Raw genomic sequence first — 57671 nt, 5'->3', positions numbered from 1 at the left:
TGAAGCCGAGCTTTTTAAGTTTGCAAGTCCAGAGCAGACCAATGGCGCCGGCACCGACAACAAGCCAAGGTGTGGTTTTCATAGTAGGAGTTCCATTAGGTATTTTATTTCAATCCCTGTTATTATCGCGCCCAAATCAATCATTGAACATGCAAAGGAGCATAAAAATGCCATCATTTGACGTTGTTTCCGAACTGGACTGGCACGAAGTGACCAATGCCGTTGACCAAGCAAACAGAGAAATTACCACACGGTATGATTTCAAAGGGGTAAAAGCAAGTTTTGAAGTGAAAGATAAATCCAGCGTTGTTATGCACGCAGAGGCGGAAGTTCAATTGCGTCAGCTTTCTGATATTTTGAACCAAAAGTTAGTGGCGCGCGGTATTGATCTAAAGAGTATGGAGAAAGGCGATATTGTAAAAGGCAATATGAAAGTCGCTCAAGATGTGAAAATGAAAGAAGGTCTTGAGACCGACGAAGCAAAGCGCATTGTTAAAATGATCAAAGAAAGCAAAATCAAGGTTCAGGCGCAGATCCAAGGTGAGCAATTGCGTGTGACCGGTAAAAAGCGTGATGATCTGCAGCAGGTTATGGCGTTGTTGCGTGGCGCAGATTTGAATCAGCCAGTGCAATTTACTAACTTTCGAGACTAGTTCTTCGTCGCTTCTGGTACCAATGCCAAACGGATGAGTTTGGCATTCTATTTCTCTTTTTGGGTGTGGTGTTTTTCGCCTGGTCCTCTTGGTTTTTGTGTTAGTCTGTCTTCATGGCAAGTTTAGTGCCGATAATTACCCAGCCTTCCTGCTCTAATTTCTCTTTTTGTCTTAAATAGCCTTCTGTGTTTTCAGGGAAGCTGATTCTTTTTTGAGCGTTAACCACGCGATGCCATGGTAAGTTTGTGTCTTTAGGTAGGTTTTTCATTATGGCGCCCACCTGTCTGGCGTGATTTGGGAAACCGGCTAGCGCGGCTAATTCCCCATAAGCAATGCATTCCCCACGAGGGACGTTGTTTAAAATTAAAAAGACTTGTGATTTAAAGTTGTCTATTGCTTGATTAGTCACCGCTTCGCCCTCAGATACGTAATTGAACTTAATATAAAGAAGGTAAATATGAGATTTGCGCTGTTACTTTTTATTCTAATTCCAGTCATTGAGTTAACACTCTTGATTAAAGTGGGGGGTAGCATTGGCGCCTTACCAACCATTGGGTTGGTTTTCCTGACAGCTATTCTAGGGGTGACCTTGATTCGTAAGCAAGGTTTAGAGACTTCTATGAAGGCGCAAGAAAAAATGCGCCGCGGCGAATTACCCGCTTCTGAAGTAGCAGAAGGCATTATGTTGCTTTTTGCTGGCTTGTGTCTTTTGATTCCTGGCTTTATGACTGACGCGATTGGTGGGTTATTGTTGATTCCGCCAGTGCGTAAATTAGTGGCCGCAGGCTTAGTGGTGAATTTTATTGCTTCTATGATGAAGCGCGGTGGTCAATGGGGAACTCAAGGCGGTCAATACTCCGAGAAAAGAGGGGATGTATTTGATGGTGAGTATTCCAGAGAATCGAAAGATGACCATGATTTAATTGATAAAAAATAATTACGGTTAAGGGTTGAAATGCTTTTTGTTAGCCGTATATAAGAGTTCGATATAGTTACTTGCCTTAGTAGGTGAGTGTAGTCCTGCCAGGGGAGTCCTGGTATTGTTTTTTAATTGGAGAGATTGATCAATGAATATTCGTCCTTTGCACGATCGTGTCGTTGTTCGACGTAAAGAAGAAGAAACAACAACTGCATCTGGTATTGTTTTACCAGGATCTGCTACAGAAAAGCCTACTCAAGGCGAGGTTTTAGCTGTTGGCACTGGCCGTATTCAATCAAATGGCGATGTGCAAGCTTTGGCCGTTAAAGTGGGTGACACCGTGTTGTTTGGCCAGTACTCCGGTCAAACCGTTAAAATCGAAGGTGAAGAACTGCTTATCATGAAAGAAGACGAAATTTACGGCGTTATTGAAGCCTAATTCGTCCCACAGTTCTATTACGATTCATAACACTTACAACAGTTAAGGTATAAGAAAATGGCAGCTAAAGAAGTTAAATTTGGAGATGGCGCTCGTCAGCAAATGCTGAAAGGTGTAAACGTTCTTGCAGACGCAGTGAAAGTAACATTAGGTCCTAAAGGCCGTAACGTCGTTATTGAAAAATCTTTCGGAGCACCTCTTGTAACTAAAGACGGTGTGACTGTTGCGAAAGAAATTGAACTGGAAAACAAGTTCGAAAACATGGGCGCTCAAATGGTGAAAGAAGTTGCTTCTCAAGCCAATGATGTTGCTGGTGACGGAACAACAACGGCCACAGTACTTGCTCAGTCTTTCATTACAGAAGGTCTAAGAGCGGTTGCTGCGGGTCGTAACCCTATGGATCTTAAGCGTGGTATCGATCAAGCTGCGAATGCCGTTGTGAAAGAAATCGCAGCGCTTTCTACGCCTTGTAAAGACACTCGTGCGGTAGAGCAGGTAGGTACTATTTCTGCTAACTCTGATTCTTCTGTTGGTAAAATCATTGCTGAAGCAATGGAGCGCGTTGGTAAAGAAGGCGTTATTACAGTAGAAGAAGGTTCTGGCTTTGAAGATGAGCTAGCGGTAGTAGAAGGTATGCAGTTTGACCGCGGTTACCTATCTCCTTACTTCATCAATAACCAAGAAACAATGAGTGCGGAATTAGAAAACCCATTCATCCTATTGGTTGATAAGAAAATCTCTAACATCCGCGATTTGTTGCCAATTTTGGAAGGTGTTGCTAAAGCATCACGTCCATTGTTGATCATTGCTGAAGATGTTGAAGGCGAAGCGTTGGCAACTTTGGTTGTTAACACGATGCGCGGCATCGTTAAAGTGGCTGCTGCTAAAGCGCCTGGTTTCGGTGATCGTCGTAAGGCAATGCTAGAAGACATCGCGATTCTAACTGGCTCTGTTGTTATTTCTGAAGAAGTTGGTATCAAACTTGAAGAAGCAACGATTGAGCAGCTTGGTACCGCGAAGCGCGTTACTTTGACAAAAGAAAGCACAACGATTGTTGATGGCGCTGGTGTTGCAGCAAACATTACTAGTCGTGTTGAGCAAATTCGCGCAGAAATCGCTAACTCTTCTTCTGACTACGATAAAGAGAAACTTCAAGAGCGTGTTGCTAAATTGGCAGGCGGTGTTGCAGTGATCAAAATCGGTGCGGCCACTGAATTGGCAATGAAAGAGAAAAAAGCACGTGTAGACGATGCGCTTCACGCGACTCGCGCTGCGGTTGAAGAAGGTGTTGTTGCTGGTGGTGGTGTTGCTTTGGTTCGCGCACTAACAAAAGTAGTTGACCTTAAAGGTGATAACGAAGACCAAAACGTAGGCATCGCGCTTGCTTTGCGTGCGATGGAAGCGCCAATGCGCCAAATCGTGACTAACGCTGGAGCAGAAGCTTCTGTGGTAGTAGACAAAGTGAAACAAGGTGAAGGTAACTACGGTTACAACGCAGCCACTGGTGAATACGGCGATATGCTAGAGATGGGTATTCTTGACCCAGCGAAAGTAACTCGTTCGGCGCTTCAAGCAGCGGCCTCTGTTGCTGGTCTTATGATCACAACAGAAGCAATGATTGCTGATTCTCCAAAAGATGATGCTCCTGCTATGCCTGATATGGGTGGCATGGGCGGTATGGGTGGCATGGGCGGAATGATGTAATCATCGCCTAAGTCATTGATACAAAAGAAGCCTCGCTCATGCGGGGCTTTTTTTTGTGCTTTATTTTTTTGTTAATGAGAACTATTATCTTCTTTTGTTTTGTCTATTTTCTAAAAAAGGAAGAATTGAGTGCCTCACTTGTTGAATGGTGTGTTGTTGGATTTGATTGAGCATCAACGATTTGGGGTGGAGTATCAGCCTATTGTTAAGTTGAAAACAAATGAAGTGGTGGCTTACGAGGCGCTTTCTCGATTTTATGATGTGACGGGAAAGGCAATACGTCCAGATCTTGTTTATTCTTCTTTGCATGATAATCCATTGTCCTTGTATCAGGTGGAATGCGCGCAAAAGTGTTTGCAGCTAGAGCACATGCCCAAAAATCATCAGGTGTTTGTTAATTTGGATCAAGATGCCTTTTATGCCTGTGGTGGTGAAGTGCTGGATAATCCAATTCTAGGGGCGATTCAGCAAGTCGGAAAAGGGCGGGTTGTGGTGGAGTTAATTGAGAACTCTGAGATTAACGATGCCTTGATGAGTTTGTCGATGATAGAGACCTTTAGTAATTTGGGGATAGGTACAGCATTAGACGATTTGTGTAACCCTAGATCCATGTTATCGGTTTCTGTTATGCAATTGGTGGAATGGATTAAACTTGATAAGCATGTGCTTAAAATGCAAGATGATAAACGCTATATGGTGTTTGTCTCTAAGATAATTGATTTTGCTCACGCCACGGGCAAAAGTGTGATTTTAGAAGGCGTGGAAACGGACCAGGATTTGGCGTTTGCGACATTGATGGGTGTGGATTATGTACAAGGGTTTCTCTATCGAGAGGACTTTATTCGCATTTAAAGGGTAAAATTGTAGACTATTTAGACGATTATTCGAATCTTATATTATAAGACAAACCATTGATTCTAAAGCTATTGATAAATAGCGAGTCGTGTAAGATACTTAGATTAGTATTTATCGCCATTTTTGAACAAGAAGGGAATATTATGCTCAGAAAAACCCTCATTAGTCTGGCCGTTACGGGGGCATTTTATGTGTCGAGCGGTTACGCATTGGAGCTGGGTGAATTAACTTCTCAATCAAATCTGGATGAGCCTTTTCGAGGGCAGATTGCGCTCTCTGATTATGGCGTTTTGACGCCTGAAGATATTTTGGTTCGCTTGGGCAGTGAAGGTGAGTTCCGTCAGGCCGGTTTTGCGCCAGCTGCCGATTTGTCATTGCTCAAATTCAATGTGCAACGAGCGAATAACGGCAAAGGTCTGGTCATTGCGGTGACGTCCGCACAGCCCATTAAAGAAAAAGAACTGCACTTCGTCTTGGCGGCTCGCTGGCCTAGCGGACAGGTGGTGCGTGAGTATCAAGCGCCGCTCAATCAATCCGCTTTGGTTGATAAAGCCCAAAAAGAGTTAGTGCGTTCAGCTAAGCTTCCTTCTCAGCAAGCCTCTTCGAATACGGTCTTTCGTGATGCCGCCTCCAGCGCTGAGCAGATGCCATCACGGGGTAATATTTTTACCACGAGAGGCAATACCTTATGGTCGATTGCGGATAAAAATCAGCGTTCAAATAGCTTGAATATTTATCAAACCATGATGGCCATTCAAGCATTGAACAAAAATGCGTTCTACTCAGATAATATCAATTTGCTTAAAGAAGGGGTTGTTCTTCGCTTGCCGACGGAGCAGCAGATCGCTCTGTTTAATAAATCCCTTTCGCAAAAAGAATTTAATCGTCAGCATAGAGCATGGATGGCGCTGAAGGGTGTTGCGGCGAACAAATCAAAAATAGAACGCGCGCAAATGAACACGCAGGCGAAAGCCAAAGGCGCTTCTCAGTCACCGGTATCAGATTCCGATAAATTGACCCTGTCATCTGGGCAAAGTCTATTGCCTGAAGGCAGTGCGAGTTCGAATGCGGGTAACGGTCAAAGTGTTGCGAATTTAAACACTAAGTTGTCCGCTGCTGAAGAAATGCTGGATAAAGAAAAACGTGAAAAAGAAGACCTCTCAAGTCAGCTTGGTGATCTTAATAAGCAATTAGAGACCTTGCAAAAACTGATTGCGTTGAAAGATAAGCAAATGGCAGAACTTGAGAAACAGTTTGCCAGTGCGCAGCAGTCGTTGCAGGAGCAAAAGAACACTGTTGATCAGCTGCTAGAAGCGGATCAAGCTCGCAGAGTCAAAGAGCAAGCGGAAGAAAATTCACTTAAAAACAAAATTTTTGGTAATCCGATTGTGGTGTCTATCGCCGCCGTTGTGTTGCTGTTATTTGGTTTCTTAGGGGGCTTGTTGATGCGCCGCCTAGGGAAAAAGAAAGACGAGGCTAAACCTACTTCAGACGAATTTGACTTAGCAGCGCCTGCTGCGGTTGCCGCTGCCGCTGCTAGTGCGTCAGTGGTTGCTGCGAAATCGGAAGAACAAGAGGAAATGCCAGAAGAAGATCCTTTCAATTTTGATCTGGATGGATCGGATACGGAAGAAGCGTTACTGGACGATAGCGTTGAAGAGCAAGATCTGGACGATGAAATATTCGACTTCGCAGAAGATTTGTCTTTGCCGGAAGAAGAGCTTCCAGAAGAACGTCAAGAAGAGATTATCGACGATGACTTGGATGATCCATTTGCATCATTAGATGAGCAAATGGATGAGTTGGCGGAAGACGATGATCTGGACAGTGGCTTTGGCGATCTAGAACCAGAATTAGAAGCCATTCCTGACGATGAAGTGCCGACGGTAGAACCTGAGCCTGAGTTGGCTGACGAAGAAGAAGGCGGCGAATTCAGCGAAGAAGAATCTTTTGTTTCTAGTTTGCTAAACGATGATGAACAAGACGCGGTTGATGAGTCTGCGTTGTTTGATAAAACGCCAGATGAGTCTTTGGCATCCAGTATTGAAGAAACCTTAGCCGAAGCCCAAGACGATTTGGCCGACATCGATGTGCCTTCATTCGGAGAGGCAGAAGCCGCCGAAGGCGCAGACGTTGATGATGAGGAAGAAGAGTTCGACTTTTTTGATGCCAGCGGCGACGAAATAGCGACCAAGTTGGATTTGGCGCGAGCTTACATGGATATGGGCGACGATGAGGGTGCGCGTGTTATACTTGAGGATGTAGTATCCACGGGTAATGATAAACAAATTGCCGAAGCGAAAAGTATGATGGAGCGGATGTTCCCAAGTGACTAAAAAAGTTGTCCTGTTAGTAGAATACGATGGGTCAGCCTATAAGGGCTGGCAAGCGCAAAAATACGATGTACCCAGTGTCCAAGAAAATATCGAAAAAGCACTTAGCGTGATTGCCAATCACAAGGTCAGTGTTGTGTGCGCTGGAAGAACCGATTCTGGTGTTCATGCAAGCGCACAGGTTGTGCATTTTGAAACCGATGTAGAGCGTAGTGAGCGATCTTGGACATTAGGGGTGAATACCCACCTTCCTAGTGATATTGCCGTGGTTGCCGCGCGTTATGTTGATGATGAATTTCATGCGCGCTTTAGTGCTTTGAGTCGTCGTTATCGTTACGTGATTTATCAATCTGCACTGCGTCCAGCTTTATTATCCAAAGGCCTCACCTGGACCTATAAAACATTAGACGTCGAGCGAATGAAAGCGGCGGCGACGTGTTTTCTAGGGACCCATGACTTTAGCTCTTTTCGAGCGGTTGGTTGTCAGGCAAATACCCCAACACGAACGATTTTAAACTTTTCAGTGCAACAGCTTGGTCAATACGTCGTGTTAGATGTTCGAGCCAATGCATTTTTGCATCATATGATCCGAAATTTTGCTGGCGTGTTGATGACCATAGGGGCTGGTGAAAAACCGGTTTCTTGGGCGAAAGAAGTATTAGAAGCTAAGGACAGAACCAAAGGGGGTATTACGGCACCGCCAACGGGGCTGTACTTTGTGGATGCGGAATATCCTGAGCATTTTAATGTGCCGCAGCGACCTCTTGGGCCGCATTTTTTGCCTTATGTAGAAGAGCCTGAGTATGTCTTGTCGCGTTAAAATCTGCGGAATTACGAACCTAGAAGACGCATTGGCCGCCTGTGATTATGGTGCTGATGCATTGGGGTTTGTTTTTTATCCAAAAAGTCCGCGCTATATTGATCCTGTTAAAGCCAATGAGATTGTTGCTCAGCTACCGCCTTTTGTTGTGCCTGTTGCGCTTTTTGTTGATGCTCAAGCAGAGGATATAGAGAGCGTTGTGGCCAATAACGCACGTTGGTTGATTCAGTTTCACGGGAATGAATCAGAAGCGGAGTGTTTATCCTATAATCGTCCTTATGTAAAAGCCTTGCGGGTAAAAGAGGGGGATGACCTCTTGCTGGCCGCACAATCCTATCCATCCGCCTCGGCGATTTTGCTCGATGCCTACAAAGCGGGCGTGCCTGGTGGTACAGGGGAAGTATTTAATTGGTCTTTGATTCCTGAAGCATTGCCATTGCCGGTGATTTTGGCCGGTGGTTTAACGCCTGATAATGTTGCGCATGCGGTTGAGCAAGTTGCTCCTTATGCTGTTGACGTCAGTGGCGGTGTTGAGGCGTCCAAAGGGCTAAAGAATAATGCGAAAGTAAAACAATTTATTAGTGGAGCAAAACGTGAGCAATAAAGATATAGATCAAACCTTGCCTGATGAGCACGGTCGTTTTGGTCAGTACGGTGGAGTCTTCGTTTCTGAAACGTTAATGTCTGCACTGGATGATTTGACAAAAATGTATGAAGAGTTATCCCAGAGCGCGGAATTTCAAGCCGCGTTTGATAAGGATTTAGCCCATTATGTAGGTCGTCCTTCTCCCTTGTATTTCGCTGAGCGATTAACGGCGAAAGCGGGTGGCGCAAAGATTTATCTTAAACGTGAAGATTTGAACCACACAGGCGCACATAAGATTAACAACACCATTGGTCAAGCCTTGTTGGCGAAGCACATGGGTAAGCCAAACATCATTGCTGAAACCGGAGCAGGCCAGCACGGTGTTGCTTCTGCGACTGTGGCGGCGCGTCTTGGCTTAAATTGTAAAGTATTCATGGGCGCGGAAGACATTCGTCGCCAAAAGCTGAATGTTTATCGCATGAAGCTATTGGGTGCAGAAGTGATTTCGGTTGAGTCTGGAACCAAGACACTTAAAGACGCATTGAATGAAGCGATGCGTTATTGGGTGAGCAATGTAGACGATACTTTCTACATTATTGGTACCGCAGCGGGCCCTCACCCGTACCCTAAATTAGTGCGTGATTTCCAAGCGGTAATTGGTCGTGAGACCAAAGAGCAGTGCATGGCGCAAGAAGGTCGTTTACCGGATGCCGTGGTGGCCTGTGTAGGTGGTGGTTCTAACGCGATAGGTATGTTTCATCCTTTTATTGGGGATGATGGCGTTGCTATGTATGGTGTCGAGGCTGGTGGTGATGGCCTAGAAACAGGTCGACATGCCGCGCCTTTGTCTGCAGGTCGTCCTGGTGTTCTGCATGGAAACCGTACTTATGTGATGGCAGACGATGACGGCCAGATTATTGGTACGCATTCTATTTCTGCCGGTTTGGATTACCCAGGTGTTGGTCCAGAGCACGCTTGGTTAAAAGACATTGGCCGTGCGCAGTATGTTGCCATCAATGATGACGAAGCGATGGATGGTTTCCATGATTTGACCCGTCTTGAAGGCATTATGCCTGCGCTAGAATCCAGTCACGCAGTGGCGTACGGTATGAAACTTGCAGCGACGATGGAAAAAGACAAAATTGTTGTGATTAACCTGTCTGGTCGAGGCGACAAAGACATTATGACGGTGGCTGAATTGGATGGGATTGAAGTATGAGCCGAATTAAACAGTGTTTCGCACAACTTGCTGAATCTGGAAAGAAAGCATTAATTCCATATATTACGGCGGGCGACCCAACGCCAGAGCATACTGTGACTATAATGAATGGTTTAGTGGACGCTGGGGCGGATGTTATAGAAATTGGCATGCCATTTTCTGACCCTATGGCCGACGGACCAGTGATACAATTGGCTTGTGAGCGTAGCTTAGCGGCGGGCACGAGCGTGCGAAAAGTATTGGCTATTATTGCGGAATTTCGTAAGCACAATACCCATACGCCAGTGGTGTTAATGGGCTATTTGAACCCAATTGAGTTCTTTGGTTATCAAGCTTTTGCAAATTCTGCGAAAGAAGCGGGTGTAGATGGTATTTTATTAGTCGATCTGACTCCAGAAGAGGCGACAGATGTAGTAGAATGCTTCCGCCAAAACGAGATTGACCTAATTTACTTGTTGTCACCAACAACGACACCAGCGAGAGCGAAGAAAATTTGTGATCTGGCTTCTGGGTATGTGTATTACGTATCTGTAAAAGGGGTGACTGGTACCGCTGAGTTGGATGTCGCCAGTGTTAAGCAGCATGTTGATGCTTTGCGTGATATTACGGACCTTCCAATTGGAGTGGGTTTTGGTATTCGTGATGCGAAAACAGCGGCAGCCGTTGGTCACTGTGCAGACGGTGTCATCGTTGGTAGTGTTTTGGTTAACGCCATTGCTGAAAATAAAGATCAGCCAAAAGAATATATCGCTGACGCTTTGAAAGCCATTTTAGCGCCAATGCGCAACGAAATGGACGCCTAAGCGGCAGCCGTAAACAGAGATATGGAGAAATAAATGAGTAGCTGGTTAGACAAATTTGTACCTTCGATTGTACGTAGTGAATCGAAGCGAGGATCAGGTTCTGTTCCTGAGGGTTTATGGAAAAAATGCCCTAAGTGTGACAACGTTCTTTATCGCCCTGAGCTAGAGAAAAATTTGGATGTTTGTCCAAAATGTCACCACCATTTGCGTGTGAATGCCCGTCGTCGTCTGGATATTTTCTTGGATAAAGAAGGTCGTTTTGAAATTGGCGCCCATCTTGAGCCTGAAGACAAACTGAAATTCAAAGACACGAAACGCTACAAAGATCGTATTACGGCAGCTCAAAAAGCCACTGGCGAAAAAGACGCCTTGGTAGCAATGGAAGGGGCTCTAAACGGCATGCCTGTTGTGGCGGTGGCGTTTGAATTTAGTTTCCTTGGTGGTTCTATGGGAGCGATTGTTGGTGAACGTTTCATTCAGGCCGTTAATGTGTGCCTTGAAAAACGCATCCCACTAATTTGTTTCTCCGCAAGTGGCGGCGCACGTATGCAAGAAGCGTTGATTTCTTTGATGCAGATGGCAAAAACCAGCGCAGGCCTTGAGCGTATGAAACAAGAAGGCATCCCTTACATTTCTGTGATGACCGACCCTGTGTTTGGTGGTGTATCGGCTTCTCTTGCTATGTTGGGTGACCTAAACGTTGCTGAGCCAAATGCGTTGATCGGTTTTGCTGGTCCTCGTGTTATCGAGCAAACAGTACGTGAAAAATTACCTGCTGGCTTCCAGCGCAGTGAGTTCTTGCTGGAAAAAGGCGCGCTTGACATGATCATCAAACGTGAAGACATGCGTGATCGTTTGTTTAATATCTTGTCATTGTTGACGAACAGAGCGGCATAAATAAATGACGCCAACGTCGTTAGATAATTGGCTCTCGTACATCGAGAGCCAACATCCCTCCGAGATCGAATTAGGTCTGGCGCGAGGCAGTTCAGTGTTAGAGAAACTTGCTGTCTCTAGACCGAAAAACGAAATCATCACGGTAGCGGGAACCAACGGCAAGGGCTCTACTTGCGCTATGTTGACCCAGTATCTATCGTCCCAAGGCCACTCAGTTGGTACCTATACCTCTCCCCATTTTCTTGCCTTTAATGAGCGCATTGCTCTGAACAATGAGCCTTGCAATGATGAACTTATTTGTCAGGCTTTTGAGGCGATTGAATTGGCTCGAGGAAGCACACCGTTAACCTATTTTGAATTCAGTACCTTGGCTGCATTGTGGATTTTCTCCCAGTCAGACCTTGATTATTGGGTGTTAGAAGTGGGCTTAGGTGGGCGCTTGGATTCGGTCAACATGGTGGATGCCGACGTCGCGGTAGTGACCTCGATTGCGCTGGACCATACGGATTGGTTAGGCGACTCGATTGAGGTTATTGCGCGTGAGAAAACCGGCATAGCACGTCGTGACAAGCTGTTGGTAAGTGGTGTGGTCAATCCACCGAGTAGCTTGGCTGAGACGGCGATCATGATAGGCGCTGATTTACGCCAAAAAGGCGAGCACTTCTCTTATCAGGTGACTGGGCAGGAATGGTCTTGGACAGGAGATGAGTGTTCTTATCATCATTTGCCATTGCCTAATTTGCCGATTGAAAACGCCGCCACTGTGATTGCGGTGCTTAGCTATATGGGGCTTGAGCCGGATGAAGCTGCGCTTCAAGACTTGTTTGCCAGTGCCCAACTAACCGGTCGTTTTCAAAAAGTCAGTGATGCTCCTCTTATCTATATTGATGTGGCGCACAACCCAGAAGCCGCCTCGGAATTGGCGAAGCGGGTGGCGGCCTTTGAAAGCAAGCCAATTGCGGTTTGTGGCATGTTAAAAGACAAAGACATCAACAGTGTTATGGTGTCTCTTGCTGATAAGTTCTCCGCTTGGCATTTAGCGGATTTGGGCGGCCCAAGAGGGGCCAAAGCGCAAGATCTGATGGCCATATTGGAACAGCACAATGTCAAACATATCACAGCATACAAAAGGGTAGCGGATGCTTTTGATGCGGCGTCAGGGAAGGCGTTAGAAGAGAATCGACCTGTTGTGGTATTCGGTTCTTTTGTAACCGTGACCGATTATTTGGCTCATACCAAGCAGAAGGAGGCGTGATGTTAGATAAAAAAATGACGCATAGATTGATTGGTGCCAGTATCTTGATTGTGGCCGCGGCCATTATTTTGCCACAGATTCTAGACGGTGAACGTCCGCCTGAATTGGATGTGCAAGTGGTCGTGAGTAAACCTCCTGTGTTTCCGGAGGTGAAAATCGCGCCTGCCCAGTCATTGGATGAATTGCCGGACGCCAGCGACAGTCAAACGCCAGAATCCTCACCTCAGGTGGTTAATACTGATGCCAAGTCGGCACAAGATATTACGCTTGTTTCCGAGGCTAAAAAGCCAGTTGCAGCACCCACTCCTGTGGTTAAGGCCAAACCTCCGGTCAAGCAGGAGCCAGTCAAAGCACCGGCACCTACCGGCCGCTGGACGGTTCAAATTGCCACCTTTGCACAAGAAGACAATGCCAAGCGTTTGGTTAATAAGCTGAAAAAAGCCGATTACCCAGCTTACAGCATTACGACTAACTCATTGTTCAAGGTGTTCGTTGGTCCAGAGTTGGATCGACCAACCTCAGAGAAAGTGCAAGCTGACATCCATAAAAAGTTTTCTCTAAAAGGAATCGTGGTGAAGTTTTCTGAGAATTAATACAAGTTTTGTTTGGTAGTATTTGGATTATCTTAACCTTCTGTTAAACTTCGCGCGCTTTAAATAGGGTTGTTATGGACGCTGTAAACTCAATTTCTACATTGGACTGGCTGATCATTGCCGTCGTTATTATTTCTACTCTACTGAGTTTGAAAAGGGGATTTGTTAAAGAGGTTCTATCCTTACTTACCTGGGTTATAGCCTTTGTGGTGGCGATAAAATTCTCTGATAACATGCAGGCATTATTGATGGATCAGGTTCAAAGTGATCAGATCCGTTACATAGTTTCATTTGTTTCTTTATTTGTAGCAAGCTTAATAATTTGTGCATTAGCGAGCTATTTGATTGGCTCTTTAATACAGGTAACCGGCCTTTCTAGCACAGACAGAGTGCTAGGCATGGTTTTTGGTTTTGCAAAAGGCGGCTTAATTGTTGTGGCTTTTGTGTCTTTGCTGAGCTTAAGCCCAGCAATAGAAAAAACAGAGCTTTGGAAGTCATCACAATTGATTCCTCAATTAGTGCTTTTGAAAGAGTGGACGCGTGAAATGTTAGGCAAGAGTTCGGATCTTGTGGATCCGTCTCTCATTGACCGCGCCCTTGGAAATTAGTTGCTTCTCTGGCAACGAAAGAAGAACCTTTATTGTGTTTTATAAGCACAATTTCCCCAACACGAGGATCTAGAACATGTGTGGTATCGTTGGTGTCGTAGGCACATCCATGGTCAATCAAGCCATTTTTGATGCATTAACTTTGCTTCAGCATCGCGGGCAAGATGCAGCAGGAATGGTAACCAGCCATAATGGACGTCTGTGTTTACGCAAAGACAATGGTCCGGTTAGTGAGGTGTTTCGTACACGTCACATGAAAAAACTTCATGGTAATATTGGCATTGGGCATGCCCGTTACCCTACAGCAGGTACCTCGAGTTCTGCTGAAGCGCAACCTTTTTACGTTAACTCTCCTTACGGTATTTCTCTTGCTCATAATGGCAACTTGACCAACACTGAAAAGCTTAAGCAAGAAGTGTTTGAGTCTGATCTTCGCCATGTGAACACGACGTCTGATTCAGAAGTGTTGTTGAATGTATTGGCTCATGAACTTCATTTAGAAGGCAAGCTGACACCGACACCAGAAGATATTTTCAATGCGTTAGAGCGAGTCTATAAGCGAATTGAAGGTGGTTACGCGGTTGTCGCTTTGATCACTGGTTACGGTATTTTGGCGTTTCGTGATCCAGATGGTATTCGTCCATTAATTTATGGCTCTAAACAGACCGACAATGGTATCGAATACATGGTGGCGTCTGAAAGCGTCGCATTGGACGCTGGCGGTTTCACAATAGAACGTGATATCCAGCCTGGTGAAGCGATTTTCTTTGATGTGAACCATAAGGTTCATGTGCGTCAGTGCACACCGAAAAAAGTGGCTCGTCCTTGTTTGTTTGAGTACGTTTATTTTGCTCGTCCGGACACAGTGATCGACAGTATTTCTGTTTATAAAGCCCGCATGAACATGGGTGATCGATTGGCAGAGAAGATCCAACGCGAATGGAAAGATCATGATATTGATGTTGTCATTCCGATCCCGGATACCAGCCGTACTGCCGCACTACAGATTGCACAAACACTGAATATCCCATTCCGTGAAGGCTTGGTGAAGAACCGCTACATTGGCCGTACTTTTATCATGCCAGGGCAAGCGGTTCGTAAAAAATCCGTTCGTCAAAAATTGAACCCTGTGCCGTTTGAATTTAAAGACAAAACGGTGCTATTGGTAGATGACTCGATTGTTCGTGGTACCACGAGTAAAGAAATTATTGAAATGGCGCGTGATGCTGGCGCGAAAAAAGTATACATCGCTTCGGCGGCACCTGAGGTGCGTTACCCGAATGTGTATGGTATTGATATGCCAGCCGTTACTGAGTTGATTGCTCACGATCGCAATGTGGATGAAATTTGTGAGTTAATCGGCGCTGACAAATTGATTTTCCAAGATTTGGGTGATTTGATTGAAGCTTGTATTGATGAGAAGCACTCTGATGTACGTGAATTCGATACGTCTGTATTCGATGGAAAATACATTACTGGGGATATCACTGAAGCGTATCTTGCTCGTCTTGAGAATGCGCGAAATGATACTCAAAAGGACTCTATTGAAAATGCAGCTAGTAGTGACATGATGCACCCTATGTAGCAAACTAATGCAATAGTGACTTACGAAACAAAGCCAGGTCACACGCCTGGCTTTGTTGTTTTTAGTTAAGGCAATTTTGGAGAGACACGAATGTCGGAATACAAAGACGCAACAAATGCCATTCATGCAGGTGTTCGTCAGACACAAGAGCAAGAAAACAGCGAAGCCATTTTTATGACATCAAGCTTTGCTTACGCCAGTGCGGAAGAAGCCGCGAGTAAGTTTTCTGGTGCAGAAGATGGAAATGTGTATTCACGGTTTACCAATCCGACCGTTGAGTTGTTTGAAAAGCGCTTAGCAAACCTTGAGAAAGGCGAAGCGGCGATTGCAACAAGCTCTGGTATGGCGGCATTAATGACCATGGCATACAGCTTATTGAGCGCTGGCGATCGCGTGGTGTGTTCGCTGAATGTATTCGGTTCAACGATTAAGTTTTTCAACACATACACCACAAAATTTGGCATCGACGTGGTGTATGTTGACGCCACTGATTACGCAGCGTGGGAAGCCGCCATTGACAGCAATACCAAGCTTTGCTTTTTTGAAACGCCGTCTAATCCACTATATGACGTAGTGGATGTAGAACGCGTGGCCGCATTGGCTCATAGCAAGGGCGCTTTGTTGTGTGTTGATAATGTGTTGGCGACCCCAGCGTTGCAAAACCCATTGACACAGGGTGCGGACATTGTGATGCAGTCGGCGACCAAGTTCATTGATGGGCAAGGTCGTAGTTTGGGTGGTGCCTTGATCGCAAGCCAAGAGATTGTTGATGAGTTTGTTGGCTTTATGCGCAGCGCCGGGCCATGCATGAGCCCATTTAATGCCTGGGTATTGGTGAATGGCTTAGAAACGTTATCGTTGCGGATGAAAGCGCATTCTGCAAACGCGATGAAGTTGGCGGAATTCTTGGAATCTCACCCGAAAGTGAAAAAAGTAAACTACGGTGGGTTGCCAAGCCATAAATACCACGAATTGGCGAAACGCCAGCAAAAAGATTTTGGTGGTTTGTTGTCGTTCGAATTAGACGGCGGTCGTGAGGCAGCATGGGCGGTGATTAATGCTGCTAAACTGGTTTCCATTACGGGCAACTTGGGCGATACCAAAACCTTGGTGACGCACCCAGCCACGACCACTCATGGTCGATTGACGGACGAGCAAAAAGCCAAAGCGGGCATTACCGAAGGCTTGATTCGTGTTTCTGTCGGTCTAGAAGACAGCGATGATATCATTGCCGACTTTGACGGAGCATTAGCGATATTAGGCTAATCTTTTGGTGCGCTAAAAAACGGAATCGGCCAACGGGCGATTCCGTTTTTTTATGTCTGGACTTTCATTCATAGAAACTTGTCTATGGGGGAAATTCCAATGGTTAGCTTTCTATTGAGGCCAGTTTGTCTGCTTGGTCTTGGGCTTCTTGCTTGCGTTCTGCACGGCGATAACCGAGCACTAACAAACAAGGGGTTAAAATAAGCGTTAACGGCGTGGCAAAAGTGAGCCCACCGGCAATGGCGGTAGATAGTTGTGTCCACCATTGAGCCGAAGGCGCACCGACGCTGATGGATTGGTGGATCAGGTCCACGTTCAGTTGGAACACCATAGGCACCAAGCCTAGAATGGTGGTGATGGTGGTCAGCATGACGGGGCGTAAACGCTGTACTCCGGTGCGAATCGCCGCCTCACGCACTTTCATACCTTGGGCTCTTAGGGTGTTAAAAGTGTCGATCAGGACAATGTTGTTGTTGACGACTATGCCCGCCAACGCAATCACCCCAACGCCGCTCATCACCACGCCAAATGGCTGACCTTTTAGCATCAAGCCAATAAACACGCCGATCGTGGAGAAGATAACCGCGCTCAGGATCAATATGCACTGGAAGAAATTATTAAACTGAGTCACTAAAATGATCGCCATAATAAAGAACGCGACAAAGAAGGCTTTCATTAAAAAGTCGGTGGATTTTTGTTGGTTCTCCGTATTGCCTCGGAACTGGTAAGAAACCATATTAGGCAGCTCAGAATCCAGCTGCGCTTTGATTTGATTGATCACATTGTTGACCACCACGCCATCTTGAACGTTGGCATCAATGGTGATGGTTTTTTTGCCATCCGTTCGATTAATTACCCCTTGTTTGGGGCCGGCGTAACGGTGAATAAAGTTGCTGGCGGGAATCGGCCCTTGAGAAGAAGGGATCTGCAACTGATCAAGCTGCTCTAGGCTACGCTGATTGACCGGATAACGCAGGACTATGTCGATCTTGTCGTCGGCGCCTTCTGGTAAGAAGTCGCTGAGAATTAATCCGTTGCTCACCAGTTTGACCACATTGCCTAGGGTGTTCATATCGACACCATAGCGACTGGCTTTGGCGCGATCCACTTCGATTCGCCATTCAATGCCTGGCAATGAACGATCGTCTTCCACGGAAATAATGCTGCTTTGTGACCTCAGTTGCTGAGAGATTAAATCCGCCGCTTCATTTAGAGGTTGGCTGTAATCGGAGCTGAGTTCTAATTGAATGTCTGCGCCCGATTGAGGGCCGTCCTGTTGCACTTCTGTGGTAACCAGTATGCCAGGGATTTGAGCAGTTTTCTGGCGAATTTGCTTGAGTATTTCATTGGCTGGCTCACGTTGAGACCAATCAATAAACTCCATGGAAATTTTGCCTATGCTGTCTGCTGCGTCTGTGTTTCCTGGGCTATCAAAGGTTGTTGCTATGAGGGTTTTTAGATTCGGGTTGCCAACGAGGAGATTTTCCACCTTGTGGACGAGCGCATCTTTTTCCTTAAGCGACAGGTTGCCACGGGCGTGAATTTCAAGGTTGGCAACGTCAGGCTCAATATTAGGGAAAAACTCCACGCCTTTGCCGTAAAGGCCATAGATGACTTGAACGCCAATGAGTAATGAAACAACAAACAGCAGTACCCAGATAGGTATTTCCACCAGGCGAGTGAGTACGCGGCTGTACCAACCAGAAAGGCCTTTGAGTTTGCTTAAATCGCCGTTTTCTGCGATCCGCAGTGACATCAGGGTGTTGTTGCTGTAACTGCCTTTTTTACCAATTAGGGAGCCAAGTGTCGGCAGAACAATGAGCGCCATCACCAGCGAAGCACACAGTGTCGCAATCACTGTGATGGGTAGGTAGCGCATAAATTCGCCGACAATATCAGGCCAAAAGAGCAATGGCATAAAGACCGCCAGTGTGGTCGCGGTAGAGGCTATGATGGGCCATGCCATGCGCTTGGCGGCTTCGCTGTAAGCGTCTTTTTTGTTTGCGCCTTCGGCGAGTTTTCGGTCGGCGTATTCGGTGACCACAATGGCGCCATCAACCAACATGCCAACGCTTAAAATAAGGGCGAAAAGCACCACCATGTTAATGGTGTAACCTTGAATGTTGAGCAGCAAAATGCCGGCGAGAAACGCCCCAGGGATTGCCAGCCCGACCAGGATGGCGCTGCGGATGCCGAGCGCCCATACAATGACGATCATGACTAATAAAGTGGCGGTTAACACATTGTTAAACAGATCGTTTAGAGAGGTTTTTATATTGCTGGATTCGTCTTGAGACAGGCTATACTCGATGCCTTCGGGCCATTGTTCACTGTTTTTCTTAACCAGAGCTTTGACCGCATCTAGGGTGTCAATGATGTTGGCACCCACCCGTTTAGAAACCGCGAGTGATATGCTGTTTTTGCCATCCACTCTGGCGTAACTACTGGGGTCTTCAAAGGTCAGTTCGCCACTGGCTATATCGCCTAATTTAACAACGTTGTCGCCATCGACCTTAATCGGCAAGTTTAGAATGTCTTCTTTTGTTTTTAATAGCCCTGGCACTTTGAGTGGAAAGCGTCCCGCGCCTGTGTCTAGGTTGCCCGCCGCGACCAGTTGGTTGTTGCCTGAAACAAAGTTCGCCACATCAGAGAGGTTTAAATGGTAGCTGTTGAGCTGTTCAGGGCGGATGATAATTTGTGCTTGTTGCTCTCTGTCGCCACTGATCTGCGCTTCTAATACGCCCTTGGTGCCTTCAATTTGATCCTGTAAATCATTGGCCACGCGACTTAAGGTGGAGAACCCCACATTGCCGGATAAATTAATCCGCAGTACGGGGAAAGTCGATAAGTTGATTTCTGTTACCGTGGGCTCGTCAGCGTCATCAGGCAGTTCGCTTTTGGCGCGATTGACTTTTTCTTGAGTGTCTATGATCGCCTGATCAATGTTGGTTCCCTGATTGAACTCTAAGATGATAGAGGCGTGATTTTCAGACGCGGTTGAGCTGATTTTTTTTAGATCGTCTAGCCCTTTTAGCTCTTGCTCCAGCGGATGGACTAATAAGCTATCGGCGTCTTCTGGTGAAATGCCATCTAAGGTGACAGACACGTATGCCATAGGGATGGTGATATCAGGCGTGCTTTCTTTTGCTATTTCAATGTAAGACACCGCACCAGCAATCAGGACCAGAGTAAAGAGTAATAATACCGTCCGAGAGCGGGCAAGCGCCGCTTCAATGAGTGTTTGCATAAACTATTTTCCCTAATAATGAGCGTCAACGGTATCGCCAGCGGCCACAAAGCCCTGGCCAACAGTGATCAGGTTGACGGTATCTGGTAGCCCTAGTACCCACACTTTGTCTCGTTCCGATTTCACAATGGTGACAGGAAGAGACACGACCTTATGCTGTTCATCTAATATTTTGACGGCGGTATGGCCGTTGTCGTCAAGCGTTAGTAGGGCTGGAGAAAAAGCCTGTGCTTTTTGTTGCCCGAGGGAAAAATCGACATCGGCGGTTAAGCCGGAGGGAATAGCATGATTTGGGTTGTTCACCAGTAGCTCAACATTAATTGTACGGCTTTCTGGGTTGGCTTGGCGACTGATGTAAGACACTTCGCCAGTGGTTTCAAGCCCTGTGGCTAAGTGGACTTGGCCGAGGGTTCCTTGGTGAATGTGGTGGATCTTATTTTGTGGAATGGGGACTTGGATATGCAGTGGGTTTAACGAAACGAGTGAGCCTATTGGGGTGTCGTCGCTGAGCATCTGACCTTCTTCTATGTCTAGGGTGTTGAGAACACCAGAGAAGGGGGCGGTTACAGTGGCATTTTCTAAATTAATGGCTAGCGATTTTGCAGTGCTAAGGGCAGTGGCTAAGTTGGTTTCGGCTTCCGCTAGACGAACGTTCGAGGTGAGGTTGATGTCTTTGAGTTTTGTTAATCCCTTCAACTCGATGCTTCTTTGTTTGGTAAGGGATTTTGTCTCTGCTATCTGGGCTTGCAGAACGCGAGTGTCAATTTGTAAAATTGGCGCGCCTTTTTTTAGGAAATCCCCTTTTTTAACGTAAAGCTTAACCACTTTTCCTTTATAGCTATTGGTTAAAGTGAGGGTTTTGTCTGCCACGGTTTGGCCGGATATCGCCAGCTGTAAAGCAATGTTTTGGGCGTGGATTGTGTTAGCTTGAACACTGTATTTTTGCGTACTGAGTGAGGTTTGATTGGTGTTCTTTTCTGGCGCCTCATCTGCGCTTTTTGAGGCAGTGTTGTTAGCCTTGGCTGTTGTGTTGCTGCTGCTCTCTGCGCTGCTGTGTTGTGCTGCGGTAATGCCGTGCCCGCCAGCGTATACCCATAAGACCGCCGCAATGGTGATCGTGATGGCAACCACTGGGCCTATTTTGCTTTTAAGCTCCATTAACCGCTCCTTGATGCATTTTGCTTGTTTTTATTATTTTAAGTTTTGCGTCAATTATATGCACAAAAAACACGTTATTAAATGATCTTGATTTGCTTATATAAGCATATTTCTTTGATGAATGTTGTATCGGGTCGCTTTCAGCGGCGGTTTTCTCTTTTTATTGGTGGCTAATTGTCAATTTTTAGATTGTCACTTCTTGGTTTCGCTAAACCTTCGTTAGGAAGGGTGATATTATACGCCCACAAAATTTACTCTCTTTTTTATTTGGATAGATATGAGTCTATTGTCTTTAGAACAGGTCAGTGTTGCATTCGGGCATAATCCGCTGCTGTCAAAAATCAGTTTCGCTGCAGAAGCAGGGGAACGTGTTGCTATTATCGGGCGCAATGGCGCGGGTAAATCAACGCTCTTAAAAATCATTTCAGGTGAACAAGTCGCCGATGAAGGTGTGGTTCGTTTGGAGGGAGGAATGCGCATTGCCCAGCTTCCTCAAGAGCTTCCTGATGCCAACAATAAGACGGTTCGTGAAGTGGTCAGTGAAGGCGCTGGTAAAGCCCATGACCTAATGAAACGTTACTTTGCCTTGTTGGAAGATTTCGAAAACGATCATTCTAATGAGTTAGGCGACATTCAAAGTGAGCTGGATAAGATCCAAGGTTGGGATCTTGAACAACGCGTAAATCACATGATTCAACGCTTGAAGCTGCCGGCTGAAAAGCTCATGTCTGAATTGTCTGGTGGCTGGCGTCGTCGTGTTATTTTGGCGCAAGCATTGGTATCAAACCCAGATGTATTGCTGCTTGATGAGCCGACAAACCATTTGGATGTGCCGACCATCGAATGGATGGAGCAACAGCTTCAGCAATTTCGTGGGTTGATCTTATTTATTACCCATGACCGTCGTTTCCTAGAAAAATTAGCGAACCGTATTATTGAGTTAGACCGTGGTAACTTGATTTCCTTTAGTGGCAACATTAATGAATTCCTTGTCTTTAAAGAAAAGATGTTGGAAGAAGAAGAACGTGCCAATGCCTTGTTTGATAAGCGCCTTGCTGAAGAAGAAGTTTGGATTCGTCAAGGTATCAAAGCCCGCCGTACTCGTAACGAAGGCCGTGTGCGCGCTTTGAAAGCGTTGCGTGTTGAGCGTTCAGAACGGATTAATCGTCAAGGCAACGCCAAAATGGCCATTGAGACCAAAGAAAGCTCAGGCAAATTGGTGGCAGAGTTCACTCAAGTGGCTCACTCGTTCGAAGACAAAGTGATTCTTCAGCCAATGGACTTGATAGTGAATCGCGGTGACCGTATTGGCCTTATCGGCCCCAATGGTTGTGGTAAAAGTACCTTCTTAAAAATCCTCTTGGGTGATTTGCAAGCGGATTCAGGTACCGTTCGCCAAGGTACTAAGCTTAACGTTGCTTATTTTGACCAGCTTCGTGAACAGCTTGACCCTGAGCAAACCGTTGCTGAAAACGTAGGGGAAGGCAAAGAAACCATCGAAATCAATGGCCAGAACAAACACGTCATTGGCTACCTTGGTGATTTCTTATTCCCACCAGAGCGTGCCCGTACGCCAGTCAAAGCCTTGTCTGGTGGTGAGCGAAACCGTGTGTTGCTTGCCAAGCTGTTTACCAAGCCTGCCAACCTGTTGGTGATGGATGAGCCTACCAATGACCTCGATGTGGAAACCTTGGAGTTATTGGAAGAATTGTTGCTGAACTACGACGGCACCTTGCTGTTAGTAAGCCATGACCGTGCGTTCTTGGACAGCGTAGTGACCAGTGTGATTGCGTTTGAAGGGGAAGGTCGCGTGCGTGAATACGTAGGTGGCTACCAAGATTGGATTCGTCAAGGGGGTAAGTTCCCAACCGAATCGACGTCTCAAACTAACGAGACTAAGCCCGCTAAAATTGAAGTGAAGAAAGCCGCGGAGACGGTCGTAACCGCAAAGCCTAAGTCAAAGCTGAGTTATAAAATACAGCGTGAATTTGATCTTATGCCAGAAACGATTGCGGCATTAGAGCATGACATTGCGGCTTTGCATCAAATTACGAGTGCAGCAGATTTTTATGCCGGCGACGCTAAACAGGTTCAAAAAACCTTAGCCAAAGTGGCCGCGAAAGAACAAGAACTTGAGACGACCATGGAGCGTTGGCTTGAGTTAGAAGAAATGCAGAATGGGTAAGTTATGAGCCAGAAAATTACATCAATGTCTTTTATTCCGCGCTTTTTTGGCGCGTTTGGACAGTTTTTCAAATACATGGGCAGCGGCGATTACGCGGCCCGTTGTTCCGCAGTAGGCAAAGGCGAAGTATTGGCTTTTGAGGCGGAGCCAAAGGTAATAACCAAAGAAATTGAAGTCATTCGTGAAGTTGAAGTGGCGGCACCAGTCCTGGACACAGTCAATGAAGATGGGGCGCATCAATTGCTGCAACTGTTGCAACATGAGGCGCGTTTTATCGACTTTATTCAAGAAAGTATCGATGGTTACGACGACGCGGATGTGGGTGCTGCTGCACGCCAAATTCATGCAGGTTGTGCGAAAGTGATCAAGCAGCACTTCACCATTGATGTGGTGAACAGTGCGCCAGAAAACAGCCGCATTGAGGTGCCAGCAGACTACGATGCCAAGCAAATTAAGCTAGAAGGTCGTGTTGAGGGCGTCGGTCCTTATGCCGGTACCTTGATTCATCCAGGTTGGAAAGTGACGAGCACACAGCTCCCTAAAGTCAGCTCCACCGATAACTTAACCATCCTAGCGCCCGCAGAAATCGAGGTATAGTCATGAGCGATTATTTTATTGGTATCGACCTAGGTACCACGCATTCGGCTGTCTTTTATTCTGCAGCCAACACTGAAAATGGCGCGGCAGACATTAAACAGTTGCCTATTGCGCAGTTCACCGCGGCAGGGCAAGTGGCAGAACGTCCACTGTTGCCTTCTTTTGTGTATTTCCCCCATGCCACAGAGTTTTTAGAAAGTGATATGCAATTGCCGTGGGGCAAAGCCGATGCGATTGTCGGGCAACTTGCGAGAGAGTTGGGTGCCAAATCGTCTGGTCGTTTGGTGCAAAGTGCTAAAAGCTGGTTGTGCCACTCTCGAGTGGGCGCAGACGAAGCTGTTTTGCCAATCGATGCGCTGGAAGAGGTAGCAAAAATCTCGCCCGCAGCGGTCACTGAAACCTTGCTCTCTCATTTGGTGAACGCATGGACAGTGGCGTTTCCTGATGCGCCGATACAGGATCAAGAAGTGGTGATTACTGTGCCTGCCTCATTTGATCCGGCGGCGCGTACTATCACCGAACAAGCGGCGGAGCGCATCGGGTTGCGAGCCCGTTTGATTGAAGAGCCATTAGCGGCGTTTTACGCTTGGCTGGCAGATCAAGCGTCTTGGACGGATGCACTTGACGTGAACGAACATATCCTGGTTGTGGATGTGGGCGGTGGTACAACAGACTTGTCTTTGATCCAAGCGGTTGAGCAAGAGGGCGTACTCGGTTTGGAGCGTGTTGCTGTGGGTCGTCATATCCTATTGGGTGGCGACAACATGGACATGGCATTGACCTATCACCTAGCTGGACAGCTTGCACAAAACGGTACAACGTTAGAGCATTGGCAGATTTCAGGTCTGACGCAAGCGTGTCGTGAGGCGAAAGAGCGCTTGTTGTCGAATGCGGATTTGGCCGACGTGAGTGTTGTCGTTCCAAGTCGTGGTCGCAGTTTGTTTAATAACAGCATTAAAGCGACCTTGACTCAAGGCGACGTTCAGCAGCTTTTGTTGCAAGGCTTTTTCCCTGAAGTGGCGTTTGGTGAGCAGGCTCAGAAAGCCCCACGAAGCGGCATCAGTACGATCAACTTGGATTACGAAAGTGATCCTGCCATTACGCGTCATATTAGTGAGTTTTTAGCCCAACATCAGGCTAAGCCAACGAAAATTTTGCTGAATGGTGGTGTGTTTAACGCCGGTTTAATTCGAACCACCATTGAAACGCGCCTGCGTGCCATGTTGGGCGATGTTGACATGACCATGTTGACGCCATCGCACCTGGATCACGCCGTTGCGAAAGGAGCAACGTATTACGCTGTGGTGCAAGCCGAAGGCGGCGTAAAAGTGAAAAGTGGCTTGGCGGCGAATTATTACATTGGTGTGGCGAGCCCAATGCCCGCGATTCCAGGCATGGCACCACCGGTTGACGCCGTTTGTGTGGCGCCGTTTGGGTTAGAAGAAGGCTCTGAAGAGCAAATGTTACCCAACGAATTTTCCTTGGTGGTTGGCGAATCGGTGACCTTTCGTTTCTTCCAGTCTCAAGACAGTCAGGTCGATTCCGTAGGAAAAGTGATTTCTTCGTTTGCCTTGGCCCAATTGACCGAGCTGAATCCTATTAGTGTGCAGCTAGATGCAGGGCACTACCAAGAAGGCGAGATGGTTCGTGTGTATTTGACTGCTCGGGTGACTGAACTCGGGTTGTTGCTGTTGCAAGCGCACGATACGAAATCAGACCTACATTGGACGATTGAGTTTCAAGTTAGGGAGGCGTAATGCCAGAGTCAGCTTTTCGAGTAGGCATTGATTTAGGAACAACCAACAGCGTTGTTTCTTACTTATCGAACGAAGGCAGTGAACCGACTCTATTGCCGATTCCACAAGTGATGGCGGATGGTTCGGTGCAAGAGTTTATCTACTTGCCCAGCGCCATTTATTTGTTGGCGGCGGATGAAAAGTTGGACCCGGTATTGCCTTGGCGTAATGGTGACAAAACGCGCATTGTGGGGGTCGGTGCATTAGCACTCGGCCAACGCCGTGCTGGGCAGTTGGTGCAAAGTGCGAAAAGCTGGTTGAGTCACCGCCAAGTGGATCGGCGTTCTGCGATTCTTCCTTGGGCCAGCGAATTTGCCAAAAAAATGAGCCCTCTGGACGCCAGTCAAGCCTTGCTTATGCACATTAAGCAAAGCTGGAATCATCGTTTCCCCAATGCCCCGCTTGAGAAGCAAAGCGTCGCACTCACGTTACCGGCGTCGTTTGATGAAGAAGCCCGTGCGTTAACGCTTGAAGCGGCAAAAAACGCAGGACTAGAAGACCTTTATCTTCTCGAAGAGCCGCAAGCGGCCTGTTATCACTACATTAGTGATGATGAAAAATTGGCGGCGCTCGCCAGCAAAAAAATGTTGCTCGTAGTGGACATTGGCGGCGGCACCAGCGATTTTAGTTTGGTGTCTATTCAACCGGCTTCTAGTGAAAAGAAAAGTGTCTCACTGAAGCGAGTGGCGGTTGGTGAGCACCTGTTATTAGGGGGCGATAACTTGGATCAAGCGTTAGCGTTTCAGCTTGACCCAAAACAAATATCGGCTCTGTCTGCGACCCGTTTAGCGGCCTTAGTGCAGCAAACTCGTCAAGCGAAAGAGACACTCCTGAGCGAGGCTTCTCCCGACAGTGTGAACATTACGGTATTGGGTGGTGGCAGCCGTTTGATTGGCGGCTCACAGAAATTTTCCGTGTCACGGGATGCGTTATTGGAGCAAGTTCGCACAGGATTTTTTCCTTTAATAGACCCCGACACCAAGGTGCAAAAAAGCGACTATGCAATGCATACGCTTGGCTTGCCTTATGAATCAGACCCTGCCTTTACGCGTCATCTTGCGGCCTTTTTAACCACCCATCAAGAGGCCATTTTACGTGCCACGGGCAGCACCATGCCAGACGCTGTGTTGTTTAACGGTGGCTTATTTAACAGCCCTTTGTTAAAGGCACAACTGTTGGCGCAATTAAACACCTGGTCTGAAACACCGATACTGGCCTGCGCGGCGGACGAGCCTAATGATGCGGTAGCAAAAGGCGCCGCCTTATATCTCAGTGCGTTAGCGGGCGAAAGCACGCGGATTGAAAGCGGCGTGGCTCATGGCTTATTCCTTAAAGTCGGTGACGAGCAGTTTGTTGGTATCTTGCCAAAAGGCACTTTAAAAGGGGAAACCCTCACCCTAGAACAAGACTTTTTTGTCACCTTAGGGCAGCAAGTACAATTTCCTCTGTACCGCTCGGATGATCACATTGATTGTGTGGTGGGGCAGGTGCGCGAGCAGACTGGTTTGCACTACATTTCTACCTTATCGACTGAGTTGGATGCCTCCGTTGATGCAACAGAAACAGCGGTCAATGTCGCAGTACAAATGACGGAAGTTGGGGTCTTGCAAGTGACTTTGAAAGCGACGAATCAGCGCGATCAATGGCATTTAGACTTTTCTATTAAAGAGTCGACGAAAGCCGCGTCAGGACAAACCTCAGCAGACCAAAAAGAGCAAGATCAGGCTGGTTTACTGCACGCCAATATGGGGCAAGCGGAAGAGCATTTGACTAAGTGTTTTTCTAGCGCAGGCCAAAAGCAAGCCCCCGATTTGGTGAAGGCCTTAAAACAAGATTTGGATGCCATGCTGGGCAATCGAGACGATTGGAATTTGGCAACGTCACGACGTTTGGTCGACAAACTGCTCAGTTTGAAATCAGGGCGTATGAAAAGCGCCCAGCACGAGCGTCAATGGCTACAGCTTATGGGGTATTGCTTACGACCAGGCTATGGCGCTGAGGACGATCTTGCCCGTGTGCAGCAGGTGATCAATATCACCAAAGCAGGCACGCAGCACGATGCCGCGGCAGTATGGGGGCAATACTGGACTCTGTATCGTCGTATTGCTGGTGGCTTGTCTTTTGAGCAACAAACGGTACTGTTTAAGCAATTTAGTCAGTTCTATTCACCTTCAGGTCAACGCTCTCGTGAAAAAATGAAGGCGTTAACGACACGCTCCAGTGACGATCTAATCCGTCTTGTGGGGGCGCTGGAGAAACTAGAGCAGGCGGATAAAATGATGACGATCGATTGGTTGTTAAAACGCCTGTCTAAATCTTCAGAGCCGGATACCGCTTGGTGGACGCTAGGGCGCATTGCATCGCGTCACTTATTGTGTGGTGAGCAAGCTCTGCGAATTCCTGAAGACACGCTTTACCCAATATTGGATGTGGTGCTTAAAGAAGATTGGAAAAAACGCAAGCAAGCAGGCCTTGCCGCGGTGCTCATGGCTCAGGTGAGTCTGGAAGAGTCGGATAAGCTCAAAGCATATCGACATAAAATTGCGAAAAAACTACTCAAAGACAAATGCCCGGCGCAATGGTTAGCACGCCTTAACAGTCAAATTGAAATCAATAACGATGAGCTTACTGCTTTAGTCGGTGAGAGCTTGCCTATTGGTTTGCGCTTATAAGGTGTGATTGTGGTGGTTGCCTAAGGTATTGGGCGATGGGTGTTTAAAAAAGAGCCAAGTAACCTGTTACTGGCTCTTTTTTTATGGGCAAAATCAGCACAAAGAGTGCTTTGTCGCTGAATGACGATTTTTAATCGAAGGAAAACCCAAACAAACTAATGTCGGTTTTATAAGGTACTTCGACTGGGCTTTCCAGCAAACCATTAATTAGACCGAGGTAGGTCGTCATTTTATGGGCGTTGAGGTTTTGTTCGTTAGGGATGGATGTGGTGAACTTGGTTGCTCTTAGCGCACTTTTGACACCACTGGTTTCGGCGTATTGCTTGTTGCCCATGAGTATGACTTCTTTGCCCATGTGCCAGAAAATATCCAAATCTTTGATTTGTAATGGGCTAATAGGGGGAACAAGAGGAACAATGTCGTGTAGGGTGACGACGCGGATAAGTGGTAAATCATCGAATTTTTTTGCCCCAGTCACATTGGTGACCTTAGGTTGCCCAAACGTAATGATCTGAGCCACTGGATAACCATCTTTTTGCAAGTACATGCCCAATATCACGGCAATGGCGCCGCCTAAACTGTGTCCGGTAATATGAATGGGTTGGTCTTTGTTTAGATAAGGCTTCATGTTGCTGTAAATGGCTCTCGCCGCGGACGCAAAACCTTGGTGCAGTTTAATGTCCAGCACCGGATCTGGTTGCAAGGAAACGGTTAAATCCACCATGGCATTTTGTAGGTTGGCGGTGCCGCGCACAGCAATGGTCTGAACGCCATTGGCGGTGCTTAAAAAATAACTCACTTGGGACGCAGGGATCAAAGATTGATGCACGAGCTGCTGGTTTTGCTCTTGCAGTCGTTGCTCAAGCGTTGCGGCTTCAAGGTAGGTGTCATCGGAGAGCTTGGCTTGGGCTTTGATGAGGTTAAAATCTTGTGCGGCAAAAGCGGATTGAAATGGACTGATGAGCAGAACAAGAATGAATAAAATAAAAGCATTAAACATTGTGAGGCAGCTAACTTATTGGTTGAAGAGCGCAGAGAGTACTAAAAAAAGGCTTTTACGAACAGCGGTTTATCCGATTGTAAGGGCGTTTTTACCCTTGTTCGTATGGGGTGGGGGGCTAAAAACCTTGATCCTTCTTTAGCGGTTGATCAAGGTTTTTAGGGCGCTGATGATTTATCTTATAGGCTGTTTTTATATGCCAGCATATAAGTGACTTTCCCTTTTTTAGCATTAAAGAGTTTGGTCAGGACTTTTTGGTTAAATGACTCAAACTGTCCCATTTCTTTGGCTGTTTTTCCTGAGCCACCAATATTGTCGCTCTTCATATTTAAAAGGTAATGGCTGACGTCTGTGATGGCTTGGCGGTACCCTTTGGCGGAAGTTAAGTCATAACGATTTAGATCAATGCCTTTGCGAACTTCCTTAGACCAATAGAACTCAAGAAAGGGCACGGGATTTTTAGGTTTGTCCCAGCCCACATTACGGGAGTAGTACATCACAGAGCGGTATTTATCATTTTCAAAATTAGCCATGCCCAGAGACGTCGGCAGCTGCTGATAAGTAATAGTGTGCCCTGTGCTGTTTTGTAGCCAAGTATTGCCGTCTTTCACCATGGCTTTCCAAAATGCTGTCATGGTGGGCAATGCACGGTAATCTTTGGCAACAACGACCTTGACCTTAAATTGCTTGCCGCCATTACGCATCTGCCAGAAGGCGTTAAAAGTATGGTGCCCATCGGTAAGATAATATTGGCCATTGGGTGCAATCACTATGGTCTTCATGGCTTGCTTTTCTGTGCCCACGGCCTCATCACATTGAAAGCTGCTAGGAATGTTTGGCATAGAGCCGGTATTAAAATGTGAGACACCTTTTTGGCCATTTGCCTCACAGATTTCATCAAATTGTTTCTTAGGGTCCGCTTGAAATCGTCCTAATTTGTAATAGACCTGATCGTACCCTATAGCAGGTTGAGTTGGGTGCAACTCACCCAGTGTCACAGTGGTAATGCTACCTACTTCTAACTCGTTAGCGTTAACCAAAGAGGAGATGAGTAGAAGTAACGACAAAAATGGCAGCATGAGTGTTTTGGGTATCATGGTGTTTTTCCTTAGTAGCGCGTGAACAGTAGGGTGTTAAAAAAAGCAGTGTATAACCCTTAAGTTACATTTGTGTATCAACATCAGTGACACATAATAAACCGTTAGCGGAACTGGGTGCTGGCAGGGTGTGTTTATACAACATATTGAGTTGGGCATTGGGTCTCTAGAAAGGACTTTTAGCTAAGCCCTTAAAGCAATAACGATATTCCATTATGTTATGAATACTTTCTTGCAGTCGATTACCACTGCTTTAAAATCCACCCCCCTGTATTTTTCTAATGTCTTGATGATTAGACATTTTTTAACCTTAATTTGGAATAATTCATGAATGCTAAAGAACATCTAAGCGGTTTTGTGTTGCTTGGCCTGGTATTGGCCTTGGGTGGCATTGCGCTAGACTCAATGATCTTCTTTCGTTTGGTGATCGGTCTTGGCTTGGGCTATGCATTGACGCGTTCTGCGCTGGGCTTTGCTGGCAGTGTAAACCGTGCTTATCGGGCCGGTTCTACTAAATTAATGCGTGCATTGATGCTGATGTTTGCTGCGACTGCCGTTGCTTCTGTGGCCTTTCTGTATAACCAAGATCCCCATGATATGAACTTGTGGGTAAACCCAATTAACGCCGGTTTGATTGTTGGCGGTTTAATGTTTGGTTTTGGTATGTCGTTTGCGGGCTGTTGCGCTTCTGGAGTATTAACGTATTTCTCAAGCAGTTTGACTCGTCCTGCCTTGGTTTTGTTTAGCTTTGGTATGGGAGTCTTTCTTGGTTTTCCGTTGCAGGCTCAAGAAAACTGGATTCGCGAAAGTTGGATTTCGACGGCGACGTATGAAGGTAAGGGTGTGTATTTACCGGATTTGTTTGCCGGTACACCAATGGATGGCTATCTCGGTGCTATCTTACTGACGGTTTTGTTTGCGGGTATCGTGACTTGGTTTGCTCATCGCTATGAACGTGGTCGTCGTCGCCAAGATACTTTTATTGGAGTGGCGTCTGAGAAAGAACAGTTAGAAAACACACCCCATGATTTGGCCGCGCATCCTTTCTTTAGTCGCGAGACATATCATGCGCTCTTCGTGCGTCGTTGGTCGATGACAACAGGTGTCGCCGTCATTGTGGTGTTGTTTACTCTTATGATGGGCGTGACCGGCGCTGGTTGGGGGGCTTCTACGCCATTTGGTCTTTGGTTTGGTCGCTTATTGATTGTTGTCGGCATGGACCCAATGAACATTGCGGCATTTACGCATCGCCCTGTACAAGCCTTTACTATGCCTTTCTTTAGCCACCCAATTAATGTTCAGAATATCGGTATTATGTTGGGCTCGGTGATTTCATTGTTGCTGGCTGGTCGCTTCTTCAGTGGTATGTCGCGCCTACGATTAGGCGGTCGTGAAGCCGTTATGTTGGTTATTGCCGGTTTGGCAATGGGGCTAGGTACACGTTTTGCGAATGGCTGTAATGTGGGTGCCTTGTATACACCGATTGCCAATTTCTCATTATCTGGTTGGATCTTTCTGGTCGTGATGGTTGCAGGTGGTGTGTTTGGTAATCAGCTAGGTAAGCGCTTAAAGAATGCGTAATCGACAAAATTTGTAAAACACTGTCTGTTTTTTTAAATCATAAGTGTTTGCTAAAGCCGTCTTCTTTTCATGAAAGAGGCGGCTTTTTTATCTGCTATCGACTAGAATATATAGCGTCTTTTGGTGGGTAAAATCATTGTTTTCAAAAGATTAGTTTTACTTGTTCTGGGCAGAGAAATAGCCGTGCTTGATACATGTTTTTATCAAAGAGTTACATAAGTCCTATATTTATAAGCTAGTGTTTTCTTATATTCTCAATATAACAGGCAGTTTTTTGATAGTAGATGTAAAAGCTGAGGCATTTGCGTGATGCAACCACAGAGAGTGCCGTGTTTATTCTAAACGTGTTCTTGTTAGATAAACAAATTCGTCTATAAGGAAATTTTAGATGCATAACGTAACGGGCTATAGCAGTGTAAAAACCGTGTTAATGCCAATTGTAGCGAGCTTAACCGGCTTAATTTTATTTTTTATTTTTTACCCTCCTGCTCCACTATTCAGTACAAAAATAACGATTTCAATTATCGCCGTTGTTTTTGGCAGCAATGTGCTCACCTCTATTTTATTGCATCGATTGTTTAAGAAAAACCTTCAGGTAATGACCAATATTTTCCATTCGATGGACGACGTGGTGGGAGTGAAAGACTACCAAGGTAATTTTGTTTTCTGTAATGAAAAAGTCGCTTATTTATACCAAAGTACCCCAGAACAGATGGTTGGAAAAGACGACTATTTTTTTACTAAAAATAGGGAACAGGCCGATTTCTTCTTAAAAAGTGCTCAAGACATTATGGACCGTTTTGAAAAAGAAGTGGTTTATGAATCGTCAATGGACACGAACACCGGCGAGGTTCGTCATTTTAGTTCAACCAAAATTCCCTTTAAAGACACCCAAAATAATTGCAAGATTGCTATTTTTGCTAAAGACATAACCGATATCGCCCGCCTTAAAGAAGGGGCGGATAGAAACCAAAAACGTCTTGAACATGTACTAGATGTTTCCGAGGAAGGGTTATGGGAATGGAACATTCAAACCAACCAGGTACTGCATAATAAGCGCTGGGAAAACATCATTGGTATTGAGTCGAGCCGAGAAACCTTTATTGAGTTTGAAGCCTGTATTGTGCAGGAAGATAAAGCGAAGGTGGGTCAAGCGCTGGATTTGTTGTTAACCAAAAGCCAACCTTACAATATTGAGTTCCGTATGAAGCGCCCCGACGGAAAAGTCATCTGGGTATGGGACCGTGGTCGAGTGGCTGAGGTGGATGAAAATGGTGATCCGATTTGGTTAGTGGGCATCATTTTAGACATTACGACGGAAAAGTTGAATCAGCAGAAAATTGAACGTCTCGCGTATTACGACAGCTTAACAGGCCTTGTTAACCGAACTCAGTTAGAGGTTGAGCTGGATGAAGTCATTCAGTTAAGTGTGCAAAAAGGCCAATACAGTGCGGTGTTATTTTTAGATCTAGACCGCTTTAAACTCCTAAATGACAGTTATGGTCATCATATGGGGGATAAGTTGTTGACTCTGGTGGCGTCTCGTCTGATTGATAAAGGCTCTAGTGATATGGTTATTTCGCGCTTTGGGGGTGACGAGTTTGTCATTATTTATCCCTTGGTGGATAGCGACGAAGACAAAGCCATTTTCGAAGCACAGCGATACGCAAATGAGCTGATGATCGAGATTTCCAAGACCTTTTTTATCCAAAACGATCACCATGATGTGTCCATAGAATACGATATTTCTGTCAGTGTGGGCGGCATTGTATTCAATGGACAAGACACGACGACGGGCTCATTACTGCAATTGGCAGACCTGGCTTTGTATCGCGCAAAATCCACATCGGTGTCGCAGTCACTGATCTTTGGTATCGATATGAAAGATGAGTTAACCCATTCGAGTCAGCTGCTTAAAGACATTAGGCAGTCTATCGTGGACCAGGATTTTCTGATCTATTTACAGCCGAAACTGAACCGAGATGAAACCTTGATTGGGGCCGAAGCGTTAGTGCGCTGGCAGCACCCTACACGAGGTTTGTTGAACCCTGCGGCCTTTATTGATCAAGCGGAAGAAAGTAACTTTATTGTCAAAATTGGCAAGCAAGTACTGATGCGGGTATGCGAGCAACTGTCTCTTTGGCAGCGCTCTTCAGAGACTCAACATCTGACGATTTCTGTGAATTTAAGTGCAAAGCAAATTTGGCAAAGTCAGTTTGTTGACGACTTTATGTTGACGGTGAATTCTTTTGATATTGATAAGAGTAAGTTGATTGTCGAAGTGACGGAAACTGTGTTGCTGCAAGACATTAAGGACGCCACTGAAAAAATGAACAGGCTGAAGTCTCATGGTATTACGATATCTTTGGATGATTTTGGCACCGGCTACTCGTCATTAAATTATCTGCACCGTTTACCGATTGATGAAATTAAGATAGATCGCTCCTTCATTAATGATTTTGCCGAAGACGAACAGGTGAAGTTAATGGTGAAGTCGATAGTGGATCTTGCCAACAATTTTGGCGTCAATGTGGTGGCAGAAGGCGTTGAAAATATAGAACAGTTTGATTTATTGAAAGAATTCAATGTGGACGTGTATCAAGGTTTCTTTTTTAGCAAGCCGATTTCACTCATAGAGTTCGAACGTTATCTTTTGACCTAATGGGTTAAATAGGAATGAGAGAAGGTGATGTACCTTACTCTCATTCGAGTGGTTACTAGGCGTTGAACTTAGCGGTAATGTTTTTAATCATTTCTGCTTGTTGTTCTAGCTTATTCATTTGCTCCGCTGTTTTGGCAGAGTCACTTCCTATGTTTTCGGCCAGTTCGGCAATGCCAGAAATATTCTTCGCAATGCTGTTGGCGACTTGAGATTGTTCATTGGCAGACGTTGCTACCTGAACGTTCATCAAGGTTAAGTTTTTGATGGAGTCTGTGCTTGAATCAATAATGCCATTGATTTTGGCCATGGATTCCACCACCTTGTTACGCTGCTCAGTTGAACCATACATCTCATCCATGGTTTTAACCGAGCTCGTTTGCAGCTTTTCTAAGATGTCTTTGATTTCGACCGTACTGTGCTGAGTGCGTTGTGCAAGGCCTCTTACTTCGTCGGCAACGACCGCAAAGCCTCGACCTTGTTCGCCCGCTCTTGCGGCCTCAATGGCAGCGTTCAGGGCTAATAGATTGGTTTGTTCAGAAATCCCTTCGATGACGGCCAATGCGCTGTTAATTTCTTCAACATTTGCGCCGACTACTTTAACGGATTGCTCAACATTGGTCAGTACGCGGCTTAGCTCATTCAATTGCTCACTTGAGAATTGAACTTGTTTAACAACCTCTTGAATTTCCATTTCAACATTTTCAGCCGAGTGTTTTGTGTTTTCTGCGATGTCGGCAATTTGAATGGAGTTAGACGCCATTTCTTCCACGGCGGTGGCGACCATGTTGGTTTCGTCAATCTGTTTGGCTGAGACTTGCTCACGTTGAGTGCGTTGTTGATTGGCCATCATCGAAATGGTGTGCAATTCTTCGCTGGAATGCTTAAGTGTTTTGATGTCTGTGGCCATGGAGCTCAAAAAGGTATTAAAGTCATTGGCGATGTCGTTCAAAATATCGATCGAGCTGCTGGGCAGTGCTTTTGTTAAATCACCTTGTCCTGAGGCGAGTCCTTTAACGGATGCGCCTAAGGTGAAAAGAGGGGTTAAAATACTGCGTGAAGAGAATAAAACACAGAAAATGACCACGACAAAGACCGCCGCTAACACCAATAGGGCGCTGATTAAACTGTTGTCTTTAATGTTATTAATAGAAGATTGAATGCCAGAGATGATCTTGTCTGTGCTGTCGATGTAAAAACCGGACCCGACGACGATATCCCATTTCGAAATATACACCGCGTAACCAAATTTCTCAGACGCCTCTTTTGCGCCAGGCTTAGGGAAATAGAAAGTACTAAAGCCATCGCCTTTCACTGCAGAATTGACAATGTCTTGGATAAAATATTGGCCTTTTTTGTCTTTGGCATTCCAAAAATTACCGCCTAGTGGCGCGCCAGCGCCGTGCATAACGCGTACGCCGCTGGTGTCGTAGGCATACAGGTAGCCTTGTCCATTATCAAACTTTACCTTGTTTAGGGCGTTTAAGGCGTCTTGCATGCCTTCTTTTCCAGGCTTGTTTATATCATCTTGTACGATACTGAGCGCGGTGTTTAATACCGACTCTAAACGGGTTTTCTCGATGTCTAAAGTGGATTTTTCGGTTAGATCAGACACGTCATTCGTAATAGATTGCAGCGTGCTCATCTGAATAACAGCACTGACGATAGCGATGGCAAAAAAGGGCAGAAAGGCGAGTAAATAAATACGGAATTTCAAAGATTTTAACATCATATTATTTTATATGTTCCTTAATGGGATATTACGATGGCACTATAATCTAAAGTTGAGTAAACGCAAACAATAGGGCGTCGTATAAGACAATGACGTCAGTGTTATAAACGCAGGGACCATATTAGCGTTTAGACGTTGGTCATGATGAAATAGTTAAATATAGTGTGACTAAAATCAATTGCGAAGGGCGTTTATTTGCGACAAGCCTGTTATAAATCAACAGGTTCTGTTTTGCTGGCGGGTTTTGAATGGTAGAAGAAAGGCATACGATATGCTTTGACGAATGCCTTATTTAGAGTGTGTTTAGTTTTTTGGCATGGCCAGAGGTTGCTTAGCGACGGCAATCCCATTAAGGTCGCAATAGATTTGGTCACCTGGTTGCACCGTGATACCCGCAAATTTAAGGGTTTTACCCACTTCGCCTAAACCGCGCTTTTCTGTCGGCATCGGGTGTGCGTTAAGAGCGTGAATACCGAGATTGACCTGAGATTGAGCGGCCACATCACGGATCGCGCCATATATGACAATGCCTTCCCAGCCGTTATTGGCGGCTTTTTCTGCCAACATGTCACCCAACAAGGCGCGGCGTACGCTGCCACCACCATCGACGACTAATACTTTTCCTTTTCCTGGCGTGCCGACAAGCTCGCGCACACGGCTGTTGTCTTCAAAGCAAGACACAGTGACAACTTCGCCATTGAAGTGGCTTTTTTTGCCGTAGGATTTGAAAACAGGATCGGCGATCTGAAGGTGCTCAGGATAGAGATCGCATAAATCTGGGAGAATGTCTTTCACAAGAACTCCATTTAGAATCAGAAAAGTCAGGTTAAATAAAAACGTACTCTTTCTGACTCTAAATAGGAAAGCTTATCAACACCAGTTTCTTGTGCTTATAGTCATCATTTTACAGCGCTATAAAAGTGTCAATATTATTTACTCTGCACTTTGCTCTGGAATATCTGCCGCGTCGATCAAGCCATATTCAACGGCAATTTGCAGCAGTTGAATGATGATTTCATCAGGCGGTAATAAATGCAGTGGTGTGGTTTGGCCTTGTTCAGCCAGAGCGTCCGTTAGAGACACGTCGCGTTCTTCGAACCAAGAATGAATACTGTGGATTTCAAAGCTTGGGTCTAAACCTTTCGTGTCATAGGTCGCTTCAACCAAGGTATTGAGTTCGTCAGGGTCGAGACCGTAAATAACGTCAGTATCGAATTCGTTCGTCCATTCTGCCAGAATATCACTGGCTTCAAAGCCAAATTCATACAGTTGGTTTTCATCGAGATCCAGAGCGTTTTGCTCGACAGTGTGGTTTTCTAGCCACTCATCATCAGGAATCACCAACACTTCTTTTACTTGGGCCTCAGGGGTCGACCAGGTGAATAAAAGAGGAAAAGCGGGCTCGTCAGATGAATTGGCGACAGCCGTCATGAATATAGGTAAACTTGCCATAAATAGAACCAATGTTTGATTTTTAAGGAATAAAGAATGACCAGCCGAATCAAGATCAGTAGTGCGTTTGATGGCGGTAACATCTCCGTTATTGAAGCCTCGGAGCCGGACAATATTAGAGTAAAGATCCCTAATGATACAAACTCTAAATTTCTTCAATGGTTTTATTTTCGCTTACAAGGCGGTATGGGCGAAAGTTGCGTGATTCAATTTGAGAACGCCAATGACGCCGCTTACCCAGATGGCTGGGTCGATTACCAAGCCGTTGCCTCTTATGACAGAGAATATTGGTTCCGTGTGCCAACGGAATACGTAGATGGGAAGCTGGTGATTAATCATCAGCCTGAGCAAGACAGCGTCTATTATGCGTACTTTGCACCGTACAGCTACGAGCGTCATTTAGACATGATGGCGTGGGCGGCGAGCAATGAAGACTGTATTACGCACCATCTAGGTGAAACCGCCGAAGGGCGCGATATCACCATGTTGGAAATCAGCAAAACCCAAGGTCTGGCGAAAAATATTTGGATTACCGCGCGCCAACACCCAGGTGAAACCATGGCAGAATGGTTCATTGAGGGCTTGTTAGAGCGTTTATTTGATGAGTCTCATCCTGTGTCGCGAGCCTTGCTCGAAAAGTGTCGCTTCTATGTGGTGCCGAACATGAACCCAGACGGCGCAGTGCATGGTAATTTGCGCGTGAACTCAAAAGGCGTGAACTTGAATCGTGAGTGGAAAAAACCGACGAAAGAGTTCAGTCCAGAAGTGTTGGCAGTGCAAACTAAGATGGCCGAAACGGGCGTCGACATGTTTTTAGACATTCACGGTGACGAAGCCTTACCAGTGAATTTCGTCGATGGTTGCCAAGGCGTGCCGTCGTTTGATGCGCGTATGGAATCGATGGAAACACTGTTCAAAGACATGTTTTTGGCGGTTAGCCCAGATTTTCAAACGGAGATTGGTTACGAGCCAGATCAGTTTGGCGAGGCCAATTTAACGGTGGCGACAAAGTGGGTTGGTGAAACCTATCGCTGTTTAGCGCTTACCCTTGAAATGCCTTTTAAAGACAACCAAAACCTGCCTGACGAAATGGTGGGTTGGTCGCCTGAACGTGCCAAAATATTAGGCGCTGATGTGCTTTATCCTGTGTATCACGTGCTGAATAGCAAGTACATGCAGGTTGATAGTGAATAATGGATTCTCTTGAAACGCTGAAAGTCGCTATGCGTGAATTCGCCAAGGAGCGAGAGTGGGATCAGTTCCACTCTCCTAAAAACCTTTCTATGGCATTGGCTGGTGAAACGGCCGAGTTGTTGGATTGTTTTCGTTGGTTGACCGAAGAGGCGTCTTATCAATTGGACGCGGCACAATCCCAAGCGGTCAAAGAAGAGCTGGCAGACGTACTGCTCTTTACTGTGTGTTTGGCGGACAAACTGAATATTGATTTAATGGCGGCGGCAGAGCAGAAAATTGAGAAAAACGCGCGTCATTACCCAGTAGACAAAGTCAAAGGCAGTGCGAAAAAATACAATCAGTATTAGCGCATACGCTGAGCCAAGAAGGCAAATTATTGCTAGCAGTATTTGATCAACTGGATTAGCATCAGCGGCGAAAAATATCGTTTCAAAAGGCGATTGATGGGCACTGTAATAGGTGATGAACATGGTGCCAAAAAGGATAAAACCTTACCTATTTAATAACATGACAGTTTAGGACGTAGAAAATGCCAAAGGCTAGTGAAATCAAAAAAAATATGGCCATCGAATACGACGGCAAAACGTACATTGTACGAGACATTGAACGTTCTGTACCACAAGGCCGCGCAGGTGGCAGCTTGTACCGCATGCGTATGTACGATGTTGTGACGGATCGCAAAGTGGATGAAACATTTAAAGATTCTGAAATGTTGAATCTGGCTGATTTGGTGCGTCGCCCAGTGATGTTTTCTTACGCCGACGGCGAAGAATACGTTTTCATGGACAACGAAGATTACACACCTTATAGCTTGAACAAATCGTCAATCGAAGAAGAATTGCTGTTCATCAATGAAGCCACTGCGGGCATTCAAATTGTCTTGGTTGATGATGCGCCTGTTGCCTTGGAATTGCCGACCAACGTTGAGCTAGAAGTCATCGAAACCGACCCTTCTATCAAGGGCGCGTCTGCTACGTCTCGAAACAAGCCTGCGAAGCTAGCGACGGGTGCGATTATTCAAGTGCCTGAGCATATTTCGACTGGTGATAAGATCAAGGTAAACGTGGAAGAACGCAAATTTGCAGGGCGCGCTGAGAAATAACAGCCGCTTTGGAATAACAGATCGATTCTGATAAAACGCAGCCTAGGCTGCGTTTTTTTATGGCAGACTATTGGCGTAAAGCGCGTTTTATTTCTCAGCGCAGGTGGCTTTTCCTGTACAATTCGCGCATCGTATTTTCTGTGTGTTTCTTCTTATCCAGATGAACGCAGCTTCCACCACTTTTACGCAGTAAGTGATTTAACAACATGGCGACTAAAGCAACCGTATACAAAGCTTCTTTACAAGTGTCCGATATGGACCGCAATCATTACCAAAGTTACGATTTAACCCTAGCACTTCATCCATCAGAAACAGAAGAGCGGATGATGGTGCGCTTGGCCGCATTTGCCTTATTAGCCGATGAAAAAGAAGGCACTGAACAGCTGAGCTTCACGAAAGGCATTAGCACCGAAGATGAGCCAGATTTATGGCAAAAGAACTTTTCCGACGAAGTGTTGATCTGGGTTGAGTTAGGCCAGCCAGACGAAAAACGTTTGCGCAAAGCCTGCGGTCGTGGTCAGCAAGTGATCGTGGTTAACTATAACGATAAGTCTGATATTTGGTGGGAACAAAACAAAGGCAAGACGAGCCGCTTTAATAATCTGCGCATTTTAAAATTCGCAGAATCAGAAGTGCAAAAATTGTCCGCGTTATGCGCTCGCTCTATGCAGCTGAATGTAACCATTCAAGACAGTGAAATGTGGGTGTCTAGTGAACGTGGCGAATGCAGTTTAACCCCAATTTGGCGAGGCGAGCATTAAGCTCACCTCAACCACTTTATACTTGAAACCTTAAAAGATTACGCCTTGTGCAGTGTCTTTTGAAACAGCGCCACGGCTTTTGTATAGCACTCTAAGGCAAGAGCCGGGTCGTATCTATCCCCTTCGTCGCGCATAAACGCGTGCTGACCATTGACTTCATACCAAGTAAAATTTCGATCTGTATCAAGCAATTTCTGATAGATTTTCTGGCGACCTTGCGTAGGCACATGAGGGTCTTGTTTGCCCCATACCATGGTTAACTCGCCTTGGATCTCTTGCGTGCGGGTAAAAGAATCGTTGCCTTCATCGCAAGGGATAGTATTCGAATGGATGTCTGTTGCATACAAACAGAAACTGGCTTGGATGCGAGGGTTGAGCGCCGCACGATAAGCTAGGTGTCCACCTAAACACACACCCATGGAGCCAAACTGCCCTGTGCAGTATTCCTGTTGAGTAAAGTAATCCAACATGGCGACAGTGTCCGTGTCGTGGGCTTCTAATGTCTTGGTAAACTTGTCCTCGTTGCCTTTGTCTTTCCCTTCGTCGTCGTAACCCAACACGGTGCCAATCGGGTTTAACTCATGAAACACCTCAGGTACGACAACCACAAAGCCATGGCCAGCCATAATGGCGGCAGAGCGGGCAATGGGGGCAGTTTGTTGGAAAATCTCAGAATAGAAGAAAATACAAGGAAAGCGACCGTCGGCTTGGGGGCGATACACGGTGCAACGCATGGTGCCTGTCGGCGTGTTAAGATCCTGATCGTGTTTTTGAATAATCATGGTTTACCTAATGTCAGTGTCTAATTAAAAGAAAAAGAGCGTAACAACAAGGATGACAAATCCGTTATAACGGACATGATATTCGACCCAACAACGATGAGCCAGTATCAACCAAGAAATAGGAAGGGGTTGGTCTTAATGAGTAAGAGGATTTTGTGCGAATTTTATTGATTAGTGCTTACGAAGCAAGCAGCCATAAAGCGTGGGCCGACGCATTGATGAGCAACCTGCCGGAGCATGATTGGACCTATATGGCATTGCCGCCGCGGCATTTTGCTTGGCGTATTCGAGGCAACGCCATGAGCTTTGCGTTTGACCCTAAGTTCAAACCCTTGTTAGAAAAGCCTTATGATTTGATCATGGCCACGTCGATGACAGATTGCGTGGGATTAAAAGCCTTTTGCCCTGATCTACAAAATATCCCTTGGTTACTGTATTTTCACGAAAATCAATTTGCCTACCCAGCGAGTGATAAACAGCAAGGCTTAGTCGAAATGCAAATGGTGACTTTGTACAGCGCGTTGGCGGCGGATCAATGCGTGTTTAACAGTCAATTTAATAAAGACTCTTTTTTCTCTGGTGCGCGGGCCCTGCTTAAGAAACTGCCGGATTATGTGTCGCCAGATTGGCTCAGTGTGAGCGAAGAAAAAGCCTGCGTGGTGCCGGTTCCAGTTTCTGTCCCCACTTTAATGACAAAGCCTCACATCGATAAGCGAGCAGGGCAGGCGCCGATGCGCTTAGTCTGGTCGGCCAGATGGGAATACGACAAAGGGCCAGATCGTCTGCTCGCCATTCTTCAGGAATTAAGCGCTCGTCATGTGCCGTTTGAAATCGCCATCTTAGGTGAGCAGTTTCGTTCGATCCCCAAAGAGTTTGAGCAAATTAAGCAGGCATTTTCAGCACAAATCAGCCAATTTGGATTCGCTAAAAACAGACAAGACTACCTTGATTGTTTAGCGTCTGCTGACATTGTCTTATCCACTGCCTTGCATGAATTTCAAGGCTTGGCCGTACTAGAAGCCGTCGCCCTTGGCTGTGTCCCAGTGCTACCAAACCGGCAAGTGTACCCAGAGTTATTTGGCGATGAGTTTTTATATCACAGTGACCTGCATGACCCAGAAAAAGAAGCTCAGAGTGCGGTTGATCTGATGATAAAACTGGCCACAGAGAGCGCCGAAGCACCCTCTGTTGCACCGTTTGAGTTGTCTGCACTCTTACCATTGTACGCAGCTCAGATTCGGCAAAGCGCAGGCAGGTAGTGCTTTGAATATTAGTGCTTTAAATATTAATGGTTAGGCCTGCCATTCTTGCTGATAAAAGCGTTCAATGGTGTCGTCTTGCCAGCTAAATAGATAAAGCCAATTATTGTCGATCAGGTGTCTGACGGTGTCGTGTTTGGCGACTATGTCTGCGATGGCGTGCTTTGGTGCTGCGATATAGACCGCCAGTCTAACCGGTGTGTGCATCCAGTTTTTACCGTCGCTGATCGATTGCAAGGGGAGTCCAATGCGCAAATCCCCGCCGTTGCCTTCAAAAACGCCAATATTGCCGCCTACTGCATTGTGCAGCACTTTATTACCGCTACCGAACTTAAAGTGGTCGGTCACCGATAAGTTGTATTGCATATTGATCCAGTGGGCCACGAGCATTGGCGCGGTTAACAGGCGCTCTAAAATGCCAAAATCAGAATCGGTTTGATAATCGTAATCGTGTAAAAAACTGCGACCCTTTAAGTTGAGCTGACGAGTTTGTTGGCGTGGTGCGATGATAAAGGCATGGTTGTTGGTCAATCCCCATTCTGGGTTGACTTGAGACCAATCGTTCGCGCGTTTTATAAATGCTTTATGGCGTTGCTTGTCCGATACATTGAGTAGGGAGGCATCGAGTTTCTTCGCTCGTTCTTTTTGTGCGCCGTACATGGCTTGTTCTAACCAATGGCTTTGTTGAGGCGTGGTTTGGTGGTCAAAGCAGGTGAGCTGATCCGTGGTGGTATTGTGCAGAGCCGCGACAAATGTTGTGTGCTGAGGGATCTTGATGCCCATGGTGTGTAAGCATGAGCGAACTTCTGCGTCGTTTAATAATCTGCTCAGTACTTTGACATTCACTTCACCGCTTTGCCCACCGCAGGCGCCGCACTCTAATCCAGCCGCATGCAGGTTGTTACTGGTATGGCTGCCATGACCAACCAAAAGCACGGTTTCTGCATAGTGTTTTATCCCCATGGAGTCTAATACACCTTTTGCGAGCTTGGCTTTATCTTGTGTCGTTAATGGTTCGCCATTTTGGGTTATGTTCCACTGGGTGTTGGGCGCTAGTCTTGCCGCAGGGTTCGTTTGGCGCTTTGAAAACAGCGTTTGCTTGAACATTTTAAAGGCATACCACCAACCCATAGATTCGACCATTGAGAAAGTGGCCGGTGCAGAATGCCCCCAACGTTGCCAGCGGGCTTGTTGTTGCTCTTTTTGAGCGTGCTCAATATTAGTTTCGCATTCGCTTACTGTGATCGATGGCGATAATAAACCGGGTAACTGAGGCCTTGAGAAGGCGCTGTCTTTGGCTTTGTATTCGATGGGTAACCCAAAAAAGCCTGCAAACCCAAAGGTTTGTATGGCGTCATCTTGTTTCTCTAAAGCGCGTCTGATGACTTCGGAGCGAACATCGATGCAGAACACCGCCTGCAATACTGGCGGGCGTTGTTTTGTTAAGGGATAGGATTGGGAGGTGAGCAGTGTATTGAGCTGTTTTTGCTCTGCGTACTCTAAGGCCAAAGCCCAGATTTTTGCGCTCAGCAAGGCCTCTTTATGCTTGGCAATATGTTGTTCTATTGTCTGTTTTTGTTTTTCCCACGCTTGTTTAATGGCGCTTGCCTGAGGGTTCTCTTGGGAGGTTAAGTAACGCCAGATGACCAGTTCCCACGCCATCTTAATCGCCAGCAACGACATTAAATGATCTTCTTGGTCGTTAGGGTTTTGCCAATGCAGATAAGCGAGATAACTGCTCCAGCCGTTAATGTCTAACAGTAAAGCATGGGCGTAGTAGGGCAAGGAGGCGTCATCCAGTGCCAATTCTTCGATGGCCAGCGCAAAGAGTTGATCCGTATTGTTTGGCAACGCGTTGAACAGATGAATTAGCTTAGGCTCATCAAGAACAATACTCAATCCCTTGTCTTGCGTGGTAATGGTGAGCCAATGGGGGTATAGGTGTGTTTGATCATTACTGCTCATTTGTCTGAGTGTTGGGCTCACTTGCTGGTAATGATCGGCACAAAACTGACTCACTTGATGCGTGATTTCATCGTGCCATGACATTTTCGTCGCCGGCCTTTCTTGGTCAGCTAAGTCGGCGATGTTTTGCCATGGCGTCAGTGTTGGGGTTGGCTTAGAAAGCATTTCGATGAGCGATTCTGGTAATGCATCCACCGCATAATGTTGCGCGGCTTTGGTGAGCGACGCTTGATCAATGCGCCCCTGTTTAAACCAAGCGACATAGGTTTCTATCGGCAAATGGGCTTTGATCCCTGCGATGGCGGATAACTCAGCCGCCACAGTATCAAACGGCTTATCAATCAATGACCATAATGGATTAACGGCTATGAGTTTATCGAGAGGCCAGCTCGGGGCGATTTTTTTAGTGGCGGTCACTAATAGGCTTTTTTGCTGATTGTTCATAGTCATGCTAATTCCCTAAAAATGCTCAGGTAAGCTGAGGTCAGAAAACGACGTTGAGTGCTGTTCTTTGGCTCTTGCTGGTAAGTGAACGGGCCAGATTTTTAGCGCTGCACGGGTGACCCACTCGTCTAGGTACAAGCCCGCGAAAAGCGTCATAGAAAGGCGGCGTACGAATGGCCAATGAACTTGGTAGTGCAACAGAAGGTGGGTCGCAAAGAGCAATGTAAATAAGCTCATTGCCCAGATGTCAGGGTAAAAAAATGCGCGAACTTGACCGGTTTCAGGAGGCAAGGCAAACCAGATGGCACTCTTTAATGAGGCATAAATAAGCGTTAGCGCTGCGCCGGTAATTAAGGTCGTTAACCATGATGCAGGGTGCTCAGAAGTGCGCCACTGAATAATCAAAATACTCAGTGCCAAGGCGAATAGCCACCAGGTGCTGAAGGCTGTTTCAAAATGAAAGGCAAAGCGTACTGCTACGACACAAGCGGTGGCGATGGTGAGCGCTAAAAACCACTCTTTTAGCTTGGGTAAAGAAGGTGTCTTCGCGCTGTGTTTTGTCGGTGCTGAGAGAGCCAACCGCAAATAATCGTTTACCGCATTGCCTGAGTTAAGGAAGGAATAGGCCTTGTAAAAAGAGTGAGCAAGCAAGTGCAACAGCACTAACTCATAAAGGCCGAGGGCAAATTCCAACAACATTAACCCCATTTGCGCGCTGGTTGACCACGCTAGGCGAACTTTAACGCTGATGCGCGTGGTCATCACCAAGCTGCTGGCAAGCGTGGACAGGCCCGCCACAATGAGTAATAGCCAAATGGCAGACAAGCTTTGGGACACAAGCGGGGTAAAGAGCAGCAACATATAGCCGCCTAAATTGATCACCCCAGCATGAAGCAAAGCACTGACGGGGGTAGGGGATTCGACCACTTGAATGAGCCAGCCATGAAAAGGCAATTGGGCACATTTAATTAAGGCGGCAAAAGCAATCAAACAGGCGGCCAGTTGGTCTTGCCACGACAGCGCTTGCCCCATGCTCTCTTGCTGTGTCAAAGACGAAAGAATGCCGTTTATGTAGAAACTTTGGTGTTGTTGGTAAAGGAGCATAAACGCAATGAACAGCGTCAGTTCGGCGATCCGCGCTAAGATGAATTTTTTATGAGCCGCTAAAATCGCACGAGGTCGATCAGGGAAAAAAGTCAGTAAGTTGTGCAGCGAGAGACTAATGCACAGCCAGCCAAGCCAAAACAGCATAAGGTGGTTAGACATCACCGTCAGAGCCACAGAAGCAAGGGTAAACATAAGCCACCGGTAATAGCGGGCGCGATTGGCTTGTCCATTCATATACTGGCGTGAAAAGCGCAACAGTACCCAGCTCATCACCACGATCAGCGCCAGCATAATCTGGCTAAGTACAGTGTGATGAAGAAGCGCATGGTCTTGCTTTGGTGTGGTTAAAAAGTAATGCACCCCTAGGTTTAAGCCATAAAGAAAGAGCAAGCCTCGACTTAACCAAACGGCTTTTTGTGGCACCGAGGTCGATTTTTCTCGACAGCCAAACCATCCGCACAGCACCAGCGCGAGAGGAATAAGAACAGGTAAAAAACTCCAAGTGACCACAGGCACGTTTTTGTCTCCACATTCGGGTTAGATAAGATGGGGGCGATTATGGGGATTTTATTGCTATAATAAAAACACATATATTTTATGTAATCGTTCTGTTTTAGTTATGTTTCTGTTGATTGTACTTTGTGTTTTAAAAGGGTCACTGTTCATGGGTCGATTAAACTACCACCACTTATATTACTTCTGGCGAGTGTCAAAAAATCGCAGTTTGACAGAAGCCGCAGACGAGCTGCATGTCTCTCAGTCCGCCTTGTCCGCTCAAATTAAACAGCTTGAAAGCAGCCTCAATGTGTCGCTTTTTTTACGACAAGGTCGAAAATTAGTGTTAACCGATGTGGGGCGAAGGGTGCTGGCTTACGCGCAAGACATCTTTAATACTGGGGAGGAGTTGGAAAATTTTCTTCAAAAAGACAGCGCTTACCAAATGCAGCACATTACCTTAGGGGTGCAAAGTAACCTGTCTAGAAACTTCATTGAAAGTTTTATCGAACCTTTATTAGCAAGCAAGAATATCAATTTTTCATTGTCTTCTCGGGGCATGACGGATTTACTTAATGGGCTTGTGAACCACGAAATCGACTTGGCTTTGACAAATCGGGCGATTCTGAGTGAAGGCCAAGATACGATCTGGCAAAACCAGCTGGTGGCCAGACAACCGGTGGCTATCATTGGGCCTTATGGGGACAAACCGGCCGCTGCATTTCCGGAAGGTTATCAGGATAAAAAATGGGTCGTTCCGGGTAAAAACGCAGACATCCGTTCGGCGTTTGAATCTTTCTGTGCGGTGCATCAATATCAACCCGACATCAAAGCAGAAGTGGACGATATGGCCATGTTGCGATTGCTGGCACGCGACAGCGGCTATTTATCTGTGTTGCCTCCTGTGGTCGTAAAAGACGAAATTGAATCTAAGGTGTTGGAGGATTACGGCAGTATTCCACAAGCCTTTGAAAGTTTTTACGCGATTACGGTGCCGAGAAAGTTTGCGGCGCAAAATGTCTTAGATCTGATTAAAACGGCGATTAATAAATACGCATAGACGATAGATTACACTTGCCTGTGTTTTCTTTGGGATGGACATTAATTTCATAGTAAGGCTTTCCATCTCATCTGGACGATCTTGATCGTGTCGTCGCAGATGAGATGGTGGGTTCGGCGTGAGTGGCTTATTCTGCGGCCACTAAATCAACGCATTTTCCTTCCATGGCCTTGGCGTCTTCTGCGTCATGGGTGACCAGTAAGGCTGGAATGTTTGCTTTGCGTATTTCCGCAAGCACAAAGGCTCGGACTTCGCGGCGCAGTGCAGGATCTAGTTTGCTAAAGGGTTCATCTAACAATAGGAAACCCGGTTCAGACAGCAAGGTGCGTTGCAAGGCCACACGGGCTTGTTGGCCGCCGGATAATTGCTCTGGCGTGGCATTGGCTTTGTCCTTGATGCCGACTCTTTCTAACGCTTGATAGGCGCGCTCCAAGCGGTCACACTTTTTTACTTTCGCTGGAATGGCAAAACTAAGGTTTTCCAAAATACTCATATGAGGAAACAGCAGCGGTGTTTGCTGAAGCAAGCCGACGCGTCGTTCCTGCGCGGTTTTGTTATGAATGGCGACGTCGTTTAAAAACACCTCACCTTGGGCATTTAAGCCTGATGAGAGAGTGCCGCTTAAGAAATTCAATAAACTGGATTTGCCTATGCCGCTGGGGCCCATCAGGGAGACGACTTGGCCATCGTCAATCTGCACATTGAGCTCTTTGATCAATGTTTTATGGGCCAAAGACAATGAAAAATTTTTAATAATAAGCACGTTTGCTCCTGCTTGTGATAACCATGAGTGGTCTGCTCTTAAGAATTAGTAGGAATTTGTTTGTAGCATTTCTTTACGCGCAAATAGATGGCCAAGCGCCATTTGGTCCAGCGTGGCGGCAATGCGTGGGCAAGCCAAAAAACAAACACAGGGAAAAACGCTTGCAGCAGCGCCATGCTGCCAACTTGTTTTCTGTCGCCAGAAGCGGCTTGTGCCACGGCTTCTGTGGTGAGTGTGCCATAGCGGCCTTCACCGGCAATAAGGGTCGGTAAATATTGCGCGATACTAACGGAAAAACCGATGGCAAAGGCGGTCAGCAAGGCAGGTTTAAGCATGGCCAGTTTGATAAAAAAGTAATTGAACCAGGGGCGATTGTTTAAGCGATTGGCTTGCATTAGGTAATCTTCTTGGTACGCCAAATAAGGCCCTTTTAACGACAAATAAACGTAAGGCAAAACATACATTAAATGGAGTGCAATGATCGCTGTTAGGGTGCCATTGAGGTTGATCTGAATCAGCAGTACGTGCAGGCCAAACAAAAAGCCAATTTGTGGAAGCAAAATGGGCACATAGATAAGCCAATCAAAAGGGTGGTTTTTGGTCTGTTTGGTTAAGCGCTTTGTCTCTAGCATGAGTGCGCTCATCAGGCAGGCAATGAGGGTGGCGACCAGAGCGATGATCAGCGTATTACTAGACAGCTCCAGTAACACTGGGTATGCGCGTTCTATGTTGCTCAGGGTCCAACTGGACGGCAATACATCAGGAAAGCGCCAGCGTCGGGTGAGTGACCAAATGGGTAAAATGATTAATGAAATAAACGCGCTTGATAAAGTAATTAGACCCAGAACAACGCCCAGACGTAAAAAATAATCGGTGAGGCCTGCGCGTTTACCATTGCTGCGTTCGGCTTTAGTAAGTCGCGTAAACAGGCAGTGGGCGAGTTCCCAGCCAAGCATCACCAGCGCAATGATAATCACAAGGGCAATGGCGCCAGCACTGGCAATAAAACGCGTCGATAAGGCAGGATCGTTAAACCAATGAAATAGGGTCACCGCCAGAGTCGATGGTGTATTAGGGCCGATAACAATCGCCAGATCGACGACGGTTAAGCTAAACGCAATGACGATAAAAATCGGCATGCGAATAATAGGGTAAAGCTGCGGTATTAATACTTTACGCCAAATGGTCAGGCGTTTATAACCAAGCGTTTGGCAGACCTCAAGGCTTTTTCTGGCGTCAATGGCGTGCAAACTGGCGAGCATAATAAAGAGCAAATACGGCATTTCTTTCATCACCAACGCGAAGATCAATGACACGCCATAAGGGTCTTGCACGGTAATCCAATTTGGCGGGCGGTCAAAGCCTGTTAACCAAGGGCTAAACAGTCGCATAAGCCAACCAGATGGGCTGAGTAGAAACAACAAACCAATGGCAATAGCAGCATGTGGAATGGCAAGAATGGGGGCGAGCAGCTTTTCAATTTTCTCGAAGAAGGCCCGTTGGTAGCCCCATGCCAGCAAAGACAAGGCTATCCACAGGGCAATAATGGGGGCAATAATGCCGGTGATCAGTGTCAGTTTTAGACTGGTGTAAAACTCATTGTTTTGAAACAGTTGCTCCCACGAGGTAAGGGAAAAGTGATATTCCCCTAACGGAGGGAAGTAGTGAAACGCTGGCAGTAGTGTGCCGACCAGTCCAACAAGGACTGGGATGGCGAGAAATAAGGCAACCAACCAGGTGATAAATCGTACGCTTTTTAATGGCATGAAGGACTAACGGCTCTATTTTAAAAACAGCACAGTGGGCAATAACGCACTGTGCGGGTAGGTCTTCTGTTTAGTGTGTTTTTGACTTATAGCGTTATTGCGCATAACGCTTAAGCCATTCTTTTTCTAATGCTTTTACCCAGCTCGTGTGGGGTTCAGGCAAGGTCTTACCTAACTCAGCAATGCTTAATGTGGCGATTCCGCGAGGGATAGCGTCGAATTTTTTCTGATCAGCGGCCGCAAGTCGATCGTAAGACAATACGCTGAGGTCTCCCCAAACGGTCGGAATCTGCTTCTGAATCTGTGCTTCTGGTGACAGCATAAAGTTTGCGACGACTTCGGCGCCGGCCTTGGCGCTGCTGTTATAAGGAATGGCAAGGAAGTGCGTGTTGCCAATGGTGCCATTGGTAAAGACATAAGAGCGCACGGTATCGGGTAAATTGCCCTGCTGAATGGCCACGGACGCAGAAGAAATATCAAAGCTGAGGGCAACATCAATTTCTTGATCGTCTAATAAACGTATCATTTGCGTAGAATCGCTTGGGAAGGTTTCACCGTGACGCCAAGCCACTTTATTCAGTTTGTCTAAATACGCCCATAAAGGCGCCGTTACCGCTTGAAAGTCGACGCTGTCGACGGGTTTAGACAGTGCGCTTTTGTCCGTTGTGAGTTCGTATAAGGCCTGTTTTAAAAAAGTAGCACCAAGGAACTGAGGTGGCGCAGGGTAGGTAATTCGGCCAGGATGTTGTTGCGCATAAGCAAGCAGTTCAGGCATGGATTTAGGGGGCGTTTTCAAGGTGGCGGTATCGTACATGAAAATAACTTGCGCCATGCCCCAAGGGGATTCCATGCCGTCCACTGGGGTGCCAAAGTCATGGGTGATGCTTTGACGAGCGTGCTCATTTACGTACTTTTTGTAGTTCGGTAATTGGGTGCTGAACGGGCCATAAAGCAATTGATTGTCTTTCATGGCGCGAAAATTTTCACCGTTTAACCAGATCAGGTCGATTGAGCCATTGTCGTTTTTACCGGCGGCTTTTTCCGCCAGCACACGGTTCACTGCATCGGCGGTGTCGGTCAGTTTTACTTGTTTTAGGGTAACGCCGTATTGCTCTTTGATGCGTTTTGCCGACCAGCGAATATACTCGTTCACATTGTCAGCACCACCCCATGCGTTGAAGTAAACGGTCTGGCCTTTGGCTTCTTGTAATGTGTCTTGCCAATCGGCTTTTGCTTGGATGCTGGTGAATAATAAAGCACCACTGATCGATGCAGCGATCAAAGATTTGAGCATTCCTTTCCCCTTAAATAGTGGTTGAGGTGACTATGATGCCTGTTAGACGTATTAGTTCGACTATTTATTACAGTCGTTTTTAATACTGAGAAGGTTTTTATTAAAAATTTGTTTTAGCGTACCATGTTGCCTGCTCTGATGCCTGTTCAATGTGGGCGTGTGTATCACCGAACTATACGAGTTATTATGCCATATCAAATTTATTCCCATACTTTGCCGAGTGCGACGCTGGGCACTCAGCGCATCATCAAAGCGCATCATTTCGGGGAGCAAGGCGCGCGACCTAAAGTGTATTTACAAGCCGGGCTTCATGCCGATGAATGGCCGGGTTTTTTGGTCCTCAATAGTTTAATCAAACTGCTTAAAGAAGCCGATGAAAAGGGCTTAATTCAGGGGGAGATTATTATTGTCCCGGTGGCCAATCCGATTGGTTTGGCGCAAAACTTTCATGGTTACATTCCAGGTCGTTTCGCGTTCTCGGACGGTGGCGGTAATTTCAACCGCAATTGGCCTCAACTCGGCGAAAAAGTAAAAAAACGTCTCCACGGTGAAGTCAGTTCAGATGGCCAAGAAAATGTCAGTTTAGTGCGCTCGATAATAGCGCAAGAGCTGGCTGAACTGCCTGAAAATACCGAACTGCAAGGCATGAAGAAAACTTTGTTGGCCTTGTCGATGGACGCCGACGAAATATTGGATCTGCATTGTTCAGGTGAAGCCAGTATGCATGCGTACGTGGCACAAGAGTTTGAAGAGCATTTCAGGCCTTTGTTGGCGTTATTGGGTGCCAAAGTCGGCTTGTCTGAATTGGAGACAGGGGCAGCGTCCTTTGATGAAACCAATGTCAGTGTGTGGCGAACGCTTAAATCTGACTATGCCCATTTGATTCCTTGGGGCAGTCGCTCGTTAACGGTGGAATTGCGTGGTGAGAATGACATTTGTGATGAATACGCGGCGCACGATGCGAAGGCCTTGTTTGACTATTTAATATTACGCAATGTGATCGCAGGAGACACCCCTGAGATTGATGACAGCAAGGTAGTGTATTACCCATTGGATGCAATGGATTTGGTAAAAGCCCCCTGTGCTGGCATTGTTTGTTACCGCAAAAATATTGGTGAGTCGGTGGAAGCAGGTGAAGTCATTGGTGAGGTGGTGGACTTAATGGACGACGATGTTGATGCGTCTCGTTACCCGTTGGTGGCGCGAGCGAATGGGGTGTTTTTTGCTCGCGTGCAGCGCCGTTTGGTGGTCCGTGGTGAATCGATCGCGAAAATTGCCGGCCGTGAACATCTGGCTTTTCGAGAGATCGGTAATTTATTTGAAGACTAGGCTACATTATTTTGATTGATGAGATTTTGATAGATCAGCAAGCGGCGCCACGTCAATTGACGTCTGAGCAGCGTGCTGTTGTGCAACACAATATCCACTCACCTGCAAAAGTCATCGCGGTGGCTGGGGCAGGCAAAACGACCACCTTGATTTCGCGTATTGAATTTTTGCTTGAGCAGGGTGTGGCGGCGTCTGAAATCGGCGTTTTTATGTTTAACAAGAGCGCCCAAGAAGAGTTTAGTGAGCGTTTGAGTCAGCATTTAAAAAACTGCGGACAAGGGCGTTCGCCCAGTGTGATGACGTTTCATGGCTTTGGTTTAAAGCTTTGCCGCCGTTTAGAGCAACAGGGTTGGCTGCCCAACGCCAAACTTCTGACGGACGATTTTAGTCTAGTGAAAATGTTGCGTGAGGCGTTAAATCGCTTGGTGCGCAAAGGGGAAAAAATCACCCTGCAAGACGAAAAAGATTGGCTCGAAGATGTCTTGTTGTTTATTGATCAAGTAAAGGCCTCCGCGACCTCGGCGAGGGAGGTTTTTGACGCCCTCGGCTGGTCGAAAGAACGTCAGTTTTTTCCGGCGCTCTATGAGGAGCTTGAAGACCTGCGCAAGCGCAATAACGTTCGTTTTTTTGCTGATTTGTTGGCCGATCCATACGATTTGTTATTGGACCTTAATGAGGCAGAGCGTCACCAAGTGCACGGTTTTGTGCCGGATTTTCGTTATTTATTGATCGACGAGTTTCAAGACATCAACCCTTGTCAGTATGAATTGCTGAAAATACTCTACCCAGCGCCGTGTCAGTGGATGATTGTGGGTGATGTACAGCAGTGTATTTACGAATGGCGTGGGGCCAGTCCTGAGATTATGGCGAGTCAGTTTGATCGTGATTTCCAAGCAGTCGAGACCTACCCATTAAGCACGAGTTTTCGTTTTGGTCATGCAATCGGCCTGATGGCGTCGAGTGTGATCAGTGAAAATGACCCAGACGCCTTGGTGATTGGCGAAGGCAAAAGCACTCAAGTGTCTTTTGCGCGCGCCCCAAAAACCGGCAAGGCCTTGTTGGGCGAATTAAAAGCCTGGGTAGAATCCGGCCGTGCGTTAAATGAGTCGGCGGTGTTGGTGCGTTTGTACAGTGACATGGTGCCGGTGCAATTGGCGCTGATGCACAAGGGGGTGCCGTATCAATTGCATGGTGATTCACCCTTGTTGGAAAACCGACAAATACGCATGCTGATGGCGTATTTAGCGGTGATTGCCGGTGCTTTGGAGAAGCCAGATCTCTTCTTTCGTCGTGATGATGTTGATTTTCTGCTGACCGTGCCTAGCTTGGGAGGTTCGGTGGCCCAGCGTAATACCTTGATTCAGCAAGCGAGGCAGTCGCCTCATTTGTTGCCGCAAATTATTGAAACCATGGCCGACCAAGCAGAAGGGTGGCGAGCCAAAAAACTTTATGAACGAGCCGATTGGCTAAGAAGTTTGAGTATTTATCGCTCGGACCCGGCACAAGGTTTGGCGCACACGCTCGAAAAACTGGGCATTTATCGCTATTTCGAAAGTACCAGTAACAAAGACATTCAAACCCAAGAGAAAATCGCCACCTGTGATGCTTTTATGGCCTATGTACGCGGTGTGGGCGGCGATGCCGAAAGCGTTTTGACGCAACTGGCGACCTTGAATGAAAAGCAAGCCGATGATGAACGTGGCATTCATTTGATGACCATTCATAAATCCAAGGGGTTGGAATTTAATCTGGTGTTGTTGTCTGGCTTGCAAGAAGGCCGTTTCCCTTATTATGACGAAGACCTGAGTGCGATTGATAACAAAGCCGCGAGTCAGATGGCTTCAGAGCGTCGGCTGTTTTATGTGGCGATTACTCGTGCGAAACAAAAGCTGGTGCTGTTGGAAACCCCCACACCAGAGGAAAGTAAAAAAATGAAGCGTGGCGATATTCCGAGGGCGGCATTAAAGCATTTGGCGCTGTCACGGTTTGTGTTTGAGGCTCAGCCTTATGCGGTTAGTAAAATTACTCAACTTTGGCACGAAAAAAGCTGTGAAGACCCCATAGATACGGAAAAGGGGATCTTGTTTCAGCGTTATTTGAATCGTGTGGACCCTTCTCCGAATCTGGTGTTTCGCCATCAAATAAGTGATAACAACAAGGGCTTAAAATCCGGCGATAAAGTGCGTCATGACCAATTTGGTCAAGGGGTGGTGGTGCGTCAAGAAGCCGATGGCAAGCGCATGATTTTTGTCGATTTTGGTGAAGAAGGACTAAAGCGATTTAATCCTCAGCACACCCAGTTGGTTAAGTTGTCGTCAAGAGCTTAGACGTTCTACAGAGTAAGACGATGTAGAACGAAACATAATAATAGTGAAATTGGAGGGTCCAAGAGTGTCTATCCCGTTAATTGATTTGGAAAAACTCACGCACACAAATGATTCGACACGTTTGGAAGAGGTGAGGGCGCTTGATAAAGCATGCCGAGAAATCGGCTTTTTTTATCTGGTAAACACCGGCATTTCGAGTGACTTATTTAATAAACTGATGGCGACAGCGAAGACGTATTTTGCTCAGCCAGAAGACGTAAAGCGTGCCATTGATATCAAGCAAAGCCCAAATCATCGTGGCTATGGCTGCATTGGTGAAGAGCAGCTAGATGAAGTCTCCCATGCAGATTGGAAAGAAACGTTTGATATGGCGCTGGATCTGCCGATCGATCATCCGCTGGTGGCCAAATACCCAAAAATGTATGGCCCAAACCAAAACCCTACTGACCCGGCCGCTGTAGAAGTGTTGCAGGATTATTATGTGGCGGCGTTTGACGTGGCGAAGGTGGTGCTGACCAGTATGGCGCAAGCCTTGTCTCTTGAAGACGATTTTTTCACGCGCTGTTTCACCGACCATGTCACTGTGCTGCGAATGATTCACTACCCACCTCGTCCACAGAACGACCATGATAATGGCGCTGGTGCCCATACCGATTACGGCTGTGTAACCTTGTTGCTGCAAGACCAAATTGGTGGCTTGCAGGTGAAAAACCGTCAAGGTGAGTGGGTCGATGCTACCCCGATTGAAAACGCCTTGGTCGTGAACATTGGTGACTTGATGCAACGCTGGACAAATGACGAGTACGTATCAACCGCGCACCGTGTGGTGTCTCCAGTAGAAGGGGTTCATCGTTACTCCTTCCCATTTTTTGTGGAACCGGATTACGAAACCAATGTTGTCTGTGTTGAGTCTTGTCAGTCGGACAATAAGCCGGCGAAATATGAGCCAATTTTAAGCGGTGATTGGATACAGTCGCGCTTTGATGCGACTTACGCCTACCGTGAAAAAGAAGCGTAACGACAAAACGCAAGGAAGATGGCCGCTAGGCGGTCATCTTCATCAGATTTGGCAGGGGTTTAACCTGGTATCTGTTGTTTTTGATGCGTGCCATATGACCCTGTGGAATCAAGGCCCAGCCATCGCTTGATAGATCTAGGGGTTCTGACCCAATCACAATGTGCTTCTCAAACTCTTTGCAATATAAACTGGGTGCGTGATCATCGCTCGAAAAGCGTATGGCAATCATTTCGCTGCCATTGGACAAGATGGCGGTAAAACGAAAAGGCTCAGTGATCTTCTTTTGCTCCATTAAGTTGAGAATTTGGGAGATTGTTGTGGCAATGGCTTTTTCAGGATTCTCTTCTAAACCATTTGCAATCAGCAGTAAAAAAATCACTTCTGAGTCCGTGGCGCCACGTCGCTCACTGTACAGGTATTCTGGGATCAAACGATCAAGCTGCCAGCGTAAGTCTTCATAATCGCCAATTTGGCCGTTGTGCATAAAAAGCCAGTTTTTATAGCTAAAAGGGTGGCAGTTAGATCGATTGGTGGCGGTGCCTGTTGACGCTCGTACATGGGCGAAAAACAGCCCACTTTTAATGTGTCGGGCGAGGCTTTTTAAATTGCAATCGCTCCAAGCAGGCAGTATTTCATGATAAAAGCCCGGCTCTTCTCGTTCATCGTACCAGCCTAGGCCAAAACCGTCGGCGTTGACTGTCACTTCAGACTTTTTCGCACTTAGGCTTTGATGGATAAGGGAGTGTTCTTGTTCAAATAACAATGACTCAAGGTAAACAGCATCACCTTGATAAGCCATCCAACGACACATGGTTTTCTCCTAACGAAAAAGGGAGATAATCCTCCCTTTTTTAAAACGATCAAGGGGTATTTTACACCTTGAAATAACTAATTTTTGCAGACAGTTGCGACGCCAGATTAGCCAGTTGATCTGCGGATTCACTGATGGCGTGAATTGAGTCCGTGGTTTTCGACGCGATTTCTGTAATGTTGGTGACATTACGGCTCACTTCTGATGTAACGCTGGCTTGTTCTTCTGCTGTGCTAGAGATTCGATCGTTCATATCACGAATCTTCGACACAGACAGGTTGATGTTCTCAAGAGACGATTCTTCATGTTTTACTTGGCTTACCGCTTCAGTTGAGCGCTTATGGCTCGATGTCATGGCTTTCACCGCCGAAGCAGTACCTGAGTTGAGTAAGGCTATCATCTTCTCGATTTGTTGGGTGGCATTTTGCGTATTAAGCGCCAAGTGTCGCACTTCGTCCGCAACGACGGCAAAACCTCGACCTT

General features: G+C 46.4%; 48 protein-coding genes (2 of these 48 cut by a window edge). 31 read left to right on the top strand and 17 right to left on the bottom strand.

Annotated features, from left to right (window positions below; all coding sequences use genetic code 11):
• On the bottom strand, positions 1 to 82 hold the start of the coding sequence (locus tag ACIGBN_RS11410) for a ketopantoate reductase family protein (RefSeq protein WP_396665517.1). It extends 863 nt beyond the left edge of the window; 82 of the gene's 945 nt are visible here — the first part of the coding sequence; it begins with the start codon at positions 80 to 82; its stop codon lies off the left edge, out of view.
• 85 nt (positions 83 to 167) lie between these two features.
• Between ACIGBN_RS11410 and ACIGBN_RS11405 the strand changes: the two genes are divergently transcribed.
• Complete coding sequence (locus ACIGBN_RS11405) at positions 168 to 653, top strand: YajQ family cyclic di-GMP-binding protein (RefSeq protein WP_133003751.1); 486 nt, start codon at positions 168 to 170, stop codon at positions 651 to 653.
• Positions 654 to 753: 100 nt separating this feature from the next.
• Here ACIGBN_RS11405 and ACIGBN_RS11400 read toward each other — a convergent pair whose 3' ends face one another.
• Entirely contained in the window at positions 754 to 1062 is a 309-nt protein-coding gene (locus ACIGBN_RS11400; RefSeq protein WP_133003750.1) for an MGMT family protein, read from the bottom strand.
• Positions 1063 to 1110: 48 nt separating this feature from the next.
• Here ACIGBN_RS11400 and ACIGBN_RS11395 point away from each other — a divergent pair, with 48 nt between their 5' ends.
• The 15 genes from ACIGBN_RS11395 to ACIGBN_RS11325 all read left to right on the top strand — a co-directional run bounded on the left by ACIGBN_RS11395 (position 1111) and on the right by ACIGBN_RS11325 (position 16535).
• Entirely contained in the window at positions 1111 to 1590 is a 480-nt protein-coding gene (locus ACIGBN_RS11395; RefSeq protein ID WP_133003749.1) for an FxsA family protein, read from the top strand.
• Between the two features lie 130 nt (positions 1591 to 1720).
• Positions 1721 to 2011: a co-chaperone GroES gene (locus ACIGBN_RS11390; RefSeq protein WP_133003748.1), complete on the top strand. Its 291-nt coding sequence runs from the start codon at positions 1721 to 1723 to the stop codon at positions 2009 to 2011.
• Between the two features lie 57 nt (positions 2012 to 2068).
• Positions 2069 to 3715: a chaperonin GroEL gene (gene groL / locus ACIGBN_RS11385; RefSeq protein WP_133003747.1), complete on the top strand. Its 1647-nt coding sequence runs from the start codon at positions 2069 to 2071 to the stop codon at positions 3713 to 3715.
• A gap of 129 nt (positions 3716 to 3844) precedes the next feature.
• Positions 3845 to 4567 (top strand): EAL domain-containing protein, encoded by a 723-nt coding sequence (locus ACIGBN_RS11380; protein ID WP_396665514.1) that lies wholly within the window; start codon positions 3845 to 3847, stop codon positions 4565 to 4567.
• Between the two features lie 146 nt (positions 4568 to 4713).
• Positions 4714 to 6906, top strand: a complete 2193-nt coding sequence (locus ACIGBN_RS11375; RefSeq protein WP_396665512.1) for a FimV/HubP family polar landmark protein — start codon at positions 4714 to 4716, stop codon at positions 6904 to 6906.
• Positions 6899 to 7723, top strand: a complete 825-nt coding sequence (gene truA, locus ACIGBN_RS11370; protein WP_133003744.1) for a tRNA pseudouridine(38-40) synthase TruA — start codon at positions 6899 to 6901, stop codon at positions 7721 to 7723. The genes ACIGBN_RS11375 and truA overlap by 8 nt, the downstream gene beginning before the upstream one ends.
• Positions 7707 to 8327, top strand: coding sequence for a phosphoribosylanthranilate isomerase (locus ACIGBN_RS11365; RefSeq protein WP_396665509.1), 621 nt, complete (start codon positions 7707 to 7709; stop codon positions 8325 to 8327). Before truA ends, ACIGBN_RS11365 begins: the two co-directional genes overlap by 17 nt.
• Positions 8317 to 9528, top strand: coding sequence for a tryptophan synthase subunit beta (gene trpB, locus ACIGBN_RS11360; RefSeq protein ID WP_133003742.1), 1212 nt, complete (start codon positions 8317 to 8319; stop codon positions 9526 to 9528). The genes ACIGBN_RS11365 and trpB overlap by 11 nt, the downstream gene beginning before the upstream one ends.
• A complete protein-coding gene (trpA, locus tag ACIGBN_RS11355) occupies positions 9525 to 10331 on the top strand; it encodes a tryptophan synthase subunit alpha (RefSeq protein ID WP_133003741.1) in 807 nt (268 codons plus the stop codon). The genes trpB and trpA overlap by 4 nt, the downstream gene beginning before the upstream one ends.
• A gap of 33 nt (positions 10332 to 10364) precedes the next feature.
• Complete coding sequence (accD, locus tag ACIGBN_RS11350) at positions 10365 to 11228, top strand: acetyl-CoA carboxylase, carboxyltransferase subunit beta (RefSeq protein WP_133003740.1); 864 nt, start codon at positions 10365 to 10367, stop codon at positions 11226 to 11228.
• A gap of 4 nt (positions 11229 to 11232) precedes the next feature.
• Positions 11233 to 12483 carry a bifunctional tetrahydrofolate synthase/dihydrofolate synthase gene (gene folC, locus ACIGBN_RS11345; RefSeq protein WP_396665506.1) on the top strand — a complete coding sequence of 417 codons (1251 nt, stop codon included), beginning with the start codon at positions 11233 to 11235 and terminating at the stop codon, positions 12481 to 12483.
• Positions 12483 to 13076, top strand: a complete 594-nt coding sequence (locus ACIGBN_RS11340; protein WP_396665504.1) for an SPOR domain-containing protein — start codon at positions 12483 to 12485, stop codon at positions 13074 to 13076. The genes folC and ACIGBN_RS11340 overlap by 1 nt, the downstream gene beginning before the upstream one ends.
• A gap of 74 nt (positions 13077 to 13150) precedes the next feature.
• Positions 13151 to 13684, top strand: coding sequence for a CvpA family protein (locus tag ACIGBN_RS11335; RefSeq protein WP_396665502.1), 534 nt, complete (start codon positions 13151 to 13153; stop codon positions 13682 to 13684).
• 76 nt (positions 13685 to 13760) lie between these two features.
• Positions 13761 to 15269: an amidophosphoribosyltransferase gene (purF, locus tag ACIGBN_RS11330; protein WP_133003736.1), complete on the top strand. Its 1509-nt coding sequence runs from the start codon at positions 13761 to 13763 to the stop codon at positions 15267 to 15269.
• Between the two features lie 90 nt (positions 15270 to 15359).
• Positions 15360 to 16535, top strand: coding sequence for an O-succinylhomoserine sulfhydrylase (locus ACIGBN_RS11325; protein ID WP_396665499.1), 1176 nt, complete (start codon positions 15360 to 15362; stop codon positions 16533 to 16535).
• Between the two features lie 103 nt (positions 16536 to 16638).
• Here ACIGBN_RS11325 and ACIGBN_RS11320 read toward each other — a convergent pair whose 3' ends face one another.
• Positions 16639 to 19782 carry an efflux RND transporter permease subunit gene (locus ACIGBN_RS11320; RefSeq protein ID WP_396665497.1) on the bottom strand — a complete coding sequence of 1048 codons (3144 nt, stop codon included), beginning with the start codon at positions 19780 to 19782 and terminating at the stop codon, positions 16639 to 16641.
• Positions 19783 to 19794: 12 nt separating this feature from the next.
• On the bottom strand, positions 19795 to 20940 hold the full coding sequence (locus ACIGBN_RS11315) for an efflux RND transporter periplasmic adaptor subunit (protein ID WP_396665495.1): 1146 nt from the start codon (positions 20938 to 20940) through the stop codon (positions 19795 to 19797).
• Between the two features lie 277 nt (positions 20941 to 21217).
• Between ACIGBN_RS11315 and ACIGBN_RS11310 the strand changes: the two genes are divergently transcribed.
• From ACIGBN_RS11310 to ACIGBN_RS11295, 4 genes are read left to right on the top strand one after another with little or no spacing between them, the layout of a single operon-like run.
• The gene (locus tag ACIGBN_RS11310; protein ID WP_133003732.1) at positions 21218 to 23125 is read left to right on the top strand and encodes an ATP-binding cassette domain-containing protein; all 1908 of its coding nucleotides are present in this window, start codon (positions 21218 to 21220) and stop codon (positions 23123 to 23125) included.
• Positions 23126 to 23128: 3 nt separating this feature from the next.
• Positions 23129 to 23722: a DUF2760 domain-containing protein gene (locus ACIGBN_RS11305; RefSeq protein ID WP_133003731.1), complete on the top strand. Its 594-nt coding sequence runs from the start codon at positions 23129 to 23131 to the stop codon at positions 23720 to 23722.
• A 2-nt stretch (positions 23723 to 23724) separates the two neighbouring features.
• Positions 23725 to 25479, top strand: coding sequence for an Hsp70 family protein (locus tag ACIGBN_RS11300; RefSeq protein WP_396665492.1), 1755 nt, complete (start codon positions 23725 to 23727; stop codon positions 25477 to 25479).
• Positions 25479 to 28190, top strand: coding sequence for an Hsp70 family protein (locus ACIGBN_RS11295; protein ID WP_396665490.1), 2712 nt, complete (start codon positions 25479 to 25481; stop codon positions 28188 to 28190). The genes ACIGBN_RS11300 and ACIGBN_RS11295 overlap by 1 nt, the downstream gene beginning before the upstream one ends.
• Positions 28191 to 28320: 130 nt before the next feature.
• Here the strand turns inward: ACIGBN_RS11295 and ACIGBN_RS11290 are convergent, their stop codons facing one another.
• Both ACIGBN_RS11290 and ACIGBN_RS11285 read right to left on the bottom strand, forming a co-directional pair.
• Positions 28321 to 29190 (bottom strand): thioesterase domain-containing protein, encoded by an 870-nt coding sequence (locus ACIGBN_RS11290; protein ID WP_133003728.1) that lies wholly within the window; start codon positions 29188 to 29190, stop codon positions 28321 to 28323.
• A gap of 179 nt (positions 29191 to 29369) precedes the next feature.
• Positions 29370 to 30287 (bottom strand): ParB/Srx family N-terminal domain-containing protein, encoded by a 918-nt coding sequence (locus ACIGBN_RS11285; RefSeq protein WP_396665488.1) that lies wholly within the window; start codon positions 30285 to 30287, stop codon positions 29370 to 29372.
• 327 nt (positions 30288 to 30614) lie between these two features.
• Here ACIGBN_RS11285 and ACIGBN_RS11280 point away from each other — a divergent pair, with 327 nt between their 5' ends.
• Together ACIGBN_RS11280 and ACIGBN_RS11275 are read left to right on the top strand one after the other, a co-directional pair.
• A complete protein-coding gene (locus tag ACIGBN_RS11280) occupies positions 30615 to 31868 on the top strand; it encodes a YeeE/YedE family protein (RefSeq protein WP_396665486.1) in 1254 nt (417 codons plus the stop codon).
• A gap of 388 nt (positions 31869 to 32256) precedes the next feature.
• Positions 32257 to 34530 carry an EAL domain-containing protein gene (locus tag ACIGBN_RS11275; protein ID WP_396665484.1) on the top strand — a complete coding sequence of 758 codons (2274 nt, stop codon included), beginning with the start codon at positions 32257 to 32259 and terminating at the stop codon, positions 34528 to 34530.
• 55 nt (positions 34531 to 34585) lie between these two features.
• Here ACIGBN_RS11275 and ACIGBN_RS11270 read toward each other — a convergent pair whose 3' ends face one another.
• The 3 genes from ACIGBN_RS11270 to ACIGBN_RS11260 form a co-directional block, all read right to left on the bottom strand.
• The gene (locus ACIGBN_RS11270) at positions 34586 to 36259 is read right to left on the bottom strand and encodes a methyl-accepting chemotaxis protein (protein ID WP_133003724.1); all 1674 of its coding nucleotides are present in this window, start codon (positions 36257 to 36259) and stop codon (positions 34586 to 34588) included.
• 303 nt (positions 36260 to 36562) lie between these two features.
• Complete coding sequence (locus ACIGBN_RS11265; RefSeq protein WP_133003723.1) at positions 36563 to 37054, bottom strand: putative 4-hydroxy-4-methyl-2-oxoglutarate aldolase; 492 nt, start codon at positions 37052 to 37054, stop codon at positions 36563 to 36565.
• Between the two features lie 138 nt (positions 37055 to 37192).
• Positions 37193 to 37711, bottom strand: coding sequence for a hypothetical protein (locus ACIGBN_RS11260; RefSeq protein ID WP_133003722.1), 519 nt, complete (start codon positions 37709 to 37711; stop codon positions 37193 to 37195).
• 36 nt (positions 37712 to 37747) lie between these two features.
• Here ACIGBN_RS11260 and ACIGBN_RS11255 point away from each other — a divergent pair, with 36 nt between their 5' ends.
• The 4 genes from ACIGBN_RS11255 (at position 37748) to ACIGBN_RS11240 (ending at position 40768) form a co-directional block, all read left to right on the top strand.
• Positions 37748 to 38905: a M14-type cytosolic carboxypeptidase gene (locus ACIGBN_RS11255; protein ID WP_341564761.1), complete on the top strand. Its 1158-nt coding sequence runs from the start codon at positions 37748 to 37750 to the stop codon at positions 38903 to 38905.
• Positions 38905 to 39252 carry a nucleotide pyrophosphohydrolase gene (locus ACIGBN_RS11250; protein WP_396665481.1) on the top strand — a complete coding sequence of 116 codons (348 nt, stop codon included), beginning with the start codon at positions 38905 to 38907 and terminating at the stop codon, positions 39250 to 39252. The genes ACIGBN_RS11255 and ACIGBN_RS11250 overlap by 1 nt, the downstream gene beginning before the upstream one ends.
• Positions 39253 to 39434: 182 nt before the next feature.
• On the top strand, positions 39435 to 40007 hold the full coding sequence (gene yeiP, locus ACIGBN_RS11245; RefSeq protein ID WP_133003719.1) for an elongation factor P-like protein YeiP: 573 nt from the start codon (positions 39435 to 39437) through the stop codon (positions 40005 to 40007).
• Between the two features lie 206 nt (positions 40008 to 40213).
• A complete protein-coding gene (locus tag ACIGBN_RS11240) occupies positions 40214 to 40768 on the top strand; it encodes a YaeQ family protein (RefSeq protein ID WP_133003718.1) in 555 nt (184 codons plus the stop codon).
• Positions 40769 to 40806: 38 nt separating this feature from the next.
• Here the strand turns inward: ACIGBN_RS11240 and ACIGBN_RS11235 are convergent, their stop codons facing one another.
• Positions 40807 to 41550, bottom strand: coding sequence for a dienelactone hydrolase family protein (locus ACIGBN_RS11235; RefSeq protein ID WP_396665478.1), 744 nt, complete (start codon positions 41548 to 41550; stop codon positions 40807 to 40809).
• Positions 41551 to 41705: 155 nt separating this feature from the next.
• On the opposite strand from ACIGBN_RS11235, the gene ACIGBN_RS11230 reads away from it, so the two are divergent.
• Positions 41706 to 42809 carry a DUF3524 domain-containing protein gene (locus ACIGBN_RS11230; RefSeq protein ID WP_396665476.1) on the top strand — a complete coding sequence of 368 codons (1104 nt, stop codon included), beginning with the start codon at positions 41706 to 41708 and terminating at the stop codon, positions 42807 to 42809.
• Between the two features lie 33 nt (positions 42810 to 42842).
• On the opposite strand, the gene ACIGBN_RS11225 is transcribed toward ACIGBN_RS11230, so the two are convergent.
• Positions 42843 to 45224 (bottom strand): YbcC family protein, encoded by a 2382-nt coding sequence (locus ACIGBN_RS11225; RefSeq protein ID WP_396665474.1) that lies wholly within the window; start codon positions 45222 to 45224, stop codon positions 42843 to 42845.
• A gap of 9 nt (positions 45225 to 45233) precedes the next feature.
• The gene (locus tag ACIGBN_RS11220; protein WP_396665472.1) at positions 45234 to 46841 is read right to left on the bottom strand and encodes an NADH-quinone oxidoreductase subunit L; all 1608 of its coding nucleotides are present in this window, start codon (positions 46839 to 46841) and stop codon (positions 45234 to 45236) included.
• Between the two features lie 148 nt (positions 46842 to 46989).
• Here ACIGBN_RS11220 and ACIGBN_RS11215 point away from each other — a divergent pair, with 148 nt between their 5' ends.
• A complete protein-coding gene (locus tag ACIGBN_RS11215; RefSeq protein WP_396665470.1) occupies positions 46990 to 47880 on the top strand; it encodes a LysR family transcriptional regulator in 891 nt (296 codons plus the stop codon).
• Positions 47881 to 48007: 127 nt separating this feature from the next.
• Here ACIGBN_RS11215 and ACIGBN_RS11210 read toward each other — a convergent pair whose 3' ends face one another.
• The 3 genes from ACIGBN_RS11210 to ACIGBN_RS11200 all read right to left on the bottom strand — a co-directional run bounded on the left by ACIGBN_RS11210 (position 48008) and on the right by ACIGBN_RS11200 (position 51703).
• A complete protein-coding gene (locus tag ACIGBN_RS11210) occupies positions 48008 to 48643 on the bottom strand; it encodes an ATP-binding cassette domain-containing protein (protein ID WP_396665468.1) in 636 nt (211 codons plus the stop codon).
• Between the two features lie 38 nt (positions 48644 to 48681).
• A complete protein-coding gene (locus ACIGBN_RS11205; RefSeq protein WP_133003711.1) occupies positions 48682 to 50409 on the bottom strand; it encodes an ABC transporter permease in 1728 nt (575 codons plus the stop codon).
• A 94-nt stretch (positions 50410 to 50503) separates the two neighbouring features.
• The gene (locus tag ACIGBN_RS11200; protein ID WP_133003710.1) at positions 50504 to 51703 is read right to left on the bottom strand and encodes an ABC transporter substrate-binding protein; all 1200 of its coding nucleotides are present in this window, start codon (positions 51701 to 51703) and stop codon (positions 50504 to 50506) included.
• A 186-nt stretch (positions 51704 to 51889) separates the two neighbouring features.
• Here ACIGBN_RS11200 and ACIGBN_RS11195 point away from each other — a divergent pair, with 186 nt between their 5' ends.
• The 3 genes from ACIGBN_RS11195 to ACIGBN_RS11185 all read left to right on the top strand — a co-directional run bounded on the left by ACIGBN_RS11195 (position 51890) and on the right by ACIGBN_RS11185 (position 56377).
• On the top strand, positions 51890 to 53032 hold the full coding sequence (locus ACIGBN_RS11195; RefSeq protein WP_133003709.1) for a succinylglutamate desuccinylase/aspartoacylase family protein: 1143 nt from the start codon (positions 51890 to 51892) through the stop codon (positions 53030 to 53032).
• Positions 53033 to 53043: 11 nt separating this feature from the next.
• On the top strand, positions 53044 to 55359 hold the full coding sequence (locus tag ACIGBN_RS11190) for an ATP-dependent helicase (RefSeq protein ID WP_396665465.1): 2316 nt from the start codon (positions 53044 to 53046) through the stop codon (positions 55357 to 55359).
• Positions 55360 to 55423: 64 nt separating this feature from the next.
• Positions 55424 to 56377: an isopenicillin N synthase family oxygenase gene (locus ACIGBN_RS11185; protein WP_133003708.1), complete on the top strand. Its 954-nt coding sequence runs from the start codon at positions 55424 to 55426 to the stop codon at positions 56375 to 56377.
• Between the two features lie 25 nt (positions 56378 to 56402).
• Here ACIGBN_RS11185 and ACIGBN_RS11180 read toward each other — a convergent pair whose 3' ends face one another.
• Both ACIGBN_RS11180 and ACIGBN_RS11175 read right to left on the bottom strand, forming a co-directional pair.
• Positions 56403 to 57188, bottom strand: a complete 786-nt coding sequence (locus tag ACIGBN_RS11180) for a class II glutamine amidotransferase (RefSeq protein ID WP_396665464.1) — start codon at positions 57186 to 57188, stop codon at positions 56403 to 56405.
• A 61-nt stretch (positions 57189 to 57249) separates the two neighbouring features.
• Positions 57250 to 57671 carry the 3' end of a methyl-accepting chemotaxis protein gene (locus ACIGBN_RS11175; protein WP_133003706.1) on the bottom strand. It continues 1246 nt past the right edge of the window, so 422 of the gene's 1668 nt are visible here — the last part of the coding sequence; the start codon falls outside the window, past its right edge — the gene reads right to left on this strand; the stop codon is at positions 57250 to 57252.

This window comes from Marinomonas sp. NPDC078689 (genome assembly GCF_044542435.1).
GTDB classification, from domain to species: domain Bacteria; phylum Pseudomonadota; class Gammaproteobacteria; order Pseudomonadales; family Marinomonadaceae; genus Marinomonas; species Marinomonas arenicola.
The sequence above is the reverse complement of the archived record's forward strand: the minus strand, read 5'-3'. Positions and strand labels throughout refer to the sequence as shown.

Excerpts from the sequence above, each read along its gene's own strand:
- ACIGBN_RS11405 (WP_133003751.1), top strand. The coding sequence starts at position 168 with ATGCCATCATTTGACGTTGTTTCCGAACTGGACTGGCACGAAGTGACC.
- ACIGBN_RS11395 (WP_133003749.1), top strand. The coding sequence starts at position 1,111 with ATGAGATTTGCGCTGTTACTTTTTATTCTAATTCCAGTCATTGAGTTA.
- ACIGBN_RS11390 (WP_133003748.1), top strand. The coding sequence starts at position 1,721 with ATGAATATTCGTCCTTTGCACGATCGTGTCGTTGTTCGACGTAAAGAA.
- groL (WP_133003747.1), top strand. The coding sequence starts at position 2,069 with ATGGCAGCTAAAGAAGTTAAATTTGGAGATGGCGCTCGTCAGCAAATG.
- ACIGBN_RS11375 (WP_396665512.1), top strand. The coding sequence starts at position 4,714 with ATGCTCAGAAAAACCCTCATTAGTCTGGCCGTTACGGGGGCATTTTAT.
- ACIGBN_RS11365 (WP_396665509.1), top strand. The coding sequence starts at position 7,707 with ATGTCTTGTCGCGTTAAAATCTGCGGAATTACGAACCTAGAAGACGCA.
- trpA (WP_133003741.1), top strand. The coding sequence starts at position 9,525 with ATGAGCCGAATTAAACAGTGTTTCGCACAACTTGCTGAATCTGGAAAG.
- accD (WP_133003740.1), top strand. The coding sequence starts at position 10,365 with ATGAGTAGCTGGTTAGACAAATTTGTACCTTCGATTGTACGTAGTGAA.
- folC (WP_396665506.1), top strand. The coding sequence starts at position 11,233 with ATGACGCCAACGTCGTTAGATAATTGGCTCTCGTACATCGAGAGCCAA.
- ACIGBN_RS11340 (WP_396665504.1), top strand. The coding sequence starts at position 12,483 with ATGTTAGATAAAAAAATGACGCATAGATTGATTGGTGCCAGTATCTTG.
- ACIGBN_RS11335 (WP_396665502.1), top strand. The coding sequence starts at position 13,151 with ATGGACGCTGTAAACTCAATTTCTACATTGGACTGGCTGATCATTGCC.
- purF (WP_133003736.1), top strand. The coding sequence starts at position 13,761 with ATGTGTGGTATCGTTGGTGTCGTAGGCACATCCATGGTCAATCAAGCC.
- ACIGBN_RS11325 (WP_396665499.1), top strand. The coding sequence starts at position 15,360 with ATGTCGGAATACAAAGACGCAACAAATGCCATTCATGCAGGTGTTCGT.
- ACIGBN_RS11320 (WP_396665497.1), bottom strand. The coding sequence starts at position 19,782 with ATGCAAACACTCATTGAAGCGGCGCTTGCCCGCTCTCGGACGGTATTA.
- ACIGBN_RS11315 (WP_396665495.1), bottom strand. The coding sequence starts at position 20,940 with ATGGAGCTTAAAAGCAAAATAGGCCCAGTGGTTGCCATCACGATCACC.
- ACIGBN_RS11310 (WP_133003732.1), top strand. The coding sequence starts at position 21,218 with ATGAGTCTATTGTCTTTAGAACAGGTCAGTGTTGCATTCGGGCATAAT.
- ACIGBN_RS11305 (WP_133003731.1), top strand. The coding sequence starts at position 23,129 with ATGAGCCAGAAAATTACATCAATGTCTTTTATTCCGCGCTTTTTTGGC.
- ACIGBN_RS11300 (WP_396665492.1), top strand. The coding sequence starts at position 23,725 with ATGAGCGATTATTTTATTGGTATCGACCTAGGTACCACGCATTCGGCT.
- ACIGBN_RS11295 (WP_396665490.1), top strand. The coding sequence starts at position 25,479 with ATGCCAGAGTCAGCTTTTCGAGTAGGCATTGATTTAGGAACAACCAAC.
- ACIGBN_RS11290 (WP_133003728.1), bottom strand. The coding sequence starts at position 29,190 with ATGTTTAATGCTTTTATTTTATTCATTCTTGTTCTGCTCATCAGTCCA.
- ACIGBN_RS11285 (WP_396665488.1), bottom strand. The coding sequence starts at position 30,287 with ATGATACCCAAAACACTCATGCTGCCATTTTTGTCGTTACTTCTACTC.
- ACIGBN_RS11280 (WP_396665486.1), top strand. The coding sequence starts at position 30,615 with ATGAATGCTAAAGAACATCTAAGCGGTTTTGTGTTGCTTGGCCTGGTA.
- ACIGBN_RS11275 (WP_396665484.1), top strand. The coding sequence starts at position 32,257 with ATGCATAACGTAACGGGCTATAGCAGTGTAAAAACCGTGTTAATGCCA.
- ACIGBN_RS11270 (WP_133003724.1), bottom strand. The coding sequence starts at position 36,259 with ATGATGTTAAAATCTTTGAAATTCCGTATTTATTTACTCGCCTTTCTG.
- ACIGBN_RS11260 (WP_133003722.1), bottom strand. The coding sequence starts at position 37,711 with ATGGCAAGTTTACCTATATTCATGACGGCTGTCGCCAATTCATCTGAC.
- ACIGBN_RS11255 (WP_341564761.1), top strand. The coding sequence starts at position 37,748 with ATGACCAGCCGAATCAAGATCAGTAGTGCGTTTGATGGCGGTAACATC.
- ACIGBN_RS11250 (WP_396665481.1), top strand. The coding sequence starts at position 38,905 with ATGGATTCTCTTGAAACGCTGAAAGTCGCTATGCGTGAATTCGCCAAG.
- yeiP (WP_133003719.1), top strand. The coding sequence starts at position 39,435 with ATGCCAAAGGCTAGTGAAATCAAAAAAAATATGGCCATCGAATACGAC.
- ACIGBN_RS11240 (WP_133003718.1), top strand. The coding sequence starts at position 40,214 with ATGGCGACTAAAGCAACCGTATACAAAGCTTCTTTACAAGTGTCCGAT.
- ACIGBN_RS11235 (WP_396665478.1), bottom strand. The coding sequence starts at position 41,550 with ATGATTATTCAAAAACACGATCAGGATCTTAACACGCCGACAGGCACC.
- ACIGBN_RS11225 (WP_396665474.1), bottom strand. The coding sequence starts at position 45,224 with ATGACTATGAACAATCAGCAAAAAAGCCTATTAGTGACCGCCACTAAA.
- ACIGBN_RS11215 (WP_396665470.1), top strand. The coding sequence starts at position 46,990 with ATGGGTCGATTAAACTACCACCACTTATATTACTTCTGGCGAGTGTCA.
- ACIGBN_RS11205 (WP_133003711.1), bottom strand. The coding sequence starts at position 50,409 with ATGCCATTAAAAAGCGTACGATTTATCACCTGGTTGGTTGCCTTATTT.
- ACIGBN_RS11200 (WP_133003710.1), bottom strand. The coding sequence starts at position 51,703 with ATGCTCAAATCTTTGATCGCTGCATCGATCAGTGGTGCTTTATTATTC.
- ACIGBN_RS11195 (WP_133003709.1), top strand. The coding sequence starts at position 51,890 with ATGCCATATCAAATTTATTCCCATACTTTGCCGAGTGCGACGCTGGGC.
- ACIGBN_RS11180 (WP_396665464.1), bottom strand. The coding sequence starts at position 57,188 with ATGTGTCGTTGGATGGCTTATCAAGGTGATGCTGTTTACCTTGAGTCA.